This window comes from Pseudomonas sp. SDO55104_S430 (assembly GCF_054070595.1).
In genome coordinates, this window is record NZ_JBSVXG010000032.1 from 1 (window position 1) to 41329 (window position 41329).

Annotated in this window: 42 protein-coding genes; 25 read left to right on the forward strand and 17 right to left on the reverse strand. The window is 60.9% G+C overall.

Going from position 1 to position 41329, the window contains the following annotated elements; translation table 11 throughout:
* Window positions 1-85: 85 nt before the first annotated feature.
* The 3 genes from gatB to gatC are packed head-to-tail and all read right to left on the reverse strand — an operon-like array spanning window position 86 to window position 3297.
* Window positions 86-1531 carry an Asp-tRNA(Asn)/Glu-tRNA(Gln) amidotransferase subunit GatB gene (gatB, locus tag ACW9JE_RS08645; protein ID WP_457432514.1) on the reverse strand — a complete coding sequence of 482 codons (1446 nt, stop codon included), beginning with the start codon at window positions 1529-1531 and terminating at the stop codon, window positions 86-88.
* A 10-nt stretch (window positions 1532-1541) separates the two neighbouring features.
* Entirely contained in the window at window positions 1542-2993 is a 1452-nt protein-coding gene (gatA, locus tag ACW9JE_RS08650; protein WP_457432515.1) for an Asp-tRNA(Asn)/Glu-tRNA(Gln) amidotransferase subunit GatA, read from the reverse strand.
* 16 nt (window positions 2994-3009) lie between these two features.
* Entirely contained in the window at window positions 3010-3297 is a 288-nt protein-coding gene (gene gatC, locus ACW9JE_RS08655; RefSeq protein ID WP_457432516.1) for an Asp-tRNA(Asn)/Glu-tRNA(Gln) amidotransferase subunit GatC, read from the reverse strand.
* A 211-nt stretch (window positions 3298-3508) separates the two neighbouring features.
* On the opposite strand from gatC, the gene mreB reads away from it, so the two are divergent.
* The 8 genes from mreB to tldD all read left to right on the forward strand — a co-directional run bounded on the left by mreB (window position 3509) and on the right by tldD (window position 14837).
* A complete protein-coding gene (gene mreB / locus ACW9JE_RS08660) occupies window positions 3509-4546 on the forward strand; it encodes a rod shape-determining protein MreB (protein WP_002555108.1) in 1038 nt (345 codons plus the stop codon).
* 143 nt (window positions 4547-4689) lie between these two features.
* On the forward strand, window positions 4690-5823 hold the full coding sequence (gene mreC, locus ACW9JE_RS08665; protein ID WP_457432532.1) for a rod shape-determining protein MreC: 1134 nt from the start codon (window positions 4690-4692) through the stop codon (window positions 5821-5823).
* Window positions 5823-6314 carry a rod shape-determining protein MreD gene (gene mreD / locus ACW9JE_RS08670; RefSeq protein WP_175375923.1) on the forward strand — a complete coding sequence of 164 codons (492 nt, stop codon included), beginning with the start codon at window positions 5823-5825 and terminating at the stop codon, window positions 6312-6314. The genes mreC and mreD overlap by 1 nt, the downstream gene beginning before the upstream one ends.
* A gap of 44 nt (window positions 6315-6358) precedes the next feature.
* Window positions 6359-6955, forward strand: coding sequence for a Maf family protein (locus tag ACW9JE_RS08675; protein WP_457432517.1), 597 nt, complete (start codon window positions 6359-6361; stop codon window positions 6953-6955).
* 57 nt (window positions 6956-7012) lie between these two features.
* Window positions 7013-8470 (forward strand): ribonuclease G, encoded by a 1458-nt coding sequence (rng, locus tag ACW9JE_RS08680; RefSeq protein ID WP_224538618.1) that lies wholly within the window; start codon window positions 7013-7015, stop codon window positions 8468-8470.
* A gap of 75 nt (window positions 8471-8545) precedes the next feature.
* A complete protein-coding gene (locus ACW9JE_RS08685; protein ID WP_457432518.1) occupies window positions 8546-12352 on the forward strand; it encodes a YhdP family protein in 3807 nt (1268 codons plus the stop codon).
* 175 nt (window positions 12353-12527) lie between these two features.
* Complete coding sequence (locus tag ACW9JE_RS08690) at window positions 12528-13382, forward strand: carbon-nitrogen hydrolase family protein (protein ID WP_457432519.1); 855 nt, start codon at window positions 12528-12530, stop codon at window positions 13380-13382.
* 12 nt (window positions 13383-13394) lie between these two features.
* A complete protein-coding gene (gene tldD / locus ACW9JE_RS08695; RefSeq protein WP_457432520.1) occupies window positions 13395-14837 on the forward strand; it encodes a metalloprotease TldD in 1443 nt (480 codons plus the stop codon).
* 48 nt (window positions 14838-14885) lie between these two features.
* Here the strand turns inward: tldD and yjgA are convergent, their stop codons facing one another.
* Complete coding sequence (gene yjgA / locus ACW9JE_RS08700) at window positions 14886-15410, reverse strand: ribosome biogenesis factor YjgA (protein WP_224538626.1); 525 nt, start codon at window positions 15408-15410, stop codon at window positions 14886-14888.
* Between the two features lie 108 nt (window positions 15411-15518).
* On the opposite strand from yjgA, the gene pmbA reads away from it, so the two are divergent.
* The 6 genes from pmbA (at window position 15519) to ACW9JE_RS08730 (ending at window position 20868) form a co-directional block, all read left to right on the forward strand.
* Window positions 15519-16865: a metalloprotease PmbA gene (gene pmbA, locus ACW9JE_RS08705; protein WP_457432521.1), complete on the forward strand. Its 1347-nt coding sequence runs from the start codon at window positions 15519-15521 to the stop codon at window positions 16863-16865.
* 245 nt (window positions 16866-17110) lie between these two features.
* The gene (locus ACW9JE_RS08710; protein ID WP_175375931.1) at window positions 17111-17518 is read left to right on the forward strand and encodes a FagA protein; all 408 of its coding nucleotides are present in this window, start codon (window positions 17111-17113) and stop codon (window positions 17516-17518) included.
* Window positions 17499-18875 (forward strand): class II fumarate hydratase, encoded by a 1377-nt coding sequence (locus ACW9JE_RS08715; protein WP_457432522.1) that lies wholly within the window; start codon window positions 17499-17501, stop codon window positions 18873-18875. Before ACW9JE_RS08710 ends, ACW9JE_RS08715 begins: the two co-directional genes overlap by 20 nt.
* A 28-nt stretch (window positions 18876-18903) precedes the next feature.
* Window positions 18904-19332, forward strand: a complete 429-nt coding sequence (locus tag ACW9JE_RS08720) for a hypothetical protein (RefSeq protein WP_457432523.1) — start codon at window positions 18904-18906, stop codon at window positions 19330-19332.
* Window position 19333: 1 nt separating this feature from the next.
* Window positions 19334-19945 carry a superoxide dismutase gene (locus ACW9JE_RS08725; protein ID WP_457432524.1) on the forward strand — a complete coding sequence of 204 codons (612 nt, stop codon included), beginning with the start codon at window positions 19334-19336 and terminating at the stop codon, window positions 19943-19945.
* Between the two features lie 29 nt (window positions 19946-19974).
* Window positions 19975-20868, forward strand: a complete 894-nt coding sequence (locus tag ACW9JE_RS08730; RefSeq protein WP_457432525.1) for a ZIP family metal transporter — start codon at window positions 19975-19977, stop codon at window positions 20866-20868.
* 56 nt (window positions 20869-20924) lie between these two features.
* Here ACW9JE_RS08730 and ACW9JE_RS08735 read toward each other — a convergent pair whose 3' ends face one another.
* The 10 genes from ACW9JE_RS08735 to ACW9JE_RS08780 form a co-directional block, all read right to left on the reverse strand.
* Window positions 20925-21200 carry an HPr family phosphocarrier protein gene (locus ACW9JE_RS08735; protein ID WP_224538380.1) on the reverse strand — a complete coding sequence of 92 codons (276 nt, stop codon included), beginning with the start codon at window positions 21198-21200 and terminating at the stop codon, window positions 20925-20927.
* A 15-nt stretch (window positions 21201-21215) separates the two neighbouring features.
* Complete coding sequence (rapZ, locus tag ACW9JE_RS08740; protein WP_224538382.1) at window positions 21216-22073, reverse strand: RNase adapter RapZ; 858 nt, start codon at window positions 22071-22073, stop codon at window positions 21216-21218.
* A 2-nt stretch (window positions 22074-22075) separates the two neighbouring features.
* On the reverse strand, window positions 22076-22540 hold the full coding sequence (gene ptsN, locus ACW9JE_RS08745; protein WP_224538384.1) for a PTS IIA-like nitrogen regulatory protein PtsN: 465 nt from the start codon (window positions 22538-22540) through the stop codon (window positions 22076-22078).
* A gap of 12 nt (window positions 22541-22552) precedes the next feature.
* On the reverse strand, window positions 22553-22861 hold the full coding sequence (gene hpf / locus ACW9JE_RS08750; RefSeq protein WP_224538386.1) for a ribosome hibernation-promoting factor, HPF/YfiA family: 309 nt from the start codon (window positions 22859-22861) through the stop codon (window positions 22553-22555).
* Between the two features lie 75 nt (window positions 22862-22936).
* Window positions 22937-24430, reverse strand: a complete 1494-nt coding sequence (locus ACW9JE_RS08755; protein WP_224538388.1) for an RNA polymerase factor sigma-54 — start codon at window positions 24428-24430, stop codon at window positions 22937-22939.
* 182 nt (window positions 24431-24612) lie between these two features.
* Window positions 24613-25338, reverse strand: a complete 726-nt coding sequence (lptB, locus tag ACW9JE_RS08760) for an LPS export ABC transporter ATP-binding protein (RefSeq protein WP_175375940.1) — start codon at window positions 25336-25338, stop codon at window positions 24613-24615.
* The gene (lptA, locus tag ACW9JE_RS08765) at window positions 25339-25887 is read right to left on the reverse strand and encodes a lipopolysaccharide transport periplasmic protein LptA (protein WP_457432526.1); all 549 of its coding nucleotides are present in this window, start codon (window positions 25885-25887) and stop codon (window positions 25339-25341) included. It abuts the gene before it with no gap.
* Window positions 25874-26446, reverse strand: coding sequence for an LPS export ABC transporter periplasmic protein LptC (lptC, locus tag ACW9JE_RS08770; RefSeq protein ID WP_175375942.1), 573 nt, complete (start codon window positions 26444-26446; stop codon window positions 25874-25876). The genes lptA and lptC overlap by 14 nt, the downstream gene beginning before the upstream one ends.
* 8 nt (window positions 26447-26454) lie before the next feature.
* The gene (locus ACW9JE_RS08775; RefSeq protein ID WP_224538393.1) at window positions 26455-26979 is read right to left on the reverse strand and encodes a KdsC family phosphatase; all 525 of its coding nucleotides are present in this window, start codon (window positions 26977-26979) and stop codon (window positions 26455-26457) included.
* Complete coding sequence (locus tag ACW9JE_RS08780) at window positions 26980-27954, reverse strand: KpsF/GutQ family sugar-phosphate isomerase (RefSeq protein ID WP_224538395.1); 975 nt, start codon at window positions 27952-27954, stop codon at window positions 26980-26982. It abuts the gene before it with no gap.
* A 275-nt stretch (window positions 27955-28229) separates the two neighbouring features.
* Between ACW9JE_RS08780 and ACW9JE_RS08785 the strand changes: the two genes are divergently transcribed.
* The 10 genes from ACW9JE_RS08785 (at window position 28230) to hisC (ending at window position 36195) form a co-directional block, all read left to right on the forward strand.
* Window positions 28230-29042, forward strand: coding sequence for an ATP-binding cassette domain-containing protein (locus ACW9JE_RS08785; protein WP_224538397.1), 813 nt, complete (start codon window positions 28230-28232; stop codon window positions 29040-29042).
* Window positions 29042-29839 (forward strand): lipid asymmetry maintenance ABC transporter permease subunit MlaE, encoded by a 798-nt coding sequence (gene mlaE, locus ACW9JE_RS08790; protein ID WP_175375946.1) that lies wholly within the window; start codon window positions 29042-29044, stop codon window positions 29837-29839. The genes ACW9JE_RS08785 and mlaE overlap by 1 nt, the downstream gene beginning before the upstream one ends.
* On the forward strand, window positions 29839-30306 hold the full coding sequence (gene mlaD, locus ACW9JE_RS08795; protein WP_175375947.1) for an outer membrane lipid asymmetry maintenance protein MlaD: 468 nt from the start codon (window positions 29839-29841) through the stop codon (window positions 30304-30306). Before mlaE ends, mlaD begins: the two co-directional genes overlap by 1 nt.
* An 11-nt stretch (window positions 30307-30317) precedes the next feature.
* Window positions 30318-30968 carry an MlaC/ttg2D family ABC transporter substrate-binding protein gene (locus ACW9JE_RS08800; protein WP_457432527.1) on the forward strand — a complete coding sequence of 217 codons (651 nt, stop codon included), beginning with the start codon at window positions 30318-30320 and terminating at the stop codon, window positions 30966-30968.
* The gene (locus ACW9JE_RS08805) at window positions 30965-31270 is read left to right on the forward strand and encodes an STAS domain-containing protein (RefSeq protein ID WP_224538402.1); all 306 of its coding nucleotides are present in this window, start codon (window positions 30965-30967) and stop codon (window positions 31268-31270) included. Before ACW9JE_RS08800 ends, ACW9JE_RS08805 begins: the two co-directional genes overlap by 4 nt.
* A 114-nt stretch (window positions 31271-31384) precedes the next feature.
* On the forward strand, window positions 31385-31624 hold the full coding sequence (locus tag ACW9JE_RS08810; RefSeq protein WP_224538404.1) for a BolA family protein: 240 nt from the start codon (window positions 31385-31387) through the stop codon (window positions 31622-31624).
* A gap of 22 nt (window positions 31625-31646) precedes the next feature.
* A complete protein-coding gene (gene murA / locus ACW9JE_RS08815) occupies window positions 31647-32912 on the forward strand; it encodes a UDP-N-acetylglucosamine 1-carboxyvinyltransferase (RefSeq protein WP_224538406.1) in 1266 nt (421 codons plus the stop codon).
* Window positions 32913-33041: 129 nt separating this feature from the next.
* The gene (hisG, locus tag ACW9JE_RS08820; protein WP_110966372.1) at window positions 33042-33677 is read left to right on the forward strand and encodes an ATP phosphoribosyltransferase; all 636 of its coding nucleotides are present in this window, start codon (window positions 33042-33044) and stop codon (window positions 33675-33677) included.
* 125 nt (window positions 33678-33802) lie between these two features.
* Complete coding sequence (gene hisD, locus ACW9JE_RS08825) at window positions 33803-35140, forward strand: histidinol dehydrogenase (protein ID WP_224538407.1); 1338 nt, start codon at window positions 33803-33805, stop codon at window positions 35138-35140.
* Between the two features lie 2 nt (window positions 35141-35142).
* Window positions 35143-36195 carry a histidinol-phosphate transaminase gene (gene hisC, locus ACW9JE_RS08830; RefSeq protein WP_457432528.1) on the forward strand — a complete coding sequence of 351 codons (1053 nt, stop codon included), beginning with the start codon at window positions 35143-35145 and terminating at the stop codon, window positions 36193-36195.
* 116 nt (window positions 36196-36311) lie between these two features.
* Here the strand turns inward: hisC and ACW9JE_RS08835 are convergent, their stop codons facing one another.
* The 3 genes from ACW9JE_RS08835 to algW all read right to left on the reverse strand — a co-directional run bounded on the left by ACW9JE_RS08835 (window position 36312) and on the right by algW (window position 40396).
* The gene (locus tag ACW9JE_RS08835) at window positions 36312-37031 is read right to left on the reverse strand and encodes a DUF4198 domain-containing protein (RefSeq protein ID WP_457432529.1); all 720 of its coding nucleotides are present in this window, start codon (window positions 37029-37031) and stop codon (window positions 36312-36314) included.
* 11 nt (window positions 37032-37042) lie between these two features.
* Window positions 37043-39148 carry a TonB-dependent siderophore receptor gene (locus ACW9JE_RS08840; RefSeq protein WP_457432530.1) on the reverse strand — a complete coding sequence of 702 codons (2106 nt, stop codon included), beginning with the start codon at window positions 39146-39148 and terminating at the stop codon, window positions 37043-37045.
* A gap of 87 nt (window positions 39149-39235) precedes the next feature.
* Complete coding sequence (gene algW / locus ACW9JE_RS08845) at window positions 39236-40396, reverse strand: Do family serine endopeptidase AlgW (protein WP_457432531.1); 1161 nt, start codon at window positions 40394-40396, stop codon at window positions 39236-39238.
* Between the two features lie 103 nt (window positions 40397-40499).
* On the opposite strand from algW, the gene ACW9JE_RS08850 reads away from it, so the two are divergent.
* Entirely contained in the window at window positions 40500-41258 is a 759-nt protein-coding gene (locus tag ACW9JE_RS08850) for a Nif3-like dinuclear metal center hexameric protein (protein WP_224538417.1), read from the forward strand.
* Window positions 41259-41329 lie beyond the last annotated feature (71 nt).

Consider the following 41329-nt stretch of genomic DNA (forward strand, 5'->3'; position numbering starts at 1 on the left):
TCTCTGTTGACTGACAGATCGCTTTCGCGAGCAAGCCCGCTCCTACAAGGTTTTGAGCCAGGTTTGAAAACTGGCTCCATCTTTGTCAGCCTTCGAGCTTGCTTTTGAGCAATTCGTTCACTTGCTGCGGGTTGGCCTTGCCTTTGGAGGCTTTCATGGCCTGGCCGACGAAGAAGCCGAACATCTTGCCGCGTTTGGCCTCGTCTGCCGCTCGGTATTGTTCGACCTGCTCGGCGTTGGCCGCGAGCATTTCGTCCAGCACGGCGGAGATGGCGCCGGTATCGGTCACTTGCTTCAGGCCACGCTTGTCGATGATCTCGTCAGCGTTGCCTTCGCCGTTGGCCATGGCTTCGAACACGACCTTGGCGATCTTGCCGGAGATGGTGTTGTCCTTGATGCGCAGCAGCATGCCACCCAGTTGCTCGGCCGAAACCGGCGACTCTTCGATATCCAGGCCTTGCTTGTTGAGCAGGCTGCCCAACTCGACCATCACCCAGTTGGCCGCCAGCTTGGCATCGCCGCCGATGCTTGCGACTTTCTCGAAGTAGTCCGCTTGCTCGCGGCTGGTGGCCAGCACGCTGGCGTCGTAGACCGACAGACCGAACTGCGCCTGGAAACGCTCGCGTTTCTGCGGCGGCAATTCCGGCAGGGTGGCGCGCACTTCATCCAGGAAGGAATCTTCGATGACCACCGGCAGCAGGTCCGGATCGGGGAAGTAACGATAGTCGTTGGCTTCCTCTTTACTGCGCATCGGACGGGTTTCGTCCTTGTTCGGATCGTACAGGCGAGTCTGCTGGATCACCTTGCCACCGTCTTCGATCAGTTCGATCTGACGCTGGATTTCGCTATTGATCGCCTTCTCGATGAAGCGGAACGAGTTGACGTTCTTGATCTCGCAGCGGGTGCCGAATTCGACCTGGCCTTTCGGGCGGATCGACACGTTGCAGTCGCAACGCAGCGAGCCTTCGGCCATGTTGCCGTCGCAGATGCCCAAGTAACGCACCAGCGCGTGGATCGCCTTGACGTAGGCCACGGCTTCCTTGGCGCTGCGCATGTCAGGCTCGGAAACGATTTCCAGCAGCGGCGTGCCGGCACGGTTCAGGTCGATGCCGGTGGCGCCGCCGAATTCCTCGTGCAGGCTCTTGCCGGCGTCTTCTTCCAGGTGCGCACGGGTGATGCCGACGCGCTTGACTGTGCCGTCTTCCAGGGCGATGTCCAGGTGGCCTTTGCCGACGATCGGCAATTCCATCTGGCTGATCTGATAGCCCTTCGGCAAGTCCGGGTAGAAGTAGTTCTTGCGGGCGAACACGTTGTGCTGGCCAATCTCGGCATCGATCGCCAGGCCGAACATCGTCGCCATGCGCACCGCTTCCTGGTTCAGCACCGGCAATACGCCAGGCATGCCCAGGTCGATCAGGCTGGCCTGGGTGTTCGGCTCGGAACCGAAGGTGGTGGAACTACCGGAAAAGATTTTCGACCGGGTGGTGAGCTGGGTGTGAATCTCCAGCCCGATCACGACTTCCCATTGCATGTGTTTCTCCTCAGAAGCCGGTTGGGGTGCGGGTGTGCCAGTCAGTGTTCAGCTGGTACTGGTGCGCAACGTTGAGCAAGCGGCCTTCCTGGAAATACGGGGCGAGCAGTTGCACGCCGACCGGCAGACCATCAACGAAACCGGCAGGCATGGACAAGCCCGGCAGACCCGCGAGGTTGGCGGTGATGGTGTAGACGTCTTCCAGGTACGCAGCGACCGGGTCGCTGTTCTTGGCGCCGAGCTTCCAGGCCGGGTTCGGCGTGGTTGGGCCGAGGATGATGTCGACTTCATTAAAGGCAGCCATGAAGTCGTTCTTGATCAGGCGACGGATCTTCTGCGCCTTCAGGTAATAAGCATCGTAGTAACCGGCGGACAGCGCGTAGGCGCCGACCATGATCCGGCGCTGTACTTCCGCGCCGAAGCCTTCGCCACGGGAGCGCTTGTACAGGTCTTCCAGGTTGACCGGGCTCTCGCAGCGATGGCCGAAGCGCACGCCGTCGAAACGCGACAAGTTGGAGGAGGCTTCTGCCGGAGCGATCACGTAGTACGCAGGAATCGCGTGCTGCATGTTCGGCAGGCTGATTTCCTTGACCACGGCGCCGAGCTTTTCCAGCTCCTTGACGCTGTTGTGGATCAGCTCGGCGATGCGCGGGTCGAGACCGGCGCCGAAATACTCTTTCGGCACGCCGATGCGCAGGCCCTTCAGCGAGCCGTTGAGGCTGGTGCTGTAGTCCGGCACGGGCTCGTCGATGCTGGTGGAGTCATTCGGATCGAAGCCGGCCATACCTTGCAACAAAATTGCGCAGTCTTCGGCCGTGCGTGCCAACGGGCCGCCCTGATCGAGACTGGAGGCATAGGCGATCATGCCCCAACGGGAAACTCGACCGTACGTCGGTTTCAGGCCGGTGAGGTTGGTCAGCGCAGCGGGCTGACGAATGGAGCCGCCGGTGTCGGTGCCGGTAGCAGCTGGAAGCAGACGAGCGGCAACTGCCGCTGCCGAGCCGCCGGACGAACCGCCCGGTACGTGCTCCAGGTTCCACGGGTTCTTCACCGCGCCGTAGTAGCTCGACTCGTTGGCCGAACCCATGGCGAATTCGTCCATGTTGGTCTTGCCCAGGGTCACGGCCCCGGCAGCGGCCAGCTTGGCGACCACGGTGGCGTCGTAGGGCGCCTTGAAGTTGTCGAGCATCTTCGAGCCGCAGCTGGTGCGGATGCCTTGGGTGCAGAACAGGTCTTTGTGGGCGATAGGCGCGCCGAGCAGGGCGCCGTTCTCACCGTTGGCCCGGCGCGCGTCAGCGGCTTTCGCCTGACTGAGGGCCAGCTCTTCGGTGAGGCTGATGAAGCTGTTGAGCTGAGGATCGAGCTGGGCGATGCGCGCCAGCAGGGCTTTGGTCAGCTCTTCGGAGGAAAACTTCTTGTCGGCGAGACCGCGGGCGATCTCGGCCAGAGTCAATTGATGCATTGCAGGCTCTTTCCCTTTAGTCGATGACTTTCGGAACCAGGTACAGGCCGTTTTCGACCGCTGGCGCGATGGACTGGTAGGCCTCGCGATTATTGGTCTCGGTCACGACGTCCGCACGCAGGCGCTGGCTGGCTTCCAGTGGGTGGGCCAGCGGTTCGATACCATCGGTATTGACGGCCTGCATTTCGTCGACCAGTCCGAGAATGCTGTTGAGGGCCGAAGTGACGCTTGGAAGATCGGCTTCATTAAGGCCAAGGCAGGCCAGATGAGCGATTTTTTCCACGTCGGAGCGTTCTAGAGCCATTGGGGTTCTCCAGTGGAAAACAAAACGGACACCGTCCGTGTGTTAGTTTGTCGGAACACATCCGCACTTCTACGGTCATAAGGCCGCGATTGTGGGGCTTGGTGCGCAGAAAAGCGGCCAATTTAACATATTGGCGCCTTGCCCAAAATCCCTGTCGTTGTTAGAGTTTGCCGCACTTTTTTACCCACGCGTTGCCTAGGGTCCCTTTCCCATGTTCAAGAAACTGCGTGGCATGTTTTCCAGCGATCTTTCCATTGACCTGGGCACTGCCAACACCCTTATTTACGTGCGCGAGCGCGGTATCGTCCTGAATGAGCCATCGGTTGTGGCCATTCGGACACACGGTAATCAGAAAAGTGTCGTCGCTGTCGGCACCGAAGCCAAGCGCATGCTGGGCCGTACTCCAGGCAATATTGCTGCCATTCGTCCGATGAAGGACGGCGTGATCGCCGACTTCAGCGTCTGCGAAAAGATGCTGCAATATTTCATCAACAAGGTTCATGAAAACAGCTTCCTGCAGCCTAGCCCTCGCGTGTTGATCTGCGTTCCGTGCAAATCCACCCAGGTCGAGCGTCGCGCCATCCGTGAATCGGCCCTTGGTGCCGGTGCCCGCGAAGTATTCCTGATCGAAGAGCCAATGGCTGCTGCCATCGGTGCCGGCCTGCCGGTTGAAGAAGCCCGCGGTTCGATGGTCGTGGACATCGGTGGTGGTACCACCGAAATCGCCCTGATCTCCCTGAACGGTGTGGTTTACGCCGAATCCGTACGCGTCGGCGGCGACCGCTTCGACGAAGCGATCATCACCTACGTGCGTCGCAACTACGGCAGCCTGATCGGCGAATCCACCGCCGAGCGCATCAAGCAGGAAATCGGTACTGCCTACCCGGGCGGCGAAGTCCGTGAAGTCGACGTCCGCGGCCGTAACCTGGCCGAAGGTGTTCCACGCGCATTCACCCTGAACTCCAACGAAGTGCTGGAAGCTCTGCAAGAGTCCCTGGCCACCATCGTTCAGGCCGTGAAGAGCGCTCTGGAGCAATCGCCTCCGGAACTGGCTTCCGATATCGCCGAGCGTGGTCTGGTCCTGACCGGTGGTGGCGCCTTGCTGCGTGACCTCGACAAGTTGCTGGCCCAGGAAACCGGTCTGCCGGTGATCGTCGCCGAAGACCCGCTGACCTGCGTTGCTCGCGGCGGTGGCCGTGCATTGGAAATGATGGATAAACACACCATGGATCTGCTCTCCAGCGAATAAGTCGCCGGATTGCCTCTATGCTGTTGAGCGCGCAGGCGGCACTTTGCAGTGCTGCCTGTTCGCGTTTATCTTCTGTCAGTTTTCATCCAGGCCGGTTTGAAGCCGTATGAATAAAGAGAACATTTGCCTGGGAGGAGCGGCTTATTAAACCGCTTTTCACCAAGGGTCCATCGTTGGGCGTGCGCTTGTTGGTGCTGGTCGTGCTATCGGTCGCGCTGATGGTGGTCGATGCCCGCTTTACGCTGCTCAAACCGGTGCGCAGCCAGATGTCGCTGGTGCTGATGCAGTCCTACTGGATCACCGACCTGCCGCAGCGGCTGTTCGAAGGCGTGGCCAGCCAGTTTGGCAGCCGGACCGAACTCGTCGCCGAAAACGAAAAACTCAAGAGCGAAAACCTGCTGTTGCAGGGGCGCATGCAAAAGCTCGCATCCCTGACGGAGCAGAACGTTCGCCTGCGCGAATTGCTCAATTCTTCGGCTCTGGTCAATGAAAAGGTCGAAGTGGCCGAATTGATCGGCATGGACCCCAATCCCTTCACCCATCGCATCATCATCAACAAAGGTGAGCGTGATGGCGTGGTCCTCGGCCAGCCGGTGCTCGATGCCCGTGGTCTGATGGGGCAGGTGGTCGAGCTGATGCCTTATACCTCCCGTGTCCTGCTGCTGACCGACTCGACCCACAGCATTCCGGTCCAGGTCAACCGCAATGGCCTGCGGGCGATTGCCAGCGGTACCGGTAACCCGGAACGTCTCGAACTGCGTCACGTGGCGGACACCGCCGACATCAAGGAAGGCGATCTGCTGGTCAGCTCCGGCCTGGGTCAGCGTTTCCCGGCGGGTTACCCGGTGGCCACGGTCAAGGAAGTGCTGCACGACACCGGCCAGCCATTCGCCGTCGTCCGCGCCGTACCGACTGCCGCGCTCAACCGCAGTCGTTACCTGCTGTTGGTGTTCAGCGACAGTCGCACCGCGGAAGAGCGCGCCAATGACGCCGCGCAGGCCCAGGAAGCACTGGATGCGCAGGGCGGTGGTCCGATGTTGCCGGCGAGCATGCCGAAGCCCGCGCTGGTTCCGGCTGCCGCGGCGGCACCCGCTGCTCCGGCGACTCCGGCGGCGCCTGCAGCACCGGCAGCGGCCCCGGCGGCCACGCCGGCAAAACCTGCCGCGACCCATTCCGCTGCGTCCAAGCCGCCAGCCAAGCCTGCCGCAACGCAACCCGCCAAGCCTGCGGCCAAACCGCCTGTCTCTGCGCCGGCTCACACGGAGAGAGAAGAATAATGGTCGGTGTCAAAGCCTCCCGTAACGGCTGGATCGTCTGGCTGACCTTCGCCATCGGCATGCTGCTCAGCGTCTCGCCGTTGCCGCAATTCATGGAAATCCTCCGGCCGCTGTGGCTTGGTCTGCTGCTGGCGTTCTGGGCCCTGGCCCTGCCGCAGAAGATCGGCATGGTCACCGCCTGGTGCCTGGGCCTGGCTGAAGATGTGCTGTACGGCACATTGCTGGGCCAGAACGCATTGATCCTGACCCTCATCACCTACCTGGTGCTGGCGCTGCAACAACGCATGCGGATGTTCCCGATGTGGCAGCAGAGTCTGGTGATCCTGGTGATCTTCGGTCTGGCGCAGCTCGTTCAACTCTGGCTCAGCGCCCTGACCGGCAACCGTCAGCCGACGCTGGCGCTGGTATTGCCGGCACTGGTCAGCGCCTTGCTCTGGCCATGGATCAGCTTCGGTTTGCGTGGATTGCGTCGCCGCTACAAAATCAACTGATTCGGTCAGGCATTTGCCCGCACCTCGACAAGGGAGATGTCTTGATGAAATCGCTTTACCTTGCCTCAGGCTCGCCACGTCGGCGTGAACTGCTCACGCAGATCGGCGTGCCGTTCACCGCCGTCAGTGCGGACATCGATGAAACCCCTCTGAATCACGAATCCCCATCGGCCTACGTCGAACGTCTGGCGCGCGGCAAGGCTGCGGCCGGCCGCGATGTCGTGGTGTCCGATGCGCCGTTCTGCGTGCTGGGCGCCGACACCGCCGTAGTGCTCGAAGGCAAAATTCTCGGCAAACCGGTTGATGAAGCTGATGCTTGCGCCATGCTGAAGATATTGTCCGGGCGAGAGCACCAGGTCCTGACCGCCATTGCCGTGCTCGATGGCGACCGCTGCGAGTCGCGGGTCGTCACCAGCAACGTGCTTTTTCGGCAAATCGGCAGTGACGAGGCTGCAGCCTACTGGGCCAGCGGTGAGCCGCGGGACAAGGCCGGTGGTTATGGGATTCAAGGCCTGGGCGCGGTGTTCGTCGCCGCGCTCAATGGAAGTTACTCGGCGGTGGTTGGATTGCCGCTGTGCGAAACCGCGCAACTGCTGGGCCATTTCGGCATACCCTGTTGGCAAACCCCAGCCGCGCGCTGAGCGCCGTGCTGAACAGATGCGGCCACTATCGTGAACATGCCTGAACGAGACCCTGCCATGAGTGAAGAGATCCTGATCAACATCACGCCGATGGAATCACGCGTGGCGGTGGTCGAAAACGGTGTGCTGCAAGAGGTTCATGTCGAACGAACGCAAAAACGCGGCATCGTCGGCAATATCTATAAAGGCAAAGTCATCCGGGTCTTGCCGGGGATGCAGGCGGCTTTTGTCAATATCGGCCTGGACCGTGCGGCGTTCATCCATGCTTCGGAGATTTCCCTGCGCGAAGGTCCGGCGGTGGAGAGCATTGGCGCGCTGGTGCATGAAGGCCAGAGCTTGGTGGTGCAGGTCACCAAGGATCCGATCGGCTCCAAGGGCGCGCGCCTGACGACCCAGTTGTCGATTCCGTCGCGTTATCTGGTGTACATGCCGCGCACCTCACACGTCGGCATTTCCCTGAAGATCGAAGACGAAGCCGAGCGGGATCGCCTGAAACAGGTTGTCACCGATTGCGTCGCCAAAGAAGGCATCAAGGAGGCCGGCGGTTTTATCCTGCGCACAGCGGCCGAAGGTGCCGGTGGTGATGAAATCCTCATGGACATCCGCTACCTGCGCAGGCTCTGGGACCAGATTAGCGAGCAGATCAAAACCATCAGCGCGCCTAGCGTGATCTACGAAGATCTCGGCCTGGCACTGCGTACCCTGCGCGACCTGGTGAGCCCGAAGATCGAGAAAATTCGCATCGACTCGCGGGAAACCTTCCAGAAAACCACGCAGTTCGTCGCCGAGCTGATGCCGGAAATCGCCGATCGTCTGGAACACTACCCCGGCGAGCGGCCAATCTTCGACCTGTACGGCGTCGAAGACGAAATCCAGAAAGCCCTGGAGCGCAAAGTCCCGTTGAAGTCCGGCGGTTACCTGGTGGTCGATCCGGCGGAAGCCATGAGCACCATCGACGTCAACACCGGCGCATTCGTCGGTCACCGCAATCTTGAAGAGACCATCTTCAAGACCAACCTCGAGGCCGCCACCGCCATCGCTCGCCAACTGCGCCTGCGCAATCTGGGCGGGATCATCATCATCGACTTCATCGACATGGAAGATGAAGAGCATCAGCGCCAGGTCCTGCGCACCCTCGAGAAACAGCTGGAGCGCGATCACGCCAAGACCAACATCATCGGCATCACCGAGTTGGGCCTGGTGCAGATGACCCGCAAGCGCACCCGCGAAAGTCTCGAGCAGATCCTCTGCGAGCCATGCACCAGCTGTCAGGGGCGCGGCAAGCTGAAGACGCCGGAGACGATTTGCTACGAAATTTTCCGCGAAATCCTCCGCGAAGCTCGCGCCTATCAGGCGGAAGGCTATCGTGTATTGGCGAACCAGAAAGTCGTCGATCGCCTGCTCGACGAAGAGTCGGGCAACGTTGCCGAGCTTGAAGGTTTCATCGGACGCACCATTCGGTTTCAGGTAGAAACCATGTATTCCCAGGAACAATACGACGTGGTGCTGCTCTGATACGCGGCGTCACCACTTATCCTGCACGGCTGGCCTCAGCTTTTTGCAAAACTTTTGCCATGGGAGCCAACTGACATGGAGCGTCTGACACGCATTTTGGCCGCACTGACCCGCTGGGGTCTGGGCCTGTGCGCGTTGGTTTTGGTGTTGATGGCGCTGTACGTCAGTCTTGGTCGGGAATTGGCGCCGCTGGTCGCCGAATACCGTACCGAAGTCGAAACCCGGGCCACAGAGGCCTTGGGCATGCCGCTGCAGATCGGCGAATTGAAAGGCACCTGGAGCGGCTTCGCGCCGATCGTCTCGGCTCACGATGTGACGGTGGGCGAGGGAGCCAATGCCCTGCATCTGGAGAATGTGCGCGCAGTACCCGACTTGTGGGCCAGCCTGATGGCTCGTGAAATCCGTATTGCCCACTTGGCGCTCAATGGCCTGAAGATCAGCCTCAAGGAGGGCGATGACGGCGAGTGGGCGCTCGAAGGTCTGCCGGTCGTCAAGGACGACGAGCCCCTCGATCCGGAGCAACTGCTCAATCGCATGCAAATGATCCAGCAACTGTCGGTCCTCGACAGCCAGGTCACCTTGCAGCCGTGGGGTGAATCACCCCTGACTCTGACTTACGTTGGCCTGAATCTGAAAACCGGTGCCTCTCGCCAGCGCCTCGACGCCCGTCTGACCCTGCCCGATGGCCAGCCATTGGCCATGAACCTGCGCACCCGCATCCGGGCCAGTCAGTGGAAGGACGGCGAGGCCGAGGTTTACCTGAGCCTGCCACAGAGCGACTGGTCGAAATGGTTGCCCGAGCGCGTCAGTCAGCAATGGAATTTTTCCGAAATCAAGGCCGGCGGCGAACTGTGGGCGAGCTGGGGCAAAGGCTTGCTGCAAAGTGCAGCGGTGCGCCTGAACGCACCGCAACTCAAGGGCGCCTATGCCGACCGCAAGCCGGTCAAGATCGATAACCTGGCGCTGAACGGCTATTTCCAGCGCAGCGACGAAGGCATGTTGGTAACCCTGGATTCCCTTGCGATGAGCCTTGGCAAAACCCGCTGGGAATCCCGTCTGCAAGTCAAACAGACCGTCGCCAGCGACAAGGGCGAAGAGCTCTGGCACCTGCAGGCCGATCGTCTGGACCTGACGCCGCTTACCCCCTTGCTCAACGCCCTGGCGCCTTTGCCGGAAGGCTTTGCCACGGTGGTCGAGCGCCTGAAAGTCCAGGGCGGGTTGCGCAATGTGCTGGTCGACATTCGGCCCAATGCCACCGACGACAGCAAATTCAGCTTCGCCGCCAACCTCGAACAGGTGGGTTTCGACGCCTATCACGGCGCGCCGGCGGCCCGAAACGTGACGGGCAGCATCAGCGGCGATCTGGGCCATGGCGAACTGCGCATGGATACCAAGGATTTCATGCTGCACCTGGACCCGATTTTCGCCAAACCCTGGAATTACCTGCAGGCCAATGCGCGCCTGACCTGGAAGCTCGACAAGGAAGGTTTCACCCTGATTGCGCCCTACCTGAAAGTGCTGGGCGAGGAGGGCAAGATCGCCGGCGACTTCCTGATTCGGCTGCATTTCGATCACACCCAGGAAGACTACATGGACCTGCGGGTCGGCATGGTGGACGGTGACGGGCGCTATACCGCCAAGTACCTGCCGGCGGTGCTGAGCCCGGCGCTTGACGAATGGTTGCGCACAGCGATTCTCAAGGGCGCGGTGGACGAGGGCTTCTTCCAGTACCAAGGATCGTTGAATCATGACGCGACGCCCGAGTCGCGCAGCATCAGCCTGTTTTTCAAAGTTCATGACGCCGAGCTGGCGTTCCAGCCCGGCTGGCCCCATGTCAGCAAGGTGACCGGCGATGTGTTCGTCGAAGACAGTGGCGTGCGGGTCCTGGCCAGCAAGGGGCAATTACTCGATACCCGGGTCAGCGACGTCTACGTCAATATTCCTCATGTGCCGGACGGACAGACCGTTCGCCTGTTCCTCGACGGCGGATTCTCCGGCGGATTGGGTGATGGCCTGAAAATCCTCAAGGAAGCGCCAATCGGCACCGCTGAAACCTTCGCCGGCTGGGAAGGCGAGGGTGAGCTACAGGGCAAGTTGAAGCTGGATATTCCGCTGGCCAAGGGCGAGCAGCCGAAGATTCTGGTCGACTTCAAGACCGCCAAGGCCCGCCTGAAACTGCCTGAACCTCCGCTGGAGCTGTCTCAGCTCAAAGGCGATTTCCGCTTCGATAGCAACAAGGGCCTGAGCGGGCAGAACATCACCGCTCGAGCCTTCGACAGGCCGGTGAGCGCGCAGATTTTCGCTGATGGCAGTCCAGGAAAACTCAAGACCCGGGTTACTGCCTCGGGTCAGGTTGAAGTGAAGAAACTCACCGACTGGCTGAGCGTCACCCAACCGCTGCCGGTCAGCGGCCTTATCCACTATCAACTGCAACTGACCCTGGGCGGTGCCGATAGCCAGTTGATGGTCAGTTCCAATCTCAAGGGCGTTGCGGTTGATCTGCCAGTACCGTTCGGCATGACCGCTGAGGCCGGACGTGACACGACCTTCCGCATGACCCTCCAAGGTCCGGAGCGACGCTATTGGGTGAATTACGGCGAACTGGCCAACTTCACCTTCGCCGCGCCGACCGGCAATTTCGCTGACGGCCGTGGCGAGTTGTTCCTGGGCAACGGCGAGGCTGTGCTGCCCGGCGCCAAAGGCTTGCGTATCCGTGGCGTGCTGTCGGAACTGGACGTCGGCCCCTGGCAGGATCTGGTCAGCAAATATGCCGGCAACGATCCCGGCGGCAGTGCCAAGCAGTTACTCAGCGGTGCCGATTTCAAGGTCGACAAGCTCACGGCGATGGGCACCACGCTGGATCAGGCGTCTGTTCAGCTGACGCGCAAACCGTCGGCCTGGGCCTTGCAACTCGACAGCCAGCAGGTCAAGGGTAATGCCAGTCTTCCTGATGCGAAGGCCGCTCCGATCGTGATCAACCTGCAAACCGTGCGACTGCCGGCGCCAGATCCGACGGTACTGGCCGATGAGAACTCCCCGGATCCGCTGGCGTCGGTGGATCCCACCAAAATTCCCGCGCTGGATATCGCCATCAATCAGTTGTTCCAGGGTAACGACCTCGTGGGCGCCTGGTCGTTGAAAGTGCGTCCGACGCCGAAGGGCATTGCCCTCAATTCGCTGAACCTGGGTCTCAAAGGCATTTCGTTGCAGGGTAATGGCGGCTGGGAGGGCACACCGGGAGCCAGCAGCAGTTGGTACAAGGGGCGGATCAGTGGCAACAATCTTGCCGATGTCCTCAAGGGCTGGGGTTTTGCGCCGAGCGTCACCAGTAAGGATTTTCACATGGATGTCGATGGAAACTGGCCAGGCTCCCCGGCCTGGCTGGCGACCAAACGGTTCTCGGGCACGCTCGATGCCTCGCTCCATGAAGGCCAGTTCGTCGAGGTCGAAGGCAGTGCCCAGGCCCTGCGGGTGTTTGGCCTGCTCAACTTCAACTCCATTGGCCGCCGCCTGCGCCTGGACTTCTCCGATCTGTTCGGCAAAGGCCTGAGCTACGACCGGGTCAAGGGCCTGCTGGTAGCGACCAACGGCGTATACGTCACCCGTGAACCGATTCGCGTGACCGGCCCATCCAGCACCCTCGAACTCAACGGCACCCTGAACATGGTGGCCGATCAGATCGACGCGAAACTGCTGGTGACCTTGCCGGTGACCAACAACCTGCCGATCGCCGCATTGCTTGTCGGTGCACCGGCGGTCGGTGGCGCGTTGTTCCTGATCGACAAATTGATCGGCGACCGCGTGTCCCGTTTCGCCAGCGTGAAATACACGGTCAAAGGGCCGTGGAAAGATCCGAAAATCACCTTCGACAAGCCTTTTTGAAAACCCGATCCCCGGACCTATGGAGTAGCATGGCCCTGACGCCACCGCCCCCTGTAGGAGCGAGTACGCTCGCGATGGACTTCAAAGCACCGCGGGGCATCAGGCTACCAGCGTTATCGTTCACGACCATCGCGAGCATGCTCGCTCCTACAGGTCCCGTCTCAAGGAAAAGGTCATGTCTTTAGCCGTGATTCAAATGGTCAGCCAGAGCGATGTGCTGGCCAACCTGGCCCAGGCTCGACAGCTGCTCGAGCAGGCTGCGGCCGGTGGCGCAAAGCTGGCGGTGCTGCCGGAAAACTTCGCCGCCATGGGCCGTCGCGATGTCGCCGACATCGGCCGCGCCGAAGCGCTGGGCGAAGGTCCGATCCTGCCCTGGTTGAAACAGGCCGCACGTGACCTCAAGTTATGGATAGTCGCCGGCACTTTGCCTTTGCCGCCTGCGGATCAGCCGGAGGGCAAATCCCATGCCTGCTCGTTGCTGGTCGATGATCAGGGGCAAACGGTCGCACGCTACGACAAGCTGCACCTGTTCGACGTGGACGTTGCCGACAATCGCGGGCGTTATCGCGAATCCGATGACTATGCTTATGGCAGTGGGGTGGTAGTGGCGGACACGCCGGTCGGACGAGTGGGCCTGACGGTCTGCTACGACTTGCGCTTCCCCGAGCTCTACAGCGAATTGCGTGCCGCCGGTGCGGAAATCATCACCGCACCGTCGGCCTTTACCGCCGTGACCGGCGCCGCGCACTGGAATGTGCTGATTCGCGCGCGGGCCATCGAGACCCAGTGCTACGTGCTCGCGGCCGCACAGGGCGGGACGCATCCGGGGCCGCGGGAAACCTTTGGCCATGCGGCGATCGTCGATCCCTGGGGCCGGGTACTGGCGCAACAGGATCAAGGCGAGGCCGTGCTGCTGGCCGAGCGCGACAGCAGCGAACAGGCGTCCATCCGGGCGCGGATGCCGGTGTCCAGTCACCGGCGCTTTTTCTCGCAGGGCGCCCAGCGACCTGCATCAGAACGACGAATTTAAGGCGTAAAGCATATGAGCGAGTTGTTGTCCTCAGTCAGTGAACACCTCCTGGCGCCTGGTGGCGTAACCATCGAAAGCCTGCAAGGCGTACTCGGCGACCTGGCCGGCCCGGGTATCGATGCCGCCGACCTGTATTTCCAGGGGCAGATCTCCGAGTCCTGGGCGCTGGAAGACGGCATCGTCAAGGAAGGCAGTTTCAACCTTGACCAGGGCGTCGGCGTACGCGCGCAGTCCGGCGAAAAAACCGGTTTCGCCTACAGCAATGCAATCACCCTCGAAGCCTTGGGCGCAGCGGCCCGTGCCGCGCGCTCGATTTCCCGTGCCGGTCAGAACGGCACCGTCCAGGCGTTCAGCACCCAGGATGTTGCGCAGTTGTACGCGCCGGACAATCCCCTGGAGGTGCTGACCCGCGCCGAGAAAGTCGAGCTGCTCAAGCGCATCGATGCCGCCACACGCGCACTTGATCCGCGCATCCAGCAAGTCACCGTGAGCATGGCCGGCGTCTGGGAGCGGATTCTGGTGGCGTCCACCGACGGCGGTCTGGCGGCGGATGTGCGGCCGCTGGTGCGCTTCAACGTCAGCGTGATCGTCGAGCAGAACGGCCGTCGCGAACGTGGTGGCCACGGCGGTGGCGGTCGTACCGATTACCGCTATTTCCTCGCCGAAGACCGCGCCATGGGCTATGCCCGCGAAGCGCTGCGTCAGGCGTTGGTCAACCTCGAAGCCATTCCGGCGCCGGCCGGCACCTTGCCGGTGGTTCTCGGTTCCGGCTGGTCGGGCGTTCTGCTGCACGAAGCGGTCGGCCATGGCCTGGAAGGCGACTTCAACCGCAAGGGCAGTTCGGCCTACAGCGGGCGCATGGGCGAAATGGTTGCGTCCAAGCTGTGCACCATCGTCGATGACGGCACACTGGCCGGTCGTCGCGGTTCCCTGAGCGTCGACGACGAAGGCACCCCGACCGAGTGCACCACGCTGATCGAAAACGGCGTGCTCAAGGGCTACATGCAGGACAAGCTCAACGCGCGCCTGATGGGCGTGGCCCGCACCGGTAACGGCCGTCGCGAATCCTACGCGCACTTGCCGATGCCGCGCATGACCAATACCTACATGCTCGGCGGCGAAAGCGATCCGGCGGAAATCATCGCCTCGGTCAAGAAGGGCATCTACTGCGCCAACCTCGGCGGTGGTCAGGTGGACATCACCAGCGGCAAGTTCGTGTTCTCCACCAGCGAGGCCTACCTGATCGAAGACGGCAAAATCACCGCGCCGGTCAAGGGCGCGACGCTGATCGGCAACGGTCCGGAAGCCATGAGCAAAGTGTCGATGGTCGGCAACGATCTGTCGCTGGACAGTGGCGTGGGCACGTGTGGCAAGGATGGGCAGTCGGTGCCGGTGGGTGTCGGTCAGCCAACGCTGAAGATTGATGCGATCACCGTGGGTGGCACGGGGTCGTAAGGGAAGGAGCTGCGGGTGAATCGCCTGGCGATTCACCCGGTCCGAGATTTAACGCAGACCGCGTTGAGTCTCGTCCAGCTCACGGATGTACTTGAAGATTTTACGGCTCGAAGCAGGAGGCTTGTTTTGCGCAACCTCGTGCTGGGCCTGACGAATCAGGGAGCGCAGCTGCTGGCGATCGGCGTCCGGGTATTCGACTACGAATTTTTCCAGAACCGCGTCATCACCGGCAATCAGGCGATCGCGCCAGCGTTCCAGGTTATGGAAGCGCTCGTTGTACTGGCGAGTGGAGGCATCGAGTTGATCGAGCAGAACCAGAATGGCGTCAGTGTCCTGATCGCGCATCAGTTTGCCGATGAATTGAAGGTGCCGTTTACGCGCGATGTGCGCGGTGTGCTTGGGCGCATCGGCCAGGGCCCGGCGCAAGGCGTCGGTCAAGGGCAGTTTTGCCAGCAGGTCAGGCTTGAGCGTCGTGAGGCGCTCGCCAAGGTCAACCAGAGCATGCAGCTCGCGTTTGACCTGGGATTTGCTTTTTTCTCCCGTATCGAGGGAGTCGTCGTAAGAATCAACCATGGTGGCCGTCCGCAAAGAAACGCCGCCATGATAACCAGTCGGGGGCCGCTTGTCCGGCCCGGTCGCTCGATGACCGTTACCGAAAGCAGAATTTGAGTGGAGAACAGCATGAGTGCAGTTGAAAGAGTCGGCCCACAAGCATTGCCGGCACTGCAGGAACAGGTCGAGCAGATCATCGCTGAGGCCAAGCGTCAGGGTGCCAGTGCCTGTGAAGTGGCGGTGTCCCTGGAGCAGGGGCTGTCGACTTCGGTGCGTCAGCGCGAGGTCGAAACCGTCGAGTTCAACCGCGATCAGGGCTTCGGCATCACCTTGTATGTCGGCCAGCGCAAGGGCTCGGCCAGCACCTCGGCCAGCGGCCCTGACGCCATTCGCGAAACCGTCGCCGCCGCTCTGGCCATCGCCAAACACACCTCTGAAGACGACGCCTCGGGCCTGGCCGACGCCGCGCTGATGGCTCGGGATCTTCATGATTTCGACCTGTTCCACGCCTGGGACATCACCCCGGAACAAGCCATCGAGAAAGCCTTGCTCTGCGAAGCCGCGGCCTTCGATGCCGACGCGCGGATCAAGAACGCCGACGGCACCACCTTGAGCACGCATCAGGGTTGCCGCGTCTACGGCAACAGCCACGGCTTCATCGGCGGCTACGCCTCGACCCGTCACAGCCTGAGCTGCGTGATGATCGCGGAGGCCGATGGCCAGATGCAGCGCGATTACTGGTATGACGTTAACCGCATTGGCAATTTGCTGGCGGACCCGGTGAGCATCGGCCAGCGTGCTGCGCAACGGGCGGCGAGCCGTCTGGGCGCGCGTCCGGTGCCGACCTGCGAAGTGCCAGTGCTGTTTTCCGCAGAACTGGCCGGTGGTTTGTTTGGCAGTTTCCTGTCGGCGATTTCCGGCGGCAGTCTTTATCGCAAGTCGTCGTTCCTCGAAGGCACCCTGGGGCAGAAGCTGTTCCCGGAATGGCTGACTCTCGACGAGCGTCCACACCTGATGCGCGCCCTGGGCAGTGCGGCGTTCGACGGTGATGGCCTGGCCACTTACGCCAAGCCGTTCGTCGAAAATGGCGAGCTGGTGTCCTACATCCTCGGGACCTATTCCGGTCGCAAACTCGGCATGCCGAGTACCGCCAACGCCGGTGGCGTACACAACCTGTTCGTGACCCATGGCGATGAAGACCAGGCGGCATTGATTCGCCGCATGGGTCGCGGCCTGCTGGTGACCGAGCTGATGGGACAGGGGCTGAACATGGTCACCGGCGACTACTCGCGCGGTGCGGCGGGGTACTGGGTCGAGAACGGCGAAATCCAGTTCGCGGTGCAGGAAGTGACCATCGCCGGCAACATGCGCGACATGTTCAAGCAGATCGTAGCGGTGGGGAATGACCTGGAGCTGCGCAGCAACATTCGTACAGGGTCGGTGCTGATCGAGCGGATGATGGTCGCCGGCAGCTAAACCTCCTCGCTGTACAAAAAAGGCGCGCCACCCATCGGGTGGCGCGCCTTTTTTATTGGCCGAAAACGAAACCCTGTGGGAGCGAGCCTGCTCGCGATAGCGGTCTGTCAGCCGACGCCTGTGTTGAATGATCAATCGCATCGCGAGCAGGCTCGCTCCCACAATGATTCCTCTGATCCGTGCGGGGTTGTTTTGGTTCTCATTATCATCTAATAATAAATCTCATTATCGAATGAGCCCGGATCATGAGTTCTGCCTTGCACGAGCAGCCCTACCTCGAAAACTGGCGCTGGATGAGTCGCCAGATCCGTTGCGCGATGGATCCCGACGAACCCCGCCTGATCGAACATTACCTGGCCGAAGGCCGGTATCTGGCGTGTTGCACGGCCACCTCTGCCTGGACCGTCGCTGAAACCTCTTTCCGCTTGTTGCTCGACACGGCCGCCGATGTGGCGCTGCCCTGGCACTGGCGCACCTACTGCCTGGATCAAGCCTGGCGCCCGCTGCGCGAGCTGGAACGCCTCTCCCTCTGCAAATGCCGGCTCAAACGCTGGCAGAGCTACACCTGGCAACTGGCGACCTGCGAGTTGCAACCCTCCATCCCTCTTATCGAACTGGTGCAAGGATTTACAGATGACCAAGACACGTATTGAGCGCGACAGCATGGGCGAGCTTCAGGTCCCGGAAGACGCCCTCTACGGTGCACAGACCCAACGTGCTGTGGATAACTTCCCGATCAGCGGCAAGCCGATGCCGGAGCAATTCATTCGAGCGCTGATCCTGGCCAAGGCTGCGGCAGCCCGGGCCAACATCGAGCTCAAGCAGATCAGCCCGTCCCAGGGCAAAGCCATCGTCGATGCGGCGCAAGGTCTGCTCGAAGGCGATTTCATGCAGCACTTCCCGGTGGATATCTTCCAGACCGGTTCCGGCACCAGTTCCAACATGAACGCCAACGAAGTGATCGCCACCCTTGCCAGCCGCCTGCTGGGCGAGCCGGTGAACCCGAACGATCACGTCAACTGCGGCCAGAGCAGCAACGACATCATCCCGACCACCATCCACGTCAGCGCCGCGCTGGCCTTGCACGAGCAGTTGCTGCCGGCCCTGAACGGCCTGGTGCAGGTAATCGAACAAAAGGCCGGGCAAGTGCATCACCACGTAAAGACCGGCCGCACCCATCTGATGGATGCCATGCCCGTGCGCCTGAGCCAGGTGCTCAACGGTTGGGCGCAGCAGCTCAAGGCCAACATCGGTCATCTGCAAGGCCTGCAGCCAAGCCTGCAATCCCTGGCGCAGGGCGGCACGGCGGTGGGCACCGGGATCAATGCGCATCCCGAGTTCGCGGCGCGTTTCAGCCAGCAGTTGAGCCAACTGACCAAGGTGGAATTCACCCCGGGCGTGGACCTGTTTGCCCTGATCGGTTCCCAGGACACCGCCGTCGCGGTTTCCGGTCAGCTCAAGGCGACCGCAGTCTCGCTGATGAAAATTGCCAACGATCTGCGCTGGATGAACTCCGGTCCCTTGGCCGGTCTGGGTGAAATCGAACTCGAAGCGCTGCAACCAGGCTCTTCGATCATGCCGGGCAAGGTCAATCCGGTGATCCCGGAAGCCACCGCCATGGTCGCCGCCCAGGTGATCGGCAACGACACGGTCATCACCATCGCCGGCCAGTCGGGCAACTTCGAGCTGAACGTGATGCTGCCGATCGTCGCCCAGAACCTGCTGAGCAGCATCGAGTTGCTCGCCAACGCCAGCCGCCTGCTCGGTGAAAAGGCCATTGCCAGCTTCAAGGTCAACGAGTCCCGTCTCAAGGAAGCCCTGTCGCGCAACCCGATTCTGGTGACCGCGCTGAACCCGATCATCGGCTACCAGAAGGCCGCGGAGATCGCGAAGAAGGCCTACGCCCAGGGGCGCCCGGTGATCGATGTCGCGCTGGAATACACCGACCTGTCCCGCAGCCAGCTGGAAGAGCTGCTCAACCCGGAAAAACTCACCGCAGGCGGCGTGTAAAACCCCGCTGCCGCCTTGGAGGTACACCATGGAGCACTGGAAACGTACGATCGAAAGAGCCAATCGTTTTTTCATGCAGGGTGAACTGGTCGATGCTCGCGAGGCTTACTTGCAGGCGTTGGCCCTGGCTCAGGTGCTGTTCGAGCGCTGGGCGAATGCCGATGAAGCGGTGGCGGCCTGCGTGATTTCCCATCACAACCTGGCGGACCTGCATCTGCGTCTGAATCAGCCGGAGGAGAGCGCCGAATACCTGTGCGCCATCCACCAGCGGCTGTTGCAGACCATGCAGGACTCGCGGTTGCCGCAAGCCTTGCGCGAAGCCGCGTTGCGTCAGAGCAGCAAGACCTATGTCGAACTGCTGAATTTCATCAGCGAACACGGCGAATACCCGCGCACCCATCGCTTGCTGCACATCGATGCCGCTTCGCCTGCGCCTCACCATCATGGAGTTCATTGAAATGGCTTTTACCTTGCCTGCCTTGCCGTACGCCTACGACGCCCTGGAACCGCACATCGATGCGCAGACCATGGAGATTCACTACACCAAGCATCACCAGACCTACATCAACAACCTGAACGCCGCGGTCGAAGGCACCGAGTTCGCCGAATGGCCCGTGGAAAAACTGGTCGCCGCCGTGCAGCAACTGCCGGAGAAACTGCGTGCAGCGGTGATCAATCAGGGCGGCGGTCACGCCAACCATTCGCTGTTCTGGGAAGTCATGGCGCCCCACGGCGGCGGCAAGCCCGAAGGCGCTTTGGCCAAGGCCATCGACGAGCAACTGGGCGGTCTGGACAGTTTCAAGGAGGCCTTCACCAAGGCGGCGCTGACCCGCTTCGGCAGTGGTTGGGCCTGGCTGAGCGTCACACCGCAGAAGACTCTGATAGTGGAAAGCAGCGGTAACCAGGACAGCCCGTTGATGAATGGCAACACACCGATTCTCGGTCTGGATGTCTGGGAACACGCTTACTACCTGCGATATCAGAATCGCCGTCCGGAATACATCAGCGCGTTTTACAACGTGATCAACTGGCCCGAAGTCGCTGCGCGCTATCAGGCTGCTTTGAATTAAGTCCACCCGCACACAATCCAAGGCTGAATATGGGCACTGAAACACTGGCGATCGGAAGTGGACGAATGTTTCGTTACGCGTTTGGATCGCTGTTAGTGCTGGCGGGCATGAGCTTGCTGGTGGCGCACGGGCTGGAGTGGCTGAATCTGGAGCCGAGGTTGTCGAGGGCACTGCAGGGCGGTGCTATCTGCGCCCTCGGCACCGCGCTCGGGGCGTTGCCGGTACTGGTGATTCGGCGCATGCCCCAAGCGCTCAGCGATACGTTGTTGGGATTTGGCGCCGGCGTGATGCTGGCGGCGACCGCGTTCTCGTTGATCGTGCCCGGCATTGCCGCGGCGGAAAAACTCGGCATGACGCCGTGGGGCGCCAGTGGCCTGATCTGTTTCGGCATCATGCTCGGCGCGTTCGGTCTGTTCCTGGTCGATCGCAAGGTGTCCGGCGCATCCCCGGAAGAGCTCATCGGTACCCTTGAGCGTCCGGTCATTCCGCCACGGATCTGGCTGTTCGTGTTCGCGATCATTGCCCATAACATTCCCGAAGGCATGGCGGTGGGCGTGTCCGCCGGTGGCGGCATGCCGGACGCCGACAGCCTGGCCATGGGCATTGCCCTGCAGGATGTGCCGGAGGGGCTGGTGATTGCTTTGGTATTGGCCGGGGCGGGGATGTCGCGGTTCAAGGCGTTCCTGATCGGTGCGGCGTCAGGTCTGGTCGAACCGGTGTTCGCGCTGTTGTGCGCGTGGTTGGTGAGCCTGGCTGAATTGCTGTTGCCGTTGGGTCTGGCATTGGCGGCGGGGGCGATGTTGCTGGTGGTGACTCACGAAGTCATCCCGGAGTCGCGTCGCAATGGTCACGACAAGCTGGCCAGCCTTGGGTTGTTGATCGGCTTTTGCCTGATGATGGTGATGGATACGGCGTTGGGCTGACTGCACCCTGTAGCAGCCGGACGCAGGCTGCGCCAGCTGCTACAGGGGCTGCGGTGTTATTCGCCTTCGTCGAAATAGTTGTTTATCAAGGCAACCAGCGCATCCATCGCTTCCTGATCCTGCGCACCTTCCGTACTCAGGTGGATCATGGTGCCCTTGCCGGCGGCAAGCATCATCATGGCCATGATGCTTTTGCCGTCCACGGTGGATTCCGGCGTGCGGCCGACCCGGATGGTGCAATCCTTGAATTGGCCGGCGACCCCGACGAATTTTGCAGATGCCCGGGCATGCAGACCCAGTTTGTTGATGATTTCGATTTCCCGAGCAGGCATCGCGATGTGAATCCTTTAGCTGAGGTCGCGGTGGCGGACCTGGACGTTCTTCAAAGATTGCTGCAGGGTCTTGGCCAGCCGTTCGGTCAGATAGACAGAACGGTGATGCCCGCCAGTGCAACCGATGGCAATGGTGACATAGGCGCGATTACTGGCAGCAAAGCGGGGCAACCATTTGAGCAAATAAGTGGATATGTCCTGAAACATCTCTTCAACATCCGGCTGTGCCGCCAGGTACTCGGCAACCGGTAAATCGAGACCGGACTGCGCGCGCAACTCCGGCTTCCAGTAAGGATTGGGCAGGCAGCGCACATCGAACACCAGATCGGCGTCCACCGGCATGCCGCGCTTGAAGCCGAAAGACTCCACCAGGAACGCAGTGCCGGGCTCCGGCTGGTTCAGCAGGCGTAGCTTGATCGAATCGCGCAGCTGATAGAGGTTCAGGTTGGTGGTATCGAGTTTCAGATCTGCCAGGTCGGCAATCGGGTCCAGCAGGATCTTTTCGTCGGTGATCGCTTCAGCGAGCGAGCGGTTGGCATTGCTCAGCGGGTGGCGGCGACGAGTTTCAGAAAAGCGCTTGAGCAGGGTCTCGTCGTCGGCATCCAGGTACAGGACATCGCACTGGATATGCCGGCTGCGGACTTCTTCCAACAACTCCGGGAACCGTGACAAATGGCTAGGCAGGTTGCGGGCGTCGATGGACACCGCCACCAGCGGTTGTAGCAGTTCGGTATGGATCAGCGCGCGTTCGGCCAGTTCAGGCAGCAATCCGGCGGGCAGGTTGTCGATGCAGTAGTAGCCGTTGTCCTCGAGTACATCGAGGGCGGTACTTTTACCTGAGCCGGAGCGGCCGCTGACGATGATCAAGCGCATGGTTACGGCCTGTTTTGCTCGTCCAGGACAACCTGATACAAGGCTTCATTGCTCGGGGCGCTGCGCAGTTTTTCGCGCACATCCTTGCGGTCGAGCATGCTGGCGATCTGGCGCAACAGCTCCAGATGGGCGTCGGTGGCGGCTTCCGGGACCAGCAGGACAAACAGCAGGTCGACCGGGGCGCCATCGATCGCATCGAAATCGATAGGGGCATCCAGGTGCATCAGCGCGCTGATGGGCGAGGTGCAACCCTTGAGGCGGCAATGAGGAATGGCGATGCCGTTGCCAAAACCCGTAGAGCCGAGTTTTTCACGGGCAATCAATGCCTCGAAGACAACTTGCATCTCCAGATCCGGAAAACTGCGGTGGATAAGGTTGGCAATTTGTTCGAGGGCTTTCTTTTTACTGCCTCCCGGCACGTTCACCAGGGAACGGCCGGGGGTCAGGATATTTTCAAGTCGGATCATGGGTAGGGAGTGTTAACGACCGGTAGCGCCCTGGAGGAGGCTCTGGGTCTTTTCCTTATGCTTTTTGAGTTGTTTGTCCAGCTTGTCGGTCAGTGCGTCGATCGCTGCGTACATGTCGGTATGTTCCGCGTTGGCGACCACTTCACTGCCGGGAATATGCAGGGTGGCTTCGATTTTCTGCTTCAGTTTTTCGACCGTCATCGTGACCTGCACGTTGGTGATCTTGTCGAAATGTCGCTCCAATCGATCGAGTTTTTCGCCGATGTAGGTGCGAAGAGGTTCGGTCACTTCCAGTTGGTGTCCACTGATGTTGACTTGCATACAGCTTCTCCTTCGTTGCCAGTGCATAAAGCGGCAGGCACAAATTACCTGCCACTGGAACGCTGTGGCGTGGCCCTACATCAACCGCTTGCGTTCGCTCGAAGGCGCGATCCCGAGGGATTCGCGGTACTTGGCGACGGTGCGGCGAGCCACCTGAATGCCTTGTGCCTCCAGTAAACCAGCGATCTTGCTGTCACTCAACGGCTTTTTCTGATTTTCAGCGGCAACCAGTTTTTTGATGATCGCGCGGATCGCCGTGGACGAGCATTCTCCGCCTTCAGAGGTGCTGACGTGGCTGGAGAAAAAGTATTTCAGCTCGTAGATGCCCCGAGGGGTATGCATGAATTTCTGGGTGGTCACCCGGGAAATCGTCGACTCGTGCATGCCCACCGCTTCGGCGATGTCGTGCAGGACCAGCGGCTTCATGGCCTCGTCGCCGTACTCCAGGAAGCCGCGCTGATGCTCGACGATCTGGGTGGCCACTTTCATCAGGGTTTCGTTGCGGCTCTGCAGGCTCTTGATGAACCAGCGGGCTTCCTGCAACTGATTGCGCATGAAGGTGTTATCGGCGCTGGTGTCGGCGCGGCGCACGAAACCGGCGTACTGGGCGTTGACCCGCAGCCGAGGCACCGACTCCTGGTTGAGTTCCACCAGCCAGCGCTCGTTGTCCTTGCGCACGATCACGTCGGGCACCACGTATTCGGCTTCGGTGGACTCGATCTGCGAGCCCGGACGCGGGTTGAGGCTCTGGACCAGTTCGATCACCTGGCGCAGCTCGTCTTCCTTGAGCTTCATGCGGCGCATCAGCTGGCTGTAATCGCGGCTGCCGAGCAGGTCGATGAAGTCGGTGACCAGGCGCTTGGCTTCGGTCAGCCAAGGGGTCTTGGCGGGCAGCTGGCGCAATTGCAGCAGCAGACACTCGCCCAGGTTGCGGGCGCCGATGCCGGCGGGTTCGAATTGCTGGATGCGGTGCAGGACGGCTTCGATCTCGTCCAGCTCGATGTCGAGTTCCGGATCGAAGGCTTCGTGGATTTCTTCGAGGGTTTCGTCGAGGTAGCCCTGATTGTTGATGCAATCGATCAGGGTCACGGCGATCAGGCGGTCGGTGTCGGACATCGGCGCCAGGTTCAATTGCCACAGCAGATGGCTTTGCAGGCTTTCACCGGCCGACGTGCGGGTGGTGAAGTCCCATTCGTCGTCATCGTTGCTGGGCAGGCTGCTGGCGCTGGTCTGGTAGACATCTTCCCAGGCGGTGTCGACGGGCAGTTCGTTGGGAATGCGTTCGTTCCAGTCACCTTCCTCGAGGTTGTCGACGGTTGGTGCGCTTTCCTGGTAGGAGGGTTCCTGGATTTCCGTGTTTGGCTTCTGTTCGACGTTGTCGGCCATCGGATCGGAGTTGTCGAAGTCGTCGCCTTCTTCCTGGCGTTCGAGCATCGGATTGGACTCCAGGGCCTCCTGGATTTCCTGTTGCAGGTCCAGGGTCGACAATTGGAGCAGGCGGATGGCCTGTTGCAGCTGCGGTGTCATCGTCAGCTGCTGGCCCATTCTCAAGACTAGCGATGGTTTCATGGCAGGGGCTTAACACCTTATTCCGGCGCACATGCGCCATCCACTACAGGGCGCCGAAGCGCCAAACATAAGCAAATTATATGCCTGATATTGCAGTGTTTGCCTAGAGCGCTGTAACAATAAAAAAGTGTTGATTTTTTATCGAGACAAGCGCTCGGTCGACCAGCCTCGCACCAAGGTGCTTATAGGCGGAACTCGTGGCCCAGATACACTTCCTTGACCAGGTCATTGGCCAGGATCGTCTCGGAGTCGCCTTCTGCAATCAACTGCCCATCATTGACGATATAGGCGGTTTCGCAGATGTCCAGCGTCTCGCGGACGTTGTGGTCGGTGATCAGCACGCCAATGCCCTTGGCCTTGAGGTGGTGAATGATCTGTTTGATGTCGCCGACCGAGATCGGGTCCACGCCGGCGAAGGGTTCGTCGAGCAGGATGAACTTGGGGTTGGTGGCCAGCGCACGGGCGATTTCCACGCGGCGACGTTCACCACCGGACAGGCTCATGCCCAGGTTGTCGCGAATGTGGCTGATGTGGAATTCCTGCAGCAGGCTTTCCAGTTCGCGACGACGGCCTGCCTTGTCGAGCTCCTTGCGGGTCTCCAGGATCGCCATGATGTTGTCGGCTACCGAGAGCTTGCGGAAGATCGATGCTTCCTGCGGCAGGTAGCCGATACCGGCTTTGGCGCGACCGTGCATCGGCTGGTGGCTGACGTCCAGGTCGTCGATCAGCACGCGGCCCTGATCGGCTCGTACCAGGCCGACGATCATGTAGAAGCAGGTGGTCTTGCCGGCGCCGTTAGGGCCGAGCAGGCCGACGATCTGACCGCTGTCGATGGACAGGCTGACGTCACGCACGACCTGGCGGCTCTTGTAGCTCTTGGCCAGATGCTGAGCTTTCAGAGTTGCCATTTACGGGGCCTTTTGCTCGTCGGTTTTCTTTTTCGGCTGGATCACCATGTCGATGCGTGGACGCGATTCGGTGACGTTGCTGCCGGTAGCGCGACCGGCGCTGGCCAGCTTCTTGACTGTGTCGTAGACGATTTTCTCGCCCTGGGTGGTGTTGTTGTCCTTGTCGATCACTTTGGCGCGATCGATCAGTACCACGCGGTTCTGCTGAGCGTGGTACTGGATGGTTACACCCCAGCCCTGCACCGGCTTGGGATCGCCCGCGGTCTGCAGTTGTTCGAAGTAAGCCAGGTTGCCCACCGAGGTCACCACGTCGATGTCGCCGTTGGGCGCGCGGGTCATGGTCACTTTATTGCCGGTAACCTTCATCGAACCCTGGGTGATGATCACATCGCCGGTGTAGGTGGCAATGCCGTTCTTGTCGTCCAGCTGGGCATCGTCGGCCTGGATACGGATTGGCTGCTGCTGATCGTTCGGCAGAGCCCAGGCGCTCACGCTTCCCAGTGCTGCGCTCAGACCGAGCAAAATAGGGAGAGTTTTAACGAGCCTCATACTGTCCTCTTACGTTCGATAGCAGGTGAATCCTGCTTTCCTTCAAATACGCTTTCATTCCTACACCGGTCGATACGCCGCCAGCGCCGTCGATTCTAACGGGTTGCTGGGTCTGCGCATATTGCTCCTGAGGGAACACTGTCATGCGGGTGGAAGTGATCAGCACATCACGGTTCTTTTCATCGGTGCGCTTGACGCGCACGTTGTCGATCAGTTCGACCTCGGTGCCACCCGGGTTCACTTCGCCGCGCTCGCTGGTCACGTGCCACGGGAACTCGGTGCCGCGGTACATGTTCAGGTCAGGCTTGGTGACCAGGGTGACGTCGGTGGCCTTCACGTGTTCGGCCTTGTCGGACGTCATTTCGTACTGCACCTTGCCGTCTTCGAGGTATTGCAGGGTGTGAGTATTGGTCGCGTACCAGTCGATCGGGCTTTCGGTGGTCTTGGCCGGTGGCTTGTCGAGGAAGCGTTCCGGGCTGATGTTCCAGTAACCGACTGCGACCAGAATCGCGGCGATAAAGGTCAGCAGCACGGCATTTCGAAGTTTTTTACTAAACATGTTCAGGCTCACAGGTACGCGGCGTTTGCCGCATCGAGGCGGTCCTGGGCGCGCAGGATCAATTCGCAGAACTCGCGGGCGGCACCTTCGCCACCGCGGGCCAGGGTCACGCCGTGAGCGTGTTCGCGCACGAAGCCGGCAGCATTGGCCACCGCCATGCCCAGGCCGACGCGGCGAATCACCGGCAGGTCAGGCAGGTCGTCACCCAGGTAGGCGACCTGTTCATAGCTTAGGTTGAGTTGGCCGAGAAGCTCGTCCAGCACCACCAGTTTGTCTTCGCGACCCTGATACAGGTGGGGGATGCCCAGATTCTTCGCGCGTCTTTCGACTACCGGGGTCTTGCGGCCACTGATGATGGCGGTCTGCACGCCGGCCGCCATCAGCATCTTGATGCCCTGGCCGTCGAGGGTGTTGAAGGTCTTGAATTCGCTGCCGTCTTCAAGGAAGTACAGGCGCCCGTCGGTGAGGACGCCGTCGACGTCGAAAACCGCCAGTTTGATCGCTTTGCCGCGTTGCAACAGTTCGTTGCTCATTTACATGACTCCTGCGCGCAGCAGATCGGAGAGGTTGAAGGCGCCGATCGGGCGATCTTCATCGTCCACGACGACCAGTGCGTTGATTCGGTGATCTTCCATGATTTTCAGCGCTTCGGCGGCGAGCATCTCGGCGCGGGCGGTCTTGCCGTGGGCGGTCATCACTTCGTCGATGGTGACGCTGTGAATGTCGATGGGACGATCCAGGGTGCGACGCAAGTCGCCGTCGGTGAAGATCCCGGCCAGCTTGCCGTCGGCTTCGAGAATGACGGTCATGCCCAAGCCCTTGCGGGTCATTTCCATCAACGCGTCCTTGAGCAGGGTGCCGCGTTGAACCTGCGGCAGCTCCTGCCCGGCATGCATGACGCTTTCCACTTTCAGCAGCAGGCGACGGCCCAGTGCACCGCCCGGATGGGAGAACGCGAAGTCTTCGGCGGTGAATCCGCGAGCGTCCAGCAGCGCCACGGCCAGGGCGTCGCCCATGACCAGTGCGGCGGTAGTCGAGGAGGTAGGCGCCAGGTTCAGCGGGCAGGCTTCATGGCCGACGTTGACATTGAGGTTGACCTCGGCGGCTTTGGACAGCGCAGAGTCAGGGTTGCCGGTCATGCTGATCAGCTGGATGCCCAGGCGCTTGATAAGCGGCAGCAGGGTAATGATTTCGTTGGTGGAGCCGGAGTTCGACAGCGCGAGAATGATGTCGTCGCGAGTGATCATGCCCATGTCGCCATGGCTGGCTTCAGCCGGATGGACAAAAAACGCGGTGGTGCCGGTGCTGGCCAGGGTGGCGGCGATTTTTCTGCCGATATGCCCCGACTTGCCCATGCCGACCACGACCACGCGACCTTTGCTGGCCAGAATCATCTCGCAGGCGCGTACGAAATCCGCGTCGATTTGCGGCATCAAGCCTTGTACGGCTTCGACTTCGAGGCGGATGGTGCGTTGGGCGGACTGAATCAGGTCGCTGGATTGGCTCATGTCAGAAATCGTTTAGCCTGATGAAAAGGCGGCGATTATAGCGGTTATGATCGAAACCCTCACGCTAGTTCGTCGCGCTTTGTCATTCCTTGTGCGGTAAATCCCTCTAAATGAAGGTTTCTGCCTGTCATACCTAAGAATATGACACGGCATTGACCTTGGGCGCCCGGGGTTTGCAGTGATATAGTTCGCCGCCAGTTCGGCCCGCCCGGAGGTATGTGCTTTCGTCAGAAAGTCAGGCGTCCGAGTGAGAGGTTGCATCGCAAGGAGTTTAGATGAGTGCCGATAACGCCTACGCGGTCGAGCTGAAGGGAGTGACCTTCAAGCGCGGTGCGCGCAGCATTTTCAATAACGTCGATATCCGTATTCCGCGCGGCAAGGTCACCGGCATCATGGGACCTTCCGGCTGCGGCAAGACGACGCTTTTGCGGTTGATGGGCGCGCAGCTGCGACCGACCACGGGCGAAGTCTGGGTCAACGGTCAGAACCTGCCGAAGCTCTCGCGCAGCGATCTGTTCGACGCACGCAAGCACATGGGCGTGCTGTTTCAGAGTGGTGCCCTGTTCACCGATCTCGATGTCTTCGAGAACGTCGCGTTTCCGCTACGCGTCCACACCGATCTGCCCGAAGAAATGATTCGTGACATTGTCCTGCTCAAATTGCAGGCCGTGGGTCTGCGCGGGGCGATCGAGTTGATGCCCGATGAGCTGTCCGGTGGCATGAAGCGTCGCGTCGCCCTGGCACGGGCCATCGCGATGGATCCACAGATTCTCATGTACGACGAGCCCTTTGTCGGCCAGGACCCGATCGCCATGGGTGTTCTTGTCCGCCTGATCCGCCTGCTCAACGACGCGCTGGGCATCACCAGCATCGTGGTTTCCCACGATCTGGCCGAAACCGCGAGCATTGCCGACTATATCTATGTAGTGGGCGATGGGCAGGTGTTGGGGCAGGGCACGCCTGAGGAACTGATGAACTCGGATGAGCCGAAAATTCGTCAATTCATGACCGGCGAACCCGATGGCCCGGTTGCGTACCACTTTCCAGCGACGGATTACCGCGCAGATCTTCTGGGGAAGCGCCGCTGATGCGCAGAATTTCACTAATAGAACGCATACGCCGGTTCGGCCAGGCCGGGATCGACACCGTGTCGGTGTTCGGTCGCTCGACCCTGTTCCTGTTTCACGCCTTGCTCGGTCGCGGCGGCATCGGCGGTGCTTTCGGCCTGCTGGTCAAGCAGCTGCACTCCGTTGGCGTGATGTCGCTGGTGATCATCGTGGTTTCCGGGATTTTCATCGGCATGGTGCTGGCGCTGCAGGGCTTCAACATTCTTTCCAGCTACGGTTCGGAGCAGGCGGTCGGGCAGATGGTGGCGCTGACGCTGCTGCGCGAGCTGGGCCCGGTGGTGACGGCACTGCTGTTTGCAGGTCGTGCAGGTTCGGCGCTGACCGCGGAAATCGGCAACATGAAGTCCACCGAGCAGCTGTCCAGCCTGGAAATGATCGGCGTCGATCCGCTCAAGTACATCGTTGCCCCGCGCCTGTGGGCCGGCTTCATTTCCCTGCCGGTGCTGGCGATGATTTTCAGCGTCGTGGGCATCTGGGGCGGTTCGTGGGTGGCCGTCGACTGGCTGGGCGTCTATGAAGGGTCCTACTGGTCGAACATGCAGAACAGCGTGACCTTTGCCGACGATGTGCTCAACGGCATCATCAAAAGCATGGTTTTTGCCTTTGTCGTGACCTGGATCGCCGTATTCCAAGGCTATGACTGCGAGCCCACCTCCGAGGGGATCAGTCGTGCCACCACCAAGACCGTGGTATATGCCTCTCTGGCAGTGCTCGGCCTGGACTTTATTTTGACCGCCTTGATGTTTGGAGATTTCTGATGCAAAACCGCACCCTGGAAATCGGTGTCGGCCTTTTCCTGCTGGCCGGCATCCTGGCTTTGCTGCTGCTGGCCCTGCGGGTCAGTGGTTTGTCCCCGAGCCCGAGCACCGACACTTATAAACTTTATGCCTATTTCGACAATATCGCCGGTTTGACGGTCAGAGCTAAAGTGACCATGGCCGGTGTGACCATCGGCAAGGTCACGGCGATCGATCTGGACCGCGACAGTTTCACCGGTCGAGTGACCATGCAGCTGGAAAAACGGGTGGATAACCTGCCGACCGATTCCACTGCATCTATCCTGACTGCTGGCCTGTTGGGTGAGAAATACATCGGCATCAGTGTGGGTGGCGAAGAAAAACTGCTCGCCGATGGCGGGACCATCCATGACACCCAGTCGTCGCTGGTGCTCGAGGACCTGATCGGTAAATTCCTGCTCAACACTGTTAGCAAAGACGCTAAATGAGGAGCCTTTAAATGATCTCTATCTTGCGACGTGGCCTGTTGGTATTGCTCGCGGCCCTGCCGCTGATGGCTAACGCCGTGGCGTCCCCTTCCGCGCACGATCTGGTGCAGGACACCACCAACCGGATGCTTTCGGACCTGGCGGCTAACAAAGAGAAGTACAAACAGGATCCGAACGGTTTCTATGCGGCACTGAACAACATTGTCGGGCCGGTGGTGGATGCCGAAGGCATCTCCAAGAGCATCATGACGGTCAAGTACTCGCGCAAGGCCACCCCTGAACAGATGAAGACCTTTGAAGAGAACTTCAAGCGGGGTCTGTTCCAGTTCTACGGCAATGCCTTGCTCGAATACAACAACCAGGGCATCACCGTCGATCCGGCCAAGGACGAGTCGGGCGACCGCACCAGCGTCGGCATGACCGTCAAGGGCAGCAACGGCGCGATCTATCCGGTGTCCTACACCCTGGAAAAGGTCAACGGCGAGTGGAAGCTGCGTAACGTCATCATCAACGGCATCAACATCGGCAAGCTGTTCCGCGATCAGTTCGCCGACGCCATGCAGCGCAATGGCAACGACCTGGACAAGACCATCAACGGCTGGGCCGGTGAAGTCGCCAAGGCCAAGCAGACCGCAGAGCAATCCCCCGAGAAAGCCCAATGAGCGAGTCGGCAGTCCTGATGGATGCCGCCGGTGACCTGCGGCTCAGCGGCGTGCTGGACTATCGCACCGGCCCTGGCCTGCGTGAGCAGGGCCAGGCGCTGATCAAGGCGAGCAAGGCCGCGACCGTGGTGGTCGATTGCTCCGCAGTGACCAAGTCCAGCAGCGTGGGGCTATCCTTGTTGCTGTGCTTCATGCGTGATGCGCAGGCGGCCGGCAAGGCGCTGACCATCCGCGCAATGCCCGAGGACATGCGTGAAATCGCCGAGGTCAGTGAGCTGACCGAGTTGTTGGCCAATCCCTAAACCGCATCGACAGACAAGCCCCCCGTCAGAGTCCTGCTCCGCGGGGTTCGCAGGCGCGGGGCTTTTTTGTATGATGTCCGACCCGCGCGCACATGGCGCCGATTGAGGTTGAGCATGCAGGCCGTAGAAGTGAAAAGCTTCCTTGAAGCAAAGCTGCCAGAAACTCAGGTGGAAGTTGAAGGCGAAGGCTGCAATTTCCAGCTGAACGTGATTAGCGATGAACTGGCGGCATTGAGCCCGGTCAAGCGTCAGCAGCAGATCTATGCCCATTTGAACCCATGGATCACCGATGGCAGCATCCATGCGGTCACTATGAAATTTTTCAGCAGCGCGGCCTGGGCCGAGCGCACCTGAGCCCAAGGGCGTCGAGATTCTTATGGATAAATTGATTATTACTGGCGGCGCTCGTCTTGATGGCGAGATCCGCATCTCCGGGGCAAAGAACTCTGCCCTGCCGATCCTGGCTGCCACGCTGCTGTGCGATGGCCCGGTGACCGTTGCCAACCTGCCGCACCTGCACGACATCACCACCATGATCGAGCTGTTCGGTCGCATGGGCATTGAGCCGGTGATCGACGAGAAGCTGGCTGTCGAAATCGACCCGCGCACCATCAAGACCCTGGTCGCTCCATACGAACTGGTTAAAACCATGCGTGCGTCGATCCTGGTGCTGGGTCCGATGGTTGCCCGTTTCGGCGAAGCCGAAGTGGCGCTGCCAGGCGGTTGCGCCATCGGTTCGCGTCCGGTCGACCTGCACATCCGTGGCCTGGAAGCCATGGGCGCGGTGATCGACGTCGAAGGCGGCTACATCAAGGCCAAGGCGCCTGAAGGCGGCCTGCGCGGTGCGCACTTCTTCTTCGACACCGTCAGCGTGACCGGTACCGAAAACATCATGATGGCCGCTGCACTGGCCAAGGGCCGCAGCGTCCTGGCGAACGCCGCGCGCGAGCCTGAAGTGGTTGACCTGGCGAACTTCCTGAACGCCATGGGCGCCAAGGTTTCCGGCGCCGGCACCGACACCATCACCATCGATGGCGTCGAGCGTCTGCACACCACCACCTTCAAAGTGATGCCCGACCGTATCGAAACCGGCACCTACCTGGTTGCCGCAGCCGTGACCGGGGGTCGCGTGAAGGTCAAGGACACCGATCCGACCATCCTTGAAGCGGTGCTGGAAAAGCTCCGTGAATCGGGTGCCGAGATCAACACCGGCGAAGACTGGATCGAGCTGAACATGCACGGCAAGCGGGCCAAGGCCGTGAACGTGCGCACAGCTCCTTACCCGGCGTTCCCGACCGACATGCAGGCGCAGTTCATCTCCCTCAACGCCGTTGCCGAAGGCACCGGTGCCGTGATCGAGACGATCTTCGAAAACCGCTTCATGCACGTTTACGAACTGCACCGCATGGGCGCCAAGATCCAGGTCGAAGGCAACACTGCCATCGTGACCGGTACCGAAAAGCTCAAGGGCGCGCCAGTCATGGCCACCGACCTGCGTGCTTCGGCCAGCCTGGTGATTTCGGCGCTGGTCGCCGAAGGCGATACCCTGATCGACCGCATCTACCACATCGACCGTGGTTACGAGTGCATCGAAGAGAAACTGCAGATGCTGGGCGCCAAGATCCGTCGCGTTCCGGGCTAGTCATTGCAGATGGGCACAGGGACGTGTCCGACAGGTTTTGTTTCAAGTCGAGCCGGGTATCCGGCTCGATGTATGTCCGGCGCCGTTTGCGACCGTACATGAGTACCTTGATAAGGACTGACGTTTCCCATGTTGACCATCGCACTGTCCAAGGGCCGCATCCTTGACGACACCCTGCCGCTTCTGGCTGAAGCGGGCATCGTGCCGACCGAGAATCCGGACAAGAGCCGCAAGCTGATCATCCCCACGACCCAGGAAGATGTACGCCTGTTGATCGTGCGTGCCACCGACGTGCCGACCTATGTCGAGCATGGCGCCGCCGACCTGGGTGTCGCCGGTAAAGACGTGCTGATGGAATTTGGTGGCCAGGGCCTCTACGAGCCGCTGGATCTGCAGATCGCCAAGTGCAAGCTGATGACCGCCGGCAAGGTCGGCGCAGTCGAGCCCAAGGGCCGCCTGCGCATCGCCACCAAGTTCGTCAACGTTGCCAAGCGCTACTACGCCGAACAGGGCCGTCAGGTCGATATCATCAAACTGTACGGTTCGATGGAGCTGGCGCCGCTGATCGGCCTGGCCGACAAGATCATCGATGTGGTCGACACCGGTAACACGCTGCGGGCCAACGGCCTGGAGCCACAGGACTTCATCGCCGCCATCAGCTCCCGGCTGATCGTCAACAAGGCTTCGATGAAAATGCAACACGCCCGTATCCAGGCGTTGATCGACACCCTGCGCAAGGCAGTGGAGTCTCGACACCGCGGCTGATTCACTCGCGCGGCTCTGAGCCGCGCCGTCTATCCGCCTCATAGCCAGAATTCTCAGGTGCCCAAGCGGATCGGATGTTAGCTTCGGGCGCCTGAGTTTTTTGCCAATCCTATGAGGCTCTCGCTATGACCGCACTGACTGCAATTCGCCGACTCAACGCTGCTGACCCGGATTTCGCGCATCATCTGGATCATCTGCTGAGCTGGGAAAGTGTGTCTGACGACTCGGTCAATCAGCGAGTGCTGGACATCATCAAGAACGTGCGCGAGCGCGGCGATGCGGCGCTGGTGGATTACACCCGTCAGTTCGACGGGCTGGACGCCGCGTCCATGGCCGACCTGATCCTGCCGCGCGAGCGCCTGGAACTGGCCCTGACCCGAATCACCGTGACCCAGCGCGAAGCCCTGGAAAAAGCCGCGGCCCGCGTGCGCAGCTACCACGAAAAGCAGAAACAGGACTCCTGGAGCTACACCGAAGCCGACGGCACGGTGCTGGGCCAGAAAGTCACTCCACTGGATCGCGCCGGCCTGTATGTGCCGGGCGGCAAGGCTTCGTATCCTTCGTCGGTACTGATGAACGCGATTCCGGCCAAGGTGGCTGGCGTGACCGAAGTGGTCATGGTGGTGCCGACCCCGCGTGGCGAAGTCAATGAACTGGTGCTGGCCGCTGCCTGCATCGCCGGCGTCGACCGCGTGTTCACCATCGGCGGCGCCCAGGCGGTAGCTGCCCTGGCCTATGGCACTGAAAGCGTTCCGCAGGTCGACAAGGTGGTCGGTCCGGGCAACATCTATGTCGCCACGGCCAAGCGCCACGTGTTTGGTCAGGTCGGCATCGACATGATCGCCGGTCCTTCGGAGATCCTCGTGGTGTGCGACGGCCAGACCGATCCGGACTGGATCGCCATGGACCTGTTCTCCCAGGCCGAGCACGACGAAGACGCCCAGGCGATCCTGGTCAGCCCCGATGCCGAGTTTCTCGACAAGGTGGCCGCCAGCATCGCCAAGCTGCTGCCGACCATGGACCGCGCCACCATCATCGAAACCTCGATCAACGGCCGTGGTGCGCTGATTCAGGTGCGTGACATGGAGCAAGCCATGGAAGTGGCCAACCGCATCGCGCCGGAGCACCTGGAGTTGTCGGTCGCCGACCCGCAAGCCTGGTTGCCGAAGATCCGCCACGCCGGCGCGATCTTCATGGGCCGTCACACCTCCGAAGCCCTGGGCGACTACTGCGCCGGTCCCAACCACGTGTTGCCGACTTCCGGCACCGCGCGCTTCTCGTCGCCGCTGGGTGTGTACGACTTCCAAAAGCGCTCGTCGATCATCTTCTGCTCCGAAGCCGGTGCCTCCGAGCTGGGCAAGACCGCCTCGGTGCTGGCTCGTGGCGAATCGCTGAGCGCCCACGCACGCAGCGCCGAATACCGCATTCTCGATAAAGACTTCGTACCAGGGCAGGGGAACTGAACATGAGTAAATTCTGGAGCCCGTTCGTCAAGAACCTGGTGCCTTACGTGCCGGGCGAGCAGCCGAAACTGGCCAAGCTGGTGAAGCTCAACACCAACGAAAACCCTTACGGTCCATCGCCGAAAGCCTTGGCCGCGATGCAGACCGAGCTCAACGACAACCTGCGCCTGTACCCGGACCCGAACAGCGATCTGTTGAAAAACGCGGTCGCCAACTACTACGGCGTGAAGAGCAATCAGGTGTTCCTCGGCAACGGTTCCGATGAGGTGCTGGCGCATGTCTTCCACGGCTTGCTGCAGCACGACAAACCGCTGCTGTTCCCGGATATCAGCTACAGCTTCTATCCGGTTTACGCCGGCTTGTATGGCATCCATTTCGATGCAGTGCCTCTGGATGAACAGTTCCAGATCAACCCTGCGGACTACGCCAAGCCGAACGGCGGGATCATCTTCCCCAACCCGAACGCCCCGACCGGCTGCCTGCTGGCGCTGGAAGCGATCGAGCAGATTCTCAAGGCCAGCCCGGATTCGGTGGTCGTGGTGGACGAGGCCTACATCGACTTCGGCGGCGAAACCGCGATCAGCCTTGTGGACCGTTATCCGAACGTGCTGGTGACCCAGACCCTGTCCAAATCCCGCTCCCTCGCCGGCCTGCGGGTTGGTTTGGCGGTGGGGCATCCGGACCTGATCGAGGCGCTGGAGCGGATCAAGAACAGCTTCAACTCCTACCCGCTCGATCGCATGGCGAACGTCGGTGCGGCGGCTGCATTTGAAGATCGCGAGTACTTCGACAAGACCTGCCGTCTGGTCATCGAAAGCCGCGAATGGGTGACCGCTCAGTTGCAAGCCAAGGGCTTCGAAGTACTGCCGTCGGCGGCCAACTTCATCTTCGCCCGTCACCCGCAGCACGATGCGGCAGGGCTGGCGGCGAAGCTGCGTGAGCAGGGCGTGATTGTCCGTCACTTCAAACAGGAGCGGATTGCGCAGTTCCTGCGGATTTCGATTGGTACGCCGGAGCAGAATCAGGCGTTGATCGAGGGGCTCGGCGACCTCTAAAACACCGCTGAACCTGTAGGAGCGAGGCTCGCCCGCGAACAACGATGACTCGGTGTAACAGGTACACTGCGTTATCGTTCTTCGCGGGCAAGCCACGCTCCTACAGGGGGTGTGGGTTATTCGTGATGCGGCTCGCCCAGGAACGTCAGCGAACTGAACAACCCGCGACTGCTGATATCCGCACTGTCCTTCACCGGCACTTCCACCTGTGCCGCAATCACATTCAAACCCTCATTACGTACCAGTACTTGCGCACGGCCGTCCTTGTCGGTTTCAGTGGTCAAGGTGTTGGGCGCGCTGCGGTAATCGCCGATCAACTTCACACCCGCCGCCGGTTTGCCATCCAGCAGCACCCGAACCGACAATGACTGGCCGGGGCCGACCAGCAGTGGGTCGGTTTCGGGCAGGATCAGCAATTTGATCTGATCCAGTTTCGGCAACTTCGCCCCCGGCTGATAAATCGCCAGGCTGTACTTGAAGGTCTGGGTCGACTCGATCGCCCCCGGTACTTTGCTGCGTCCTTCGTTGATCCACTTCTTGTCCGCAGTCTGCGACCACATGCCGTTGTCCAGCGCCACCGCCATCACGGCCGGTGGTTTCAGTGGTTGCAGGCGGGCGTGATCGACCAGGCGCTGTACCGTTACCGGAATCATTTTCCCGTTTTTGTCATAGGCCCAGGCGCCACTGATCTTGCGGGCCTTGAAGGCATTGTCTTCGGCGCCATGGCCGTAAATCACTTCGATGTTGCCGCGGCGTTCTTCTGTCCACAGGCCGTGGGCCGAGACTTCAGTGGCGAACAGCAAGCCGAGCAGGGCCAGGGGTTTGAGAGCGTGCATGGGGCGTCCTTTTACAGAGTGAGTGTCAGGCTGACGGTGAAATTGCGCGGCTCGCCGGGGTTGACCCAGTAGTTGCTGTACGAGCGCTCGAAATACTTCTCGTCGAAAACGTTGTTCAGGTTCAGGCCGACCTTGAGGTTGTCCGTGGCCTGGTAATGCGCGAGCAGGTCAACGGTGTGATAGGCCGGCAATTCGAAGTCGCCGCCGGCTTCGCCCGAGCGATCGCCGACGTAGGTGAACGCCGCTCCGACATCCGAGCCGCGCAAGCGCCCGTCCTGAAATTCGTAAACCCCCAGCAGGCTGCCGCTGCGCTTGGCCACGCCGAGAATCCGGCTGCCCGTGGGAATCACCGAGTCACCCTGGGTGACCTCGGCGTCGATGTAGGCGAACGCGCCGATCACCCTCAGCGCGTCGCTGACTTGCCCGGCGATTTGCAGGTCGAAGCCGCGGCTGCGCGCCTTACCCATGGCACGGCTGGTGTCGGTGGCCGGATCGAGTGCAAGGACGTTTTCCTTTTCGATGTGAAAGGCCGCGAGGGTGCTGCTCAAGCGCTCGTCGAACAGCTCGCTCTTGATGCCGATTTCATAGCCGACGCCTTCTTCCGGGTCGAAGGATTTGCCGGCGGCGTCCAGGTCGTTGTTCGGTCTGAACGAGGTGGAGGCGTTGGCGAACAGGCCGACTTCGGGCGTCAGTTGATAGAGCAGGCCGGCGCGCTGGGTGAGGGCGTCGTGACGCTGATGGCTGCTGGCGCCACGGGTGTGATCGTCGATGCGCTGCTCGAACTGTTCGATGCGCGCACCGAGCATGCCCCGCAGTTTGTCGGTGAAGATGATCTGGTCCTGCAGGTTCAGCGCGCGGCTTTCGACGTGTTCGAAAAAGTCTGTTCCGGAGCGCGCGCCGTCGGGTTTCGGCTGGCCGTAGACTGGCTGATAAATGTCGATGGCGTAGGGGACGCCGGCAATGGTCGTGACCCGTTCGTCTTTGCGGTAGTTTTCATACTCGCTGCCGATCAGCAGTTCGTGCTGCCAACTGCCAAGGTCGAAAAAGCCGCGCAATTCGAGCTGGGTAATGCTGTCGTGCCAGTTGTTGTCGCGCTCGCGATAGCGCCGGTTGACGGTGTGGCCATCGGCATTCAGCGCGCGCTGTTCGGAGGCGAATCCCCAGAGCCGGCCTTCCTTGTAGTGACTGGCCAGGCGCAATTGCCAAAGGTCGTTGAGCTGGTGTTCGACGGCGGCCTGAAGTTGATTGTTGTGGTTGTCGATGTCGCCGTCATCGGGTTCGCCGAGGAAGGTCGAACGGGAGACGCCGCTCCATTTGTTGTTCGGAGCAACGATGCCGCGATCGAAGGTCGAGCTGTGCCGGACGAATTCGCTCTGCACCAGCAGGCGGGTATCGGGATTGAGCTGCCAGCTGAACGAAGGCGCGACGAACACCCGCTGACTGTCGACGTGATCGCGGAAGCTGTGATTGTCCTCCACGGCCAGATTCACCCGGGACAGGACATCGCCGTGCTCATCCAGCGGCGTGTTGACGTCCACTGCCGTGCGATAGCGATCCCAACTGCCGGCGCTGGTTTGCAAGGTGGTGAAGGCTTCGGGTTGAGGCGTTTTAGTGACGATGTTCACGGTGCCGCCCGGATCGCCTCGGCCGTATAGGCTGGCGGCGGGGCCCTTGAGCACTTCGATGCGTTCGATGTTGGCCACGTCCGGCGTGCTCGGGTAGCCGCGATTGGCGCTGAAGCCGTCCTTGTAGAACTCCGAGGTGGTGAAGCCGCGCACGCTGTATTCGTAAAGGGTCAGGCCACCGAAGTTGTTCTGCTTGGATACGCCACCGGCGAAATCCAGCGCGCGCTCGACGCTGGTGCTGCCCAGGTCGTTGAGCACGCTGACGGGAACCACACTGATCGATTGCGGGATGTCGCGAATGGCGGTGTCGGTCTTGGTCGCAGTCGAAGAGCGGGTGGCGCGATAGCCATCGACGGGACCGGTAGGGGACTGATAGTCGGACGTGACGCTGATGGCGTCCAGTTCCAGGGGGCGGGGTTCTTCGGCGAAGGCCGGATTTCCCAGCAGGCCGAAGGCGAAACCGGCGAGGGAGGCCTTTGTTCGAGACGACATGTTATGTTGTTCCAATTTCAAGAATTGAAACAATATAACATGTCTAATGAGAATGTCTTCCAATAGCCCGAGATTCTCGGGCCAGGCTTACTCTTCTTCTTTTTCCTTCACTGGCGCAGGCGGTGGACGCAGGCCGATTTCAGCCGTGAGCTTGAGCTCCTTGCCGTTGCGCATCACCTGGATCGTGACCTTGTCGGTCGGTTTGATCCGCGCGACCTGGTTCATCGAACGACGGCCATCGCCGGCCGGTTCGCCGTCGATAGTGAGGATCACGTCACCCAATTGCAGGCCCGCCTTCTGCGCAGGACCATCGCGGAAAATCCCCGCGACCACGATGCCCGGACGCCCCGACAGACCGAAGGACTCCGCGAGTTCCTGGCTCAGAGGCTGCACCTCGATGCCGAGCCAGCCACGAATCACCTGGCCGTGCTCGATGATCGACTTCATTACTTCCATGGCCAGCTTGACCGGGATTGCGAAGCCGATGCCCTGAGAACCACCGGACTTGGAGAAGATCGCCGTGTTGATACCGGTCAGGTTGCCGAGGGCGTCCACCAGCGCACCGCCGGAGTTACCGGGGTTGATCGCCGCGTCGGTCTGAATGAAGTCTTCGTAGTTGTTCAGGCCCAGCTGGTTGCGGCCGGTGGCGCTGATGATGCCCATGGTTACGGTCTGGCCGACGCCGAACGGGTTGCCGATGGCCAGCGCGACGTCGCCGATGCGGATGCTATCGGAGCGGCCGACGGTGATCGCCGGAAGGTTCTTCAGGTCGATCTTCAACACCGCGAGGTCGGTTTCCGGGTCGCTGCCGATCACCCGGGCCAGGGTTTCACGTCCGTCCTTGAGCGCCACCACGATCTGGTCGGCACCGCTGGTCACGTGGTTGTTGGTCAGGATGTAGCCTTCCGGGCTCATGATCACGCCCGAACCCAGGCTCGATTCCATGCGTTTCTGCTTGGGCGAGTTGTCGCCGAAGAAGCGGCGGAACTGCGGATCTTCGAACAGTGGATGGCTGGGCTTGTTGATGACTTTGGTGGTGTACAGGTTCACCACGGACGGCGCGGCAGTGGTCACCGCGTCCGCATAGGACACCGGGCCTTCCTGCATGCTGGTGGTTTGCGGGGCTTGCTGCAGGTTGACGTCGAGGCTTGGAAGCCCGACCCACTGCGGGTAACGCTGGATGATTAACAGAGCGACAAGCACGCCGGCCAACAGCGGCCAGCCGGAAAAACGCAGCGCCTTGAGCATTAAACACGTCCTGAGAGAGTTGCAGGCGGTAAGAGACCGCTCATAATGTCGCGCATTATACGAGGCCGCGCGCGCCTCTGAACGGGATATTTAGGAGTCTTTTATGGCCGTCGCCCTGAGCACACTCGTCGAAGAAGCCGACCGTTACCTCAACGCTGCAAGGATCGCCGATTACTGCCCCAACGGCCTGCAGGTCGAGGGCCGGCCGCAGGTGATGCGCATCGTCAGCGGCGTCACCGCCAGCCAGGCGTTGCTCGATGCCGCGGTGGAAGCCAATGCCGATCTGGTGCTGGTACACCATGGTTATTTCTGGAAGGGCGAGAACCCGTGCATCACCGGCATGAAGCAGCGCCGGTTGAAGACTTTGCTCAAGCACGACATCAGCTTGCTGGCCTATCACCTGCCGCTGGATCTGCACCCGGAGGTCGGCAACAACGTGCAGCTGGCGCGGCAGCTCGACATCACCGTCGAGGGACCATTGGATCCTGAAAACCTCAAGGTCGTCGGACTGGTGGGATCGCTCAACGAGCCGGCCACGCCCCGGGATTTCGCCCGCCGTGTGCAGGAAGTCATGGGCCGTGAGCCTCTGGTCATCGAAGGCAGTTCGATGATCCGTCGCGTCGGCTGGTGCACCGGTGGCGGCCAGGGCTACATCGATCAGGCGGTCCTGGCCGGTGTCGATCTGTACCTGAGCGGCGAAGCGTCGGAGCAGACGTTCCACAGCGCCCGGGAAAACGACATCAGCTTCATCGCCGCCGGTCACCACGCCACCGAGCGCTATGGCGTCCAGGCGCTGGGCGATTACCTGGCGCGACGCTTTGCCCTCGAGCACATCTTCATCGATTGCCCGAACCCGATCTGACGCTTCCCCACCTGTAGGAGCGAGGCTTGCCCGCGAAGAACGATCACCGGTTGCATCAGGCACACCGCGTT

Excerpts from the sequence above, each read along its gene's own strand:
- gatB (WP_457432514.1), bottom strand. The coding sequence starts at position 1,531 with ATGCAATGGGAAGTCGTGATCGGGCTGGAGATTCACACCCAGCTCACC.
- gatA (WP_457432515.1), bottom strand. The coding sequence starts at position 2,993 with ATGCATCAATTGACTCTGGCCGAGATCGCCCGCGGTCTCGCCGACAAG.
- gatC (WP_457432516.1), bottom strand. The coding sequence starts at position 3,297 with ATGGCTCTAGAACGCTCCGACGTGGAAAAAATCGCTCATCTGGCCTGC.
- mreB (WP_002555108.1), top strand. The coding sequence starts at position 3,509 with ATGTTCAAGAAACTGCGTGGCATGTTTTCCAGCGATCTTTCCATTGAC.
- mreD (WP_175375923.1), top strand. The coding sequence starts at position 5,823 with ATGGTCGGTGTCAAAGCCTCCCGTAACGGCTGGATCGTCTGGCTGACC.
- ACW9JE_RS08675 (WP_457432517.1), top strand. The coding sequence starts at position 6,359 with ATGAAATCGCTTTACCTTGCCTCAGGCTCGCCACGTCGGCGTGAACTG.
- rng (WP_224538618.1), top strand. The coding sequence starts at position 7,013 with ATGAGTGAAGAGATCCTGATCAACATCACGCCGATGGAATCACGCGTG.
- ACW9JE_RS08685 (WP_457432518.1), top strand. The coding sequence starts at position 8,546 with ATGGAGCGTCTGACACGCATTTTGGCCGCACTGACCCGCTGGGGTCTG.
- ACW9JE_RS08690 (WP_457432519.1), top strand. The coding sequence starts at position 12,528 with ATGTCTTTAGCCGTGATTCAAATGGTCAGCCAGAGCGATGTGCTGGCC.
- tldD (WP_457432520.1), top strand. The coding sequence starts at position 13,395 with ATGAGCGAGTTGTTGTCCTCAGTCAGTGAACACCTCCTGGCGCCTGGT.
- yjgA (WP_224538626.1), bottom strand. The coding sequence starts at position 15,410 with ATGGTTGATTCTTACGACGACTCCCTCGATACGGGAGAAAAAAGCAAA.
- pmbA (WP_457432521.1), top strand. The coding sequence starts at position 15,519 with ATGAGTGCAGTTGAAAGAGTCGGCCCACAAGCATTGCCGGCACTGCAG.
- ACW9JE_RS08710 (WP_175375931.1), top strand. The coding sequence starts at position 17,111 with ATGAGTTCTGCCTTGCACGAGCAGCCCTACCTCGAAAACTGGCGCTGG.
- ACW9JE_RS08715 (WP_457432522.1), top strand. The coding sequence starts at position 17,499 with ATGACCAAGACACGTATTGAGCGCGACAGCATGGGCGAGCTTCAGGTC.
- ACW9JE_RS08720 (WP_457432523.1), top strand. The coding sequence starts at position 18,904 with ATGGAGCACTGGAAACGTACGATCGAAAGAGCCAATCGTTTTTTCATG.
- ACW9JE_RS08725 (WP_457432524.1), top strand. The coding sequence starts at position 19,334 with ATGGCTTTTACCTTGCCTGCCTTGCCGTACGCCTACGACGCCCTGGAA.
- ACW9JE_RS08730 (WP_457432525.1), top strand. The coding sequence starts at position 19,975 with ATGGGCACTGAAACACTGGCGATCGGAAGTGGACGAATGTTTCGTTAC.
- ACW9JE_RS08735 (WP_224538380.1), bottom strand. The coding sequence starts at position 21,200 with ATGCCTGCTCGGGAAATCGAAATCATCAACAAACTGGGTCTGCATGCC.
- rapZ (WP_224538382.1), bottom strand. The coding sequence starts at position 22,073 with ATGCGCTTGATCATCGTCAGCGGCCGCTCCGGCTCAGGTAAAAGTACC.
- ptsN (WP_224538384.1), bottom strand. The coding sequence starts at position 22,540 with ATGATCCGACTTGAAAATATCCTGACCCCCGGCCGTTCCCTGGTGAAC.
- hpf (WP_224538386.1), bottom strand. The coding sequence starts at position 22,861 with ATGCAAGTCAACATCAGTGGACACCAACTGGAAGTGACCGAACCTCTT.
- ACW9JE_RS08755 (WP_224538388.1), bottom strand. The coding sequence starts at position 24,430 with ATGAAACCATCGCTAGTCTTGAGAATGGGCCAGCAGCTGACGATGACA.
- lptB (WP_175375940.1), bottom strand. The coding sequence starts at position 25,338 with ATGGCAACTCTGAAAGCTCAGCATCTGGCCAAGAGCTACAAGAGCCGC.
- lptA (WP_457432526.1), bottom strand. The coding sequence starts at position 25,887 with ATGAGGCTCGTTAAAACTCTCCCTATTTTGCTCGGTCTGAGCGCAGCA.
- lptC (WP_175375942.1), bottom strand. The coding sequence starts at position 26,446 with ATGTTTAGTAAAAAACTTCGAAATGCCGTGCTGCTGACCTTTATCGCC.
- ACW9JE_RS08775 (WP_224538393.1), bottom strand. The coding sequence starts at position 26,979 with ATGAGCAACGAACTGTTGCAACGCGGCAAAGCGATCAAACTGGCGGTT.
- ACW9JE_RS08780 (WP_224538395.1), bottom strand. The coding sequence starts at position 27,954 with ATGAGCCAATCCAGCGACCTGATTCAGTCCGCCCAACGCACCATCCGC.
- ACW9JE_RS08785 (WP_224538397.1), top strand. The coding sequence starts at position 28,230 with ATGAGTGCCGATAACGCCTACGCGGTCGAGCTGAAGGGAGTGACCTTC.
- mlaE (WP_175375946.1), top strand. The coding sequence starts at position 29,042 with ATGCGCAGAATTTCACTAATAGAACGCATACGCCGGTTCGGCCAGGCC.
- mlaD (WP_175375947.1), top strand. The coding sequence starts at position 29,839 with ATGCAAAACCGCACCCTGGAAATCGGTGTCGGCCTTTTCCTGCTGGCC.
- ACW9JE_RS08800 (WP_457432527.1), top strand. The coding sequence starts at position 30,318 with ATGATCTCTATCTTGCGACGTGGCCTGTTGGTATTGCTCGCGGCCCTG.
- ACW9JE_RS08805 (WP_224538402.1), top strand. The coding sequence starts at position 30,965 with ATGAGCGAGTCGGCAGTCCTGATGGATGCCGCCGGTGACCTGCGGCTC.
- ACW9JE_RS08810 (WP_224538404.1), top strand. The coding sequence starts at position 31,385 with ATGCAGGCCGTAGAAGTGAAAAGCTTCCTTGAAGCAAAGCTGCCAGAA.
- murA (WP_224538406.1), top strand. The coding sequence starts at position 31,647 with ATGGATAAATTGATTATTACTGGCGGCGCTCGTCTTGATGGCGAGATC.
- hisG (WP_110966372.1), top strand. The coding sequence starts at position 33,042 with ATGTTGACCATCGCACTGTCCAAGGGCCGCATCCTTGACGACACCCTG.
- hisD (WP_224538407.1), top strand. The coding sequence starts at position 33,803 with ATGACCGCACTGACTGCAATTCGCCGACTCAACGCTGCTGACCCGGAT.
- hisC (WP_457432528.1), top strand. The coding sequence starts at position 35,143 with ATGAGTAAATTCTGGAGCCCGTTCGTCAAGAACCTGGTGCCTTACGTG.
- ACW9JE_RS08835 (WP_457432529.1), bottom strand. The coding sequence starts at position 37,031 with ATGCACGCTCTCAAACCCCTGGCCCTGCTCGGCTTGCTGTTCGCCACT.
- ACW9JE_RS08840 (WP_457432530.1), bottom strand. The coding sequence starts at position 39,148 with ATGTCGTCTCGAACAAAGGCCTCCCTCGCCGGTTTCGCCTTCGGCCTG.
- algW (WP_457432531.1), bottom strand. The coding sequence starts at position 40,396 with ATGCTCAAGGCGCTGCGTTTTTCCGGCTGGCCGCTGTTGGCCGGCGTG.
- ACW9JE_RS08850 (WP_224538417.1), top strand. The coding sequence starts at position 40,500 with ATGGCCGTCGCCCTGAGCACACTCGTCGAAGAAGCCGACCGTTACCTC.